Raw genomic sequence first — 57151 nt, forward strand, 5'->3', positions numbered from 1 at the left:
CAGCTGCGCACCGCCCGCCGGGCGTCCCGGAACGGTTCCTCCCGCGGCCCTCGTTACTTCAGCCAGGCCTTGACCTTGTCGGGGTTGGCGTCGACCCACTTCTTGGCCGCCGCCTCGTCCGACAGCTTGTCCACCGCGATGTACTTGGCCACGGTGTTCTGGTCGTCGTTGGTCCAGTTGAAGTTCTTCACCAGGTCGTACGCCGGGCTGCCCGACTTGGCGAAGCTCGCGCTGACGACCTTGTCGAGGTCGTAGACGGGGTAGTCGCAGGCGACCTTCGCCGCGTCGGCGTCGCAGCCCGTCGTGTACGTCGGCAGGGAGACCTTCTTCAGCGGCACCTCGGACAGGAACCACTGCGGCTCGTAGAAGTAGCCGATCAGCCACTGCTTGTTCTTCTCGGCCGTTCTGAAGGCCTGGATGAGCGCGGTCTCGCTGCCCGCGTACACCACCTTGAAGTCCAGCTTCAGGTTCTTCACCAGGGCCGCGTCGTTGGTGACGTAGGACGGGTCGCCGTCCAGCAGCTGGCCCTTGCCGCCCGACTCGGAGGTCTTGAAGTTGGCGGCGTACTTGTTGAGGTTCTTCCAGTCGAGGATGTCGGGGTGCGCCTTGGCCAGCCACGGCGGCACGTACCAGCCGATGATGCCCTTGTTGCCCGTCGAGCCGGCCTCGACGGCCGTCTTCTGGCCGGTGATGTACTTCTTCTTCAGATCGTCGTGGCCCCAGTTCTCCAGGACGGCGTCGACCTCGCCGGTCCCGAAGCCCTGCCAGGAGATCTCCTCCTTGAGGTCCTTCTTGTTGACCGTACAGCCGAGGTTGTGCTCCGCGACGTACGCGACGACCGCCGCGTCCGCCTCGTAGCCCACCCAGGGGTTGACGGCCAGGTTGAAGGTGCCGCACTTGCCGCCCGAGGACGTCGAGCCGGCGGAACTGCTGTCGCCGACCTTCGCCCCGCCGCAGGCGGTGAGGGTGAGGCCGAGGACGGCCAGGCCGGCCGCGCCGGCTCGCCAGTGTTGTGCCATGGTGTCGAGCTCCTTATGCCCTGGTGCGTCGTGCCGCAGCCTGAGTGATCCGGTCGAACATGACTCCGAGCAGTACGATGGCCAGCCCTGCCGCCAGCCCCTTGCCGTACAGCTCGCTCTGCGAGAAACCGGCCACGACGTCGTAGCCGAGGGCGCCCGCCCCTACCAGGCCGCCCAGCACAACCATCGACAGCACGTAGATCAGGCCCTGGTTGGTCGCGAGAGTCAGGGCGCCGCGTGCCATCGGCAGTTGGACCTTGGTGATGATCTGCCAGGTGTTGCACCCGGCCGAGGTGGCCGCCTCCACGGTCGGCGCGGACACGTTCCGCACCCCGTCCGCGATGATCTTGATGGCGACGGGTGCCGCGTAGACGACGCCCGCGATGATGGCCGTGAAGCGGGTGGCGCCGAAGAGCGCCAGGAACGGCACGAGGTAGACGAACGGCGGCATGACCTGCGCGGCGTCCAGAGTGGGCCGGATCAGCCGGTCCGCCAGCGTGCTGCGGCCCATCCACACGCCGACGACGACGCCGGCCAGCATCGTCAGGACGGTGGCCACGACGGTCGAGGCGAGCGTGGTCATGCTGTCCGACCAGAGTCCGGTGCCGACAAGGAGTCCGACGCACACAGCCGCGATCACCCCGGCCCGCCAGCCGCCGAGGACCGCGCCGAGCGCGACCAGGACGGCGCCGACCAGCCACCACGGGGAGTCGGTGAGCAGGGTCTGGAAGGGGTTGAGCAGACCGTTGGTGACGGCGTCCCGCAGGGCGTTGGTGAGGCCGAAGAGATGGTCCTGCAGCCATGTGGACGCGGTGTCGGCGGCGCTCGCGATGTGGCTGCCGACGGTGCCGTCGCCGGGGAACTCGGCCGCCCAGACGTAGGTGTGGGAGAGGTAGACCAGGACGGCGGCGACGACTCCGCCCGCCCCCAGCAGCGGGCGGCGCCACTTGAGGAACCGCCCGTCCGTGCGGCGGACCTCGGTGCGCGCGGCGGCCGCCGTGGTGACCCGGTCGAGCACGATGGCCATGACGACGATGGCGAGGCCGGCGTTGAAGGCGGTGCCGACGTCGAGTGACTGGAGGGCCTGGACGACGGTCTTGCCGAGGCCGGGCGCGTCGATCAGGGCGGCGATGGTGACCATCGCCAGGGCGGCCATGATGGTCTGGTTGACGCCCACGACGACCGTGCGCTTCGACATCGGCAGCAGCACCTTCACCAGTTGCTGCGTGCGGGTGGTGCCGAGCGAGTCGGCCGCCTCGACGGTGGTCTCGGGAACCGAGCGGATGGCGTACGCGGTGATGCGGATGGCGGGCGGGGCCGCGTAGATGACCGTGGTGATCACGGCGGAGGCGCCGCCGATCAGGAAGATCAGGGTCAGCGGGGCGAGGTAGACGAACGTCGGCATCGTCTGCATGAAGTCCAGGAAGGGCGTCATGATCCGGTTGACCCGGTCGGAGAGCCCCGCCCACACGCCGAGCGGGATGCCGACGAGCAGGGCCACCAGGACCGCCGACAGGGTCAGCGCCAGGGTGTCCATGCTCTCCTGCCACAGGCCCTGCAGCCCGAAGAAGGTGAAGCCGGCGACGGCCAGCAGCGCGACCCGCCAGTTGCCCACGGCCCAGGAGACGTAGCCGGTGAGGCCGACGACGCCGAGCCAGCCGATCTGCGGGACCGGACGGCCGTCGGTGGGCTGGGAGATCAGGGACTGCACCAGAGTGACCAGGTTGTCGATGGCCAGCCGGATCTCGTTGAAGAAGTACAGGAAGACCGGGTTGGAGTTGCGGTTGGCGCCGATGCTGTCGTTGACGTCGTTCAGCCAGCGGTGCAGACCGGTGAGGTCGGCGGCGGCCAGGGTCAGGGTCTGCCGGCCGCGCAGTGCGGCGAAGAGCACCAGCCAGACGACCAGGATCGCCGCCACCACCATCGGGCGGCCGACCTTCTTGCGCAGCGTCGCGACCGGCGCGGTCGCCTCGGCGACGGCGGCCATCAGGCGCCGCCCTCCTGTCCGGCGACGACCGCGAGGATCTCCTCGTCGCCGACGATGCCGAGCAGCTTGCCGTTCTCGACGACCTTGACCGGCTTCTCGGCCGCGAGCACCGCCCGGGTGGCCTCGCGTACCACGACGTCCGGGCCCAGCTCCGGTCCGTCGAGGGCGTCGTCGGGCTCGGCGGGCCGCATGATCCAGCGCAGGGTGAGGACGTCGCCGCGCGCCACGTCCTTGACGAAGTCCCGCACGTAGTCGTCCGCCGGGGCGCCGACCAGTTCGTCGCCGGTGCCGCACTGGACCATCTTGCCGTCCCGCATGATCAGGATGCGGTCGCCGAGCTTGAGGGCCTCGGAGAGGTCGTGGGTGATGAAGACCATGGTCTTGCCGACCTCGTGGTGCAGGCGGATGACCTCGCTCTGCATGTCGCGGCGGATCAGCGGGTCGAGCGCGGAGAACGGTTCGTCGAAGAAGAGGACGTCGGGGTCGCCGGCCAGGGCGCGGGCGAGGCCGACGCGCTGCTGCATGCCGCCGGAGAGCTGGTCGGGGTAGGAGTTCTCGTAGCCGGCCAGGCCCACCAGCTCGACGGTCTCCATCGCGCGTTTCATGCGCTCGGCCTTGCCCATGCCCCGGATCTCCAGGCCGAACGCCACGTTGTCGACGACCTTGCGGTGCGGCAGCAGGCCGAAGTGCTGGAAGACCATGGAGAACTTGTTGCGCCGCAGTTCCCGCAGCCGTCGGGCGTCGGCGTCCCGGATGTCCTCGCCCTCGAAGACGATCTCGCCGGCGGTGGGTTCGATCAGCCGGGTCAGACATCGCACCAGGGTGGACTTGCCGGACCCGGACAGGCCCATGACGACGAAGACCTCGCCGGGCGACACCTCGAAGTTCACGTCCCGCACGGCGGCGGTGCAGCCGGTGCGGTCCATCAGCTCGCGGCGGGTGAGTCCGCACAGCTCCTCGGAGCCGGGCACCTCGTCGGCCTTCGGCCCGAACACCTTCCACAGCCGGCGCACGGAGATGACCGGGGTGCCGTCCCGGGGGTCCTCGGACGTGTCGCGCCGCCGCGCCACGTCGGTCTGGGCTGGGGTCATGGTGGGGACCTCTCTTCGGCGTCAGCCGCGGAACCAGTGCTGCGGCCCGGGTTGGATGTTCTGCCAGATGTGCTTGGGCTCTCGGTACTCGTCCAGGCCGGTCGGTCCCAGCTCGCGGCCCACGCCCGAGTGCCCGAAACCACCCCATTCCGCCTGCGGCACATAGGGGTGGTAGTCGTTGATCCAGACGGTGCCGTGGCGCAGCCGGCGGGCGACCCGCTGGGCCTTGCCCGCGTCCTGCGTCCAGACGGCCCCCGCGAGGCCGTACTCCGTGTCGTTGGCGATGCGGACGGCGTCGTCCTCGTCCCGGAAGCGTTCGACGGTGAGCACGGGTCCGAAGGACTCCTCGTGCACCACGCGCATGTCCTGGGTGCACTCGTCGAGGACGGTGGGCGGGTAGTAGAAGCCGTTCGCGAGCGCGGGGTCGTCGGGGCGGCTGCCGCCGCAGCGCAGTACGGCGCCCTCGGCGACACCGGCGGCCACGTACGCCTCGACCTTCTCGCGGTGCTGTGCGGAGATCAGCGCGCCGGTCTCGGCCTCGGGGTCGAAGGGGCCGCCCAGGCGGATCTGCCGGGCCCGGCGGACGACCTCGTCGACGAAGGCGTCGTGGATCGAGTCCTCGACGATCAGCCGGGCGCCGGCCGAGCAGACCTGCCCGGAGTGCAGGAAGACGGCGGTGAGCGCGAAGTCCACGGCGGTGTCGAGGTCCGCGTCGGCGAAGACCACGTTGGGGTTCTTGCCGCCCAGCTCCAGCGCGACCTTCTTCACGGTCGCCGCGGCGGTGGCCATGATCCGCTTGCCGGTCTCCAGGCCGCCGGTGAAGGACACCAGGTCGACGGCGGGGTCCTCGGAGAGCGCGGCGCCCGCCTCGGGTCCGGCGCCGAGCACCAGGTTGCCGACCCCGGGCGGGAGTCCGGCCTCCTCCAGCGCCTTCAGCAGCAGGATCGCGGTGGAGGGGGTGAGCTCGCTGGGCTTGAGGACGAAGGTGTTGCCCGCGACCAGGGCGGGCGCGACCTTCCAGCTGGCCTGCAGCAGCGGGTAGTTCCACGGGGTGATCAGCCCGCACACGCCGACCGGCTCGTACACGACGCGGCTGACGGCGTCCGCGCGTCCGGTGTCGATCACCCGGCCGGCGTCGGTGCCCGCGATGCCGCCGTAGAAGCGGAGGCAGGAGACGACGTCGGCGATGTCGTACTCGCTCTCCACCAGGCGCTTGCCGGTGTCCAGGGACTCGGCGCGGGCGAACTCCTTGGCGTCGCGCTCGATGATGTCGGCGGTGCGCAGCAGCAGCGCGCCGCGCTCGCGCTCGGGGGTGTGCGGCCAGGGGCCGTCGTCGAACGCGCGCCGGGCCGCGCCGATCGCCGCCTCGGTGTCGGGGCGGGTCGCCTCCGAGACCGTGGCGACGAGGGTGCCGTCCGCGGGACAGCGGATCTCGCGCCGGCCGCCGGCCACCGCGGCGTGCCATTTACCATCCACATACAGATCTGCCACGGCCGCGCCCTTCGAGCCCGAATTCGTTGCGCATTGTGCATTGGATTGCTTTTGGTGGAACACCCTGACCGAATGTACGGACAGCCGTCAAGGGCTCCGCGTATCCCGATTCGGCCGCGAAAGCGGCGCCCTCGGGGGTGGGTCAGCCGCCCAGCCGGTCCAGCAGCGCACGGCGCCACCGCTCCGTCTCGGCAACCTGGTTGAACGTGAACAGATGGAGGCCCGCCACGCCCGCCGACGGCGCGGTGAACGCCTCCTGGCCGCGGTCGAGCAGCCGCTCCGGGTCGTATCCGCCGGGTGCGGCGAAGCGCAGGAACCAGGAGGCGTGCTTGGTGAGGAAGCGGGTGGACTCCCCCACCCCGATCTTCGTCGCCATGGACAGCAGCTTGGCCCGCTGGACGGGCCCGGCGACGCCCACGTACACCGGCAGGGTGACGTCACGGCGCCGGATGCGGGTGAGCCAGTCACCGAGCACGCGCGCGTCGAAGCAGAGGTTGCTCACGATGTAGGTGGCGTGCGCCCGCTTGTCCCACATCGCCTGGATGGTGAGGTCGTCGTGGATGAGCGGATGACTCTCCGGGTAGCCGGTGATCCCGGTCTCCGCGAAGGGTCTGCCCAGCTCGGTCAGCCGGCGCAGCACCGGCAGCGCTCCCTCGTAGGGCCCGGCGGGCGGATCGGCGTCGCCCGCCGGGACGAACAGGTCGTCGACGCCCACCGCGCTCAGCCGCTCCGTGACGTCCTTCAGGTGGGTGTCGTCGCGGAGCAGTCGTGCGGGTACGTGCGGGACGACACGGTAGCGGTGCGCCGCGAGCCGCTCGGTGAGGGCGAGGGTCGGTTCCAGGCCCTTGACCGGTGACGCCGTGACGGTGACCACGACGTCCCGGGGCACGTGGGCGAGGACCTTCTCCTCGGTCGCCTTCGCCGGCAGCACCTCGTAGCGGACGCGGGCCAGCAGCGCCCGCAGCGCCTCGGCACCCATGGTCTACCCGGCCTGCTTCTGGGCGTCGCGGTGCCGGTAGTACACGGCCTCCGACGGCGGCAGCGGCTCCTTGCCGAGGATGAGGTCGGCCGCCTTCTCCGCGATCATCATCACCGGGGCGTAGATGTTGCCGTTGGTGACGTACGGCATCACCGAGGCGTCCACCACCCGCAGGCCCTCCACCCCGTGCACCCGCATGCTCGTCGGGTCGACGACGGACATCTCGTCGGTGCCCATCCTGCAGGTGCAGGACGGATGCAGAGCGGTCTCGCCGTCCTTGGCGACCCAGGAGAGGATCTCCTCGTCCGTCGCCACGGACGGGCCGGGTGAGATCTCCCCGTCGTTGTAGGGGGCGAGCGCGGGCTGGTTGAGCAGGTTGCGGGCCACTCTGATCGCCTCGACCCACTCGCGGCGGTCCTGCTCGGTGGAGAGGTAGTTGAAGCGCAGGGCCGGGTGTTCGCGGGGGTCCTTGCTCCTGATCTTCACCGAGCCGAGGGCGTCGGAGTACATGGGGCCGACGTGGACCTGGTAGCCGTGGCCGCCCGCGGGCACGGAACCGTCGTAGCGGACCGCGATCGGCAGGAAGTGGAACATCAGGTTGGGGTAGTCCACGTCGTCGTTGCTGCGGGCGAAGCCGCCGGCCTCGAAGTGGTTCGTGGCGGCCGGGCCCTTGCGGAAGAGCCACTGCAGGCCGATGAAGGGCGCCCGCCACTTCGCCAGGTACGGCTGCACGGAGACGGGCTGCTTGCAGGCGTACTGGATGTACACCTCAAGGTGGTCCTGGAGGTTCTCGCCGACGCCCGGCAGGTCGTGGACGACGTCGATGCCGAGGGCGCTCAGCTCCTCCGCGTTGCCGACGCCGGAGAGCTGGAGCAGCTGCGGGGAGTTGATCGCGCCGCCGCAGAGGATGACCTCCTTGGCGCGGACCTCCTGGAGGGCGCCCTTGCCGCGCCGGTACTCGACGCCGACGGCCTTCTTGCCCTCGAAGAGGACGCGGGTGACGAGGGCGCGGGTCTTCACGGTGAGGTTGGGGCGCTTCCGGGCGGGCTTGAGGTACGCCTTGGACGCCGACAGGCGCCGGCCGCGGTGGACGTTGCGGTCGAACTTGGCGAAGCCCTCCTGCCGGTAGCCGTTGACGTCGTCGGTGGGCGCGTAGCCCGCCTCCTCGGTGGCCTTGAGGAAGGCGGAGAAGAGCGGGTTGGTGGCCGGGCCGCGCTCCAGGACCAGCGGGCCGTCGTGGCCGCGGAACTCGTCGTCCGGGTCGGCGGCCAGGCAGTTCTCCATCCGGCGGAAGTACGGCAGGCAGTGCGCGTAGTCCCAGGTGGCCATGCCCGGGTCGGCGGCCCAGCGCTCGTAGTCGAGCGGGTTGCCGCGCTGGAAGATCATGCCGTTGATGCTGCTGGAGCCGCCGAGGACCTTGCCGCGGGCGTGGTAGATGCGGCGGCCGCCCATGTGGGGCTCGGGCTCGGACTCGTACTTCCAGTCGTAGAAGCGGCTGCCGATGGGGTAGGTCAGCGCCGCCGGCATGTGGATGAACACGTCCCACGGGTAGTCGGGGCGGCCTGCCTCCAGGACGAGCACCCGGTTGCCGGGGTCCGCGGAGAGCCGGTTCGCCAGTGCGCTGCCGGCCGAGCCGCCGCCGACGATGACGAAGTCGTACTGCAAGGGAGCCATGGTGCCTCGTCTCGCTCGCGCCGTCGATTGCGCGGAATGCTAGTACGGGTATCGCTATACGCACCAGGTTGCGAACCACGCAACTTGTAAGATCTTTGTTCACATCGCGTTACTTGGAGGGTGTTGTTTACTGCGCGTATAGTTTCGCTATGAGCAACTTCAGTCCGGATACCGAAACGAACGGCTCATCTTCTGGTGGCGTGCAGTCCGTCGACCGCGCCATCAGCGTCCTGGAGATCCTGGCCCAGCGCGGCGAGGCGGGGGTGAGCGAGGTGGCCGCCGAGATCGATGTTCACAAGTCGACCGCGTTCCGGCTGCTCGGCGCCCTGGAGGCGCGCGGTCTCGTGGAGCAGTCGGGCGAGCGGGGCAAGTACTCGCTCGGCTTCGGCATCGTACGCCTCGCCGGGGCCGTGACGGGACGTATCGACGTCACCCAGCAGGGCCGGGTGGTGTGCGAGCGGCTGGCCGAGGAGATCGGCGAGACGGTGAACATCGCGGTGCTGCAGGAGCACTACGCGATCAACCTCTACCAGGTGCGCGGCACGGCCGCCGTCACCGCGCACAACTGGGTCGGCCAGCTGACCCCGCTGCACGCCACCTCCAGCGGCAAGATCATGCTGGCCCACGTGCCGGCCCAGGAGCGTGCCACGCTGATCGCGGAGGGGGGCCTGAAGAAGCTGACCCCGCACACCATCTCCTCGAAGGCCAAGCTGGAGAAGAACCTCGCCGACGCCCGGGAGCGCGGTTACGCCTGGACGCTGGAGGAGCTGGAGATCGGGCTGCACGCCATGGCGGCGCCGATCCGGGACCGGGACGGCGTGGTCATCGCCGCGATCAGCGCCTCCGGGCCCTCCTACCGGTTCACCGAGGAGCGCATGCACCAGCTGGCCCCGGTGCTGGTCAAGGGCGCGGAGGAGATCAGCCACCGCATGGGGTACCTGGGCTGAGCGCCCTCAGGACGGCGACCGCCGCAGGGCCCGCGTGCACACCGGCCGGCGCGGGCCACGGGCGGTCTCGGTCACTCCGGCTGCCGGGTCCCGAGCCGCTCGTGGACCCAGTCGTGGAAGGCGCCGATGTGGTGCTCACTGGGCACCAGCACGCCGCCCTTGGCGTACAGCCGTGAGCTCATGCCGGGCTGCGTGCGCTCGCAGGCGTCGAAGTCCTGGCGGTTGACCCGGTCGAAGAGCTCCACGGACCGGCTGACGTCCTTGCCGCTCTCCACCACGTGCGGGAGGTAGAGCCAGTCGCACTCGACGATCGTGCGGTCGACGGCCACCGGGTACATCCGGTGGAATATCACGTGGTCCGGCACCAGGTTGATGAACACCTGCGGCTTGACGGTGATCGCGTAGTACCGCCGGTCCTGGTCCGCCGAGACCCCGGGAATGCGGTCCAGCCCCTCGGAGCCGTCGACGGTGAAGCCCTGGACGTCCTCGCCGAACTCGGCGCCGTGCCCGACGTAGTACTGCGCCGCGTAGCCGTCGGCGAACTCGGGCAGCACCTCGGTGAGTTCGGGGTGGATGGTGGCGCAGTGGTAGCACTCCATGAAGTTCTCGATGATGAGCTTCCAGTTCGCCTTCACGTCGTAGACGATCCGCCTGCCGACGGAGAGGTCCTCGACGCCGTAGCGCTCGATCGACTCGACGTCGCCCAGCCGCTCGACCGCCGCCCCGATCACGTCCTCCTCGAAGGACGGCGGGTTCTCCGCGAGACACACCCACACATAGCCGAGCCACTCCCGGACGGCCACGCCGACCAGGCCGTACTCGGTGCGGCCGACGTCGGGCATCTTGGTGAGGTTGGGCGCGGCGACCAGCTTGCCGTCCAGGCCGTAGGTCCAGGCGTGGTAGGGGCACTGGAAGGCCCGGGCGACCTCGCCGGTCTCCTCGGTGCAGAGCTTGGCGCCGCGGTGCCGGCAGACGTTGAAGTAGGCGCGGATCGAGTGGTCCCGGGCCCGGGTGACGAGGATGCTCTCGCGGCCCACGTCGACGGTGCGGAAGGCGCCGGGCTTCGGCAGGTCCGCGGCGCGCGCCACGCAGAACCACATCGTCTCGAAGATGCGCTCCTGCTCCTGGGCGAAGATCCCGGGATCGGTGTAGGCGGAGCCGGGGAGGGTGGCGATCAGGCTGTCCGGCAGGCTGGTCGAGGTCACGGTGCACTCCTCGGAGGACGTCGTGGATCGGTGGGGTGGTGCGGGCGCCGGGTCAGGACGCGGCGGTGCCGAACTGCTTGCGGGCGCGGGTGAACAGCCGCGGCTGGTTCATCCCGAGCACGGCGACCTGCCGGCCCGCCCGCCGGTACACGGCGAGAAAGCTGCGGTCGTCGGTCGAGCCCTCCTCGACCGTCACGCTGTCGGCCCCGGCCGCGTGGCCGACGAACTGGATCTTCACGCCGTACTGGTCGGACCAGAAGTACGGCGGCCGGGGCGTCCCCGGTTCCCGCGCGCCGTGCGCGAGCAGGGTGGCGACGGCGGTGTCCGGCCGTTCCAGCGCGCCGGTCCAGTGCTCGACCCTGCGGTGGCCGCCGGTGTGCGGGTCGTACCAGTTGGCGCAGTCGCCCACGGCCACCACCCCGGCGATGCTGGTGCGCCCGTCGGCGCCGCACTTCACGCCGTTGTCGAGCACGACGCCCGAGCCCTCCAGCCACTCGACGCAGGGGCGCGCCCCCACGCCGACGACGACGGTGTCGGCGGGCACGCTGCGGCCGTCCTCCAGCAGCACGGCCTCCACCTGGCGCTCGCCGCTCAGCCCCTTGACGCCCACCCCGCACAGCAGCCGTACCCAGTGGTCGGCGTGGAGCGCGGAGACGACGGCGCCCATGGCCTCGCCCAGCGGTCCGGCCAGCGGGGTCGGGGCCGCCTCGATCACGGTGACGTCGAGGCCGAGGGCGTACGCCGTGGAGGCGACCTCGGCGCCGACGAACCCGCCGCCGATCACCACGAGCCGGCCGCCCCTCGCGAGGTCCGCCCGCAGCGCGCGGGCGTCGTCGAGGGTGCGCAGGGTGTGGACCCCGGCGAGGCCCTCGGCACCGGGCAGGGTACGGGCGGCGGCGCCGGTCGCGATGACCACGCCGTCGGCGCGGACCTCCCGGCCGTCGGCCAGCCGGACGGCCCGCGCGGTGCGGTCGAGCCCGGTGGCGCGGGTCCCGAGCAGCCACTCGGCGTGGAGCTCCTCGTCCTCGCGCTCCAGCGCCAGGTCGGCCTCGCCGAGGGTGCCGGCCAGGAACTCCTTGGACAACGGCGGCCTGTCGTAAGGGCGATGGGACTCGTCGCCGACGACGACCAGCCGGCCGTCGTACCCGCGTTGCCGCAGCGAGCGCGCGGCCGACAGTCCGGCCAGCGAGGCGCCCACCACGGCGACCGTCCTCACGCGGCGCCCCCGGCCAGGCGGGCGCTGACGCACGGCGGCAGGTTGGGGGGCTCGGCGGACAGCCGGACGTAGACCGTGCCGTCCTCGACCACGACCTCGTGGGTGCGGACCGGGCGCTTGGCCGGGGGTGCGTCCACGGCGCCCGTGCGCAGGTCGAACTTGGAGGCGTGCAGGGGGCATTCGACCTCGCAGCCCTCCAGCCAGCCGTCGGCGAGCGAGGCGTCCTGGTGGGTGCAGGTGTCGTCGATGGCGAAGAGCTCACCGTCGTCGGTGTGGAACACCGAGACGGGCGGTTCGATGTCGAGCCGGTGGGCCTCGCCTCGCGGCAGATCCGCGAGACGGCACGCGGGAATCATCATGACACCTCGGTGCGTATAGCGAAACGGATTGCGGTTAGCGCAACGCCAGTCTGCGGGCCGCCGCGAAGCGTTGTCAAGGAGTTCACGCGCCGGTTTGCCCGGGCCACGACAGCGGGCCGCCGGGCGCGCCGGAGCACCCTCGAAAGCGTGCGTGAGCAGGGCGAACAGGCCTCGCGTGAAGTGCGGCCACGGCCCTGCCCCGGTGCCGTCACCGGGGCAGGGCCGCTTCGTCGGCGGGGCGGTCAGAGACCGCGGCCGCCCGTCACAGGAGCACCACCGAGCGCAGGACGTCACCGTGGTGCATGCGCTCGAAGGCCTTCTCGACCTCGTCCAGGGCGATCGTCTCGGTGACGAAGGCGTCCAGGTCGAGGCGGCCCTGCAGGTAGAGGTCGATGAGCATGGGGAAGTCACGGGAGGGCAGACAGTCCCCGTACCAGGACGACTTGAGCGCCCCGCCGCGGCCGAAGACGTCCAGCAGCGGCAGCTCCAGCTTCATCTCGGGGGTGGGCACGCCGACCAGGACGACGGTGCCGGCGAGGTCGCGGGCGTAGAAGGCCTGCCGGTAGGTCTCCGGGCGGCCCACCGCCTCGATGACCACGTCGGCCCCGAAGCCGCCGGTCAGTTCGCGCACCGCGTCGACGGCGTCGGTCTCCTTGGAGTTGACGGTGTGGGTGGCGCCGAGCCCGCGCGCGGTGTCCAGCTTGCGGTCGTCGATGTCCACGGCGATGACCCGCGCCGCGCCGGCCAGCTTCGCGCCGAGGACGGCGGCCGCGCCGACGCCTCCGCAGCCGATCACGGCGACGCTGTCGCCGCGGCCGACGTTGCCGGTGTTGAGGGCGGCGCCGATGCCCGCCATCACGCCGCAGCCCAGCAGCCCGGCGGCCGCCGCCGACGCACGCCGGTCGACCTTGGTGCACTGCCCGGCCGCCACCAGCGTCTTCTCGGCGAAGGCGCCGATCCCGAGCGCCGGGGAGAGCTCCTGGCCGGTGGCGGCGAGGGTCATCCTCTGCTTCGCGTTGTGGGTGTTGAAGCAGTACCACGGCCGCCCGCGCAGGCAGGCCCGGCACTGGCCGCACACCGCACGCCAGTTGAGGATCACGAAGTCGCCGGGCGCCACGTCGGTGACCCCGTCGCCGACCGTCTCGACGACCCCCGCCGCCTCGTGCCCCAGCAGGAACGGGAAGTCCTCGCTGATCCCGCCCTCGCGGTAGTGGAGATCGGTGTGGCAGACCCCGCAGGCCTCGATCCTCACCACCGCCTCGCCCGGCCCGGGGTCGGGCACGACGATGGTCTCCAGGCTGACAGGGGCGCCCTTGCTCCGCGCGACGACGGCACGGACCTGCTGGGACATGGCCACTCCTCGACTGACAGAGGCGGCGAGATGTTGCCCAATGCGGCACGCATCTCGTGTTTCGCAACACAGCATCGCGGAGCCCGCAGCGGCGGTCAAGGATCCGGACGACGGGCCGACGACCCCCGGGCGACGGGCCGACGACCCCTCGGGCGGGGCTGCGCGGCTGTCCACCGTTCGGCCGAGCCGGGGGCGGTCATCGCCTGCGCAGGTATCATCTATTGCGCAATCATCACAAACCACCACATCCCGAGTCCGGCACGGATGTGCCCGAGGTGAGGATGCGCGACATCACCTTCGACGACCGCGGCGAGCTCCCGGAGCCCAGGGGCGAGGCGGAGGTCCTGCTGGACGCGGCGGGCCGGGTCGTGGCCTGGGGCCCGGGCGCCGAGGAGCTGCTCGGCCGTCCGGCGCGGGAGGTGCTGGGCCGGCCCGCGGCCGAGCTGCTCCACGACCCGGCCGAGGCCGGGCAGGTCGTCCGGCGCTGGGCGGAGGGTGACCGCCAGGGACCGCTGGTGCTCCGGCGGCACGACGGGGAACCGGTCGACGTCCAGGTCTGGGCGCGCCCCCTCACCAGCGAGGACGGCGAGCAGCGGTGGCTCGTGCAGGGGGCGGGAGCCGAGTCGTACCGCACGTACGAATTCGGCCGCGCCCTGCTGCAGGGGCTGTTCACCGACATCCCCTTCCACATCGACCTCTTCGACACCCGGATGCGGTTCGTCGCCCAGAACCTCGCGCAGCGGCGCGCCGGAGTGTTCCGGGAGACCCCGTACAGCGGGCACACGATGCGCGAGATGGCCCCGCCCGGTCTGCTGGACCTCGACGCCCTGGAGGAGCGGCAGCGGCGGGTGCTGGAGACCGGCGAGGCCCTGCTCGACACCGAGGTCGTCGGCCATCCCGTACCCGGTTCGCCCAACGACTACGTGTGGTCGGAGTCCATCCTGCCGCTCAGGAACCCGGCCGGGACGGTGATCGCGCTGGCCCATGTGATCTCCGACGTGACCCAGCGGGTCCGCTCGCGTGAGCGGCTGGTCCTGGCCAACGAGGCCGGCACCCGGATCGGGACCACCCTGGATCTCTGGCAGACGGCCCGGGAACTGGCCGAGGTCTCGGTGCCGTGGTTCGCCGACGCCTGCCATGTCGACCTGCTGGACTCCGTCTTCTCCGACCGCGAGCCCGCCGACGACGAACGGCCGCGCCACCCGGTGCTCCGCCGGGCCGCCCGCGGCGGGGCCGCCGAGGACACGGACACCGAGGGAGCCCCGGCGGTGCGGGTGGGCGATCTCGACACGGCGGCGACGGCCCCCGGCTCGCCGTTTCTGGACGCCCTGACGAAGGGCGGGTCCGTCCTCCTCGCGGACGAGCAGCTGCGTCCCGGCACCGGCACGGCGGGCCCGCGCCTGCCGCCGGGCGCCGGCCCCGGCGTCCACTCCTGGCTGCTCGTCCCCATGCTCGCCCGGGGCGTCGCGCTCGGCACCGCCGTCTTCATGCGCTCCCGCAGCCCCCGCCGGTTCGAGCCCGAGGACGTGCAGCTCGCCGAGCAGATCGTGACCCGTACCGCGGTGTGCGTCGACAACGCGAGCCGCTACCACCGGGAGCGGACGACGGCCCGTACCCTCCGGCGCAGCCTGCTCCCCCAGCGGCTGCCGTCGCCGTCGGCGGTACGGACGGCGACCCGTTACCTGCCGGCCAGCGAGCACACCGGGCTGGGCGGGGACTGGTTCGACGTGATCCCGCTGTCCGGGGCGAGGGTGGCGCTCGTGGTGGGCGACGTGGTCGGGCACGGCCTGCAGTCGGCGGTGACCATGGGCCGGCTGCGCGGCGCCGTGCGCACCCTCGCCGATCTCGACCTGTCCCCGGTGGAGCTCCTCGCCCACCTGGACGAACAGATGAACCGGTTCCTCGACGAGCGCGGCGACGAGGTGTCCCTGGTGACGGGGGCGACCTGCCTGTACGCGGTGTACGACCCGGTCTCGCGGCTCTGTCAGCTCGCGCGCGCCGGTCATCCGCCGCCGGCGGTCGTCTCGGTGGACGGCGCCGTCGACTTCGTGGACCTGCCCGGCGGCCCGCCCCTGGGCCTCGGCGGCGTGGTGTTCGAGGAGCGCGAGATCGCCCTGGACGACGGGGACCTCCTGGTCCTCTACACCGACGGGCTGCTGGAGTCGCGCGCGCAGGACTTCGACACCGGGCTGCGCCGGATGCGTGCCGCCCTCTCCCTGACACCCGCGTCGGCCGCGCCGAAGGAGGTGTGCGACACGCTGGTCCGTGAGCTGCTGCCGCCGGGCCACCAGGACGACGTGGCCGTCCTGGTGGCCCGGATGAGCGGCCTGGCCCCGGACTCGCACGTCACCTGGGAGATCGAGGCCGAGGAGAGGATGGTCGGCCGGGCCCGGGAGCTGACGGCGTGCCAGCTGGCCCGGTGGGGGCTGGCGGAGGAGTCGTTCTCCACCGAGCTGATCGTCAGCGAGCTGGTGACGAACGCGCTGCGGTACGGCGGTGCGCCGATCACGTTGCGCCTGATCCGGGACCGGAGCCTGATCTGCGAGGTGTCGGACGGCAGCAGCACCTCGCCCCATGTGCGGCGCGCCCAGGAGACCGACGAGGGCGGCCGCGGTCTCTACCTCATCACCCAGCTCGCGCAGAACTGGGGGACGCGGTACGGGGAGCGGGGCAAGACCATCTGGGCCGAGCAGTCACTCCCGGGCTGACGCGCCGGCCGCCGAGGACGGCCCGTCGTCGTCCGGGCCGGGTACGACGACCAGGAAGGCGTCCGTGCCGAGGTCCATCACCACGGTGGCCCGCCCGCCCTCGGCCCGGCACCTCGCCGCGTACTCCTCGGCCGGCCACGAGCCCCGGGGAGCCCCGGCGGGAAATCGCTCCAGCACCCTCGCGCCCACGGCCACCCCGCACCTCCCGCATCGGTTCCGCCTCTCCGTGCGGCTGCCCCGGATCGACGCGGACATGCCGGAAACGCCGGAACGGCGCCGACCGCCGGTCCGCCGTCGGGGCACCGGGAAATGGGAGCGTGGGCCTTTTCGCAGCCTGCCGCCGTACCGCCCAGGAGCCGCCTCATGAACGTCTCGGTCGTCCTGTTCACCGCCGACCTGCGCCTGCACGACCATCCGCCGCTGCGGGCCGCCGTGGACGGCTCGGACGAGGTGGTGCCGCTGTTCGTGCGGGACCGCGCGGTGGACCGGGCCGGCTTCGCCGTGCCCAACCGGCTGGCGTTCCTCGCCGACTGCCTGCGCGAGTTGGACGCGGGGCTGCGCGAGCGCGGCGGCCGGCTGGTGGTGCGTTCGGGCGACCTCGTCGAGGAGGTGTGCAAGGTGGCGGCCGAGGCGGACGCCGGCGCCGTGCACCTGGCGGCCGACGTGAGCGGGCTCGCGCAGCGCCGGGAGGAGCGGCTGCGCCGTGCCCTGGAGGCGGACGGCCGGCGGCTGCACGTCCACGACGCGGTGACCGCGGCGGTCGCGGCCGGTGCGGTGACTCCGGCCGACTCGGACCACTACGCGGTGTTCACACCGTACTTCCGGCAGTGGTCACGGCAGCCGCTGCGGCAGGCGGTGGCCGCGCCGCGCAGAGTCCGGGTGCCGGACGGGATCGGATCCGAGCCGCTGCCCGGCCGCGACCGGCTGTCCGGGGTGTCGGCGGGCCTGGCCGCCGGCGGCGAGACGGAGGGCCGCAGGCGGCTCGCCGCCTGGCTGCGCACGGGCATCGGGTCGTACGAGGACCGCCACGACGACCTCGCCGGGGACGCGACCTCCCGGCTCTCGCCGCACCTCCACTTCGGGACGCTCTCCCCCGTCGAGCTGGTCCACCGGTCGCGCGGGGCGGGCGGCGCGGGCGCCGAGGCGTTCGTGCGGCAGTTGGCGTGGCGGGACTTCCACCGGCAGGTGCTGGCCGCACGGCCGGCGGCGGCCACCGCCGACTACCGTACGAAACACGACCGTTGGCGCACCGGGCGCACCGCCGACGAGGACGCCGGGGCGTGGCGTGCGGGGCGCACCGGCTACCCGATCGTCGACGCGGCGATGCGCCAGCTCCGCCACGAGGGCTGGATGCACAACCGGGGCCGGCTGCTGACCGCGAGTTTCCTGGCCAAGACGCTGTACGTCGACTGGCGCGTGGGCGCCCGGCACTTCCTGGAGCTGCTGGTCGACGGGGACGTGGCGAACAACCAGCTCAACTGGCAGTGGGTGGCGGGCACCGGCACCGACTCCCGCCCCAACCGGGTGCTCAATCCGGTGATCCAGGCGAGGCGTTACGACCCCGACGGCGCGTACGTCCGGCGCTGGGTGCCGGAGCTGGCGGGACTGCCGGGGGCGAAGGTGCACGAGCCGTGGAAGCTGGACGGCCCGCAGCGGGCCGCGTTCGACTACCCGGAGCCGATCGTCGATCTCGCGGACGGCCTCGCCCGGTTCCGGCGGGCCCGGGAGCGCGACTGAGCTACACATAAAGAAGAAATAAGAGCAGAATGTTATCTAGCGGCGTATACCGCACGCTCCAGACGCGGTCAGGCCTGCAAGTCAAAGGAGACGAGTCATGGCCAACGTCTCGCACGGCAGAAGTGACATAACCAGCCACCCCGATGTCTCCGAGATGCGGGAGCGCTACGCCCGCATGCTCGGCGGCCGTGATGTGGCGCTCGTGGACGGACCGGTGTTCCTGCTCGGTCTGTACTGCGCGGCGTCCCCGTGGATCCTCCACTACACGGCGAGCCAGCCCGCACTCGTGGCCCACAACCTGATCATGGGCATAGCGATAGGCCTGCTGGCACTGGGCTTCACCAGGGCACCGGAGCGCATGTACGGCCTGAGCTGGGCCATGTGCGCCATCGGCATCTGGATGATCATCGCCCCCTGGGTGGTCGGCAGCAGCCCGGACAAGGGCGTCATCATCAACAACGTCATCATCGGCGCGCTGGCCCTCTGCCTCGGGCTGGTGTGCGCCGCTTCGGCGGCCAAGCGGACGCCTATGACCTAGGCACACCGGGCACCCCCTTGAAGGGAGGATGCGGGGCCGGTCCGATGACGGCGGACCGGCCCCGCCGCAGGTCCGCTCAGTGGCCGGGGACCAGCCAGGGCTCCTGCGGGAGCGGGCTGCCGGTCTCGATGAGGGACTTCAGGTTGGACAGCACGGCCGGCCAGCCGAAGGAGACGTCGCGCAGCTCGCCCTCGTCGCCCAGGTCCTCATGGGTGACGGTCAGCTTGACGATGTCGGCGTGCGGCCGGATGTCGAAGGTGACCCGGGAGTGCCGGTCCGGCTCCCCCTCGTGCTCGGGCGCGGCCCAGGTGGCGACCAGACGGGTCGGACGCTCGCTCTCGACGACGGTGCCGACCACGTCGGCGATCCCGGAGCCGTCGGTGCGCCGGTGTTCCCAGCGGGATCCGGGCCGCCAGTCGGAGACGTTGGAGTGGCCCCAGTAGACGGCGGTCAGGTCGGCGTCGGTGAGGGCGTCCCAGACCTTCTCGGGGGTGCTGGCGATATAGGTGACGTACACATAGCTGGGCTGGTCGCTCATGACTTCCTCGGCTCGTCGCTTCAGGTCGCCGAGCGCGCGCAGGCGCGGGCGCTCGAACTTGTCGATCCACCGCTCCTGGATCTCGTGGAGCGGCACCGGGTTGAGGTAGTGCAGCTTCTCCCGCCCCCGCCGCACGGTGCTGATCAGGTTGGCGGCCTCCAGGACGGCCAGGTGCTGGGTCACCGACTGCCGGGTCATCGCGATGCGTTCGCACAGCTCGCCGAGCGTCTGGCCGTTCTGCTCGTGCAGCCGGTCGAGGAGCCGCCTGCGGGTGTCGTCCGCGAGCGCCCTGAAGACCTGGTCCATCCCGCTGTCGCCCTCTGATCGCACACTCAACGTTATGCAGGTATCTGCCTGCATGTCAATGCCGGACGCCGGCAGTGCACGCTCGGCCCTTCAGGTCGAACGAGATCCACACGTCCGGCGGCAGCTCCGGCCGGCCCGGCACCGTGCGCGGCTCCTGCGTCCACGCGTCGCCGGCGGCCTCGGCCGCGGCCCGCCGCCAGAAGGCGACGGCGCCCGGGTTCTCGTACTGGAACGCGATCGCCCAGCGCCCGGACGAACGCGAAGCCGACCGGATGCTCGCCCCGCACGAAGAGGCAGGGCGCCCGGTCGGGCGAGGAGAAGGCGTCCTCGACGCGTTCGTCGCGGAACGAGCCGTCGGGCCTCGGCAGGAGCTCGCGGAACTCGGACAGGTCGTGGCGGAACATCAGCCACAGACGCTCGACGACGGGTCGGTCCCCGGGGACGGCAGGACGGACGACGACGTCCGCCTCGGTGTGTTCGGTCATGAAAAAAGCCTCACCCGACGGAAGTTGGCCGCCGGGTGAGGCTCACGTGTGCCGGGGAGACTACACCACGACCGCCTCGTCGGGCGTCAGGTACTCCTCGCTGATCTCCTTCGCCCCGAACGGCCACACCTTCTCCAGCCGGGACCAGACCAGGAACGCCACGCAGCCGAGGGCGAGCCAGGCCAGGGACCACTCGATGGGGTGGCGGCCCGGGGAATTCCGGTCGGCGTAGCCGTAGATCACGCACCAGCCGGCGAAGGCCACGATGCTCGGCAGCGGGTAGAGCCACATGCGGTACGGCCGTTTCAGGGCCGGCTGCCGGCGGCGCAGCACCGTGAGCGCCACGATCTGGGCCAGCGCCTGGACGATCACCATCACGGTGGTGAGCAGCTGGATCAGGGTCGCCAGGTCGGTGTGGCGGCCGATCAGGAAGCCGATCGCGGTGATCACGCCCATGGTCGCGAGACCGAGCATCGGGAAGCGGTGCTTGGGGTGCAGCTTCTCGTAGGGGCGGAAGAAGACACGCTCCCGGGCGGCGTCGTAGGGCACCCGGGAGCCGCCGAGCAGGCCGGTGAAGACCGAGGCGAAGGCCGTGATCAGGATCAGCACGGTCACCGTGTCGGCGGCGCCCCTGCCCCAGGTCTTCTCGAGGACCGCCGAGGCCACGGAGGTCGACGCGATGTCGTCCGGGTTCGTCATGCGGTGCCAGTCGATGACGCCGAGCGTGCCGATCTGGAGCAACAGGTAGATCGCCATGATGCCGAGGATCGAGAAGAGGATCGAGCGCGGCAGGACGCGGCCGGGGTCCTTGATCTCGGCGCCCATGTAGGCGGTCGTGTTGTAGCCGAGGTAGTCGTAGATGCCGATGGTCAGGCCCGCGGCGAAGCCGAGCCAGAAGTGGTCGCTGGTCAGGTCGAAGGCGTGGGCCGGGTAGGTGAAGGCCAGGTGCGGGCTGAAGTCGCTCGCCGCGGCGACGATCACCAGCAGCACCGAGGCGATCATCACCGTCCACATGACGGCGGTGATCCTGGCGATGTGCTCGATGCCGCGCCAGAGCAGCAGGATCACCAGGGCGATGACGCCGAGCCCGATCAGGTCGCCGGAGGTCTGGCCGAGGCCCGGGGCGAGGTAGCCCAGGTACTGGACGAAGCCGACCACACCCGTGGACATGATCAGCGGGATGAAGAGCATCGCCGTCCACACGAAGAGGAACGGCATCAGGCGTCCGGTGCGGTACTGGAAGGCCTGGCGCAGATAGACGTAACTGCCGCCGGAGCCGGGCATCGCGGCGCCGAGTTCGGCCCAGACGAGACCGTCGCAGAGCGCGAGCACCGCGCCCGCGACGAAGCCGATGACGGCCTGCGGGCCGCCGAACGCGGCGACCATCAGCGGGATGGTCACGAACGGACCGATGCCGCACATCTGGCTCATGTTGATGGCGGTGGCCTGGAACAGACCGACGCGGCGGACGAAACCGCCGGTCGGCGGGGCACTGCCCGAGACGACGGGACTACCGGGACCTGCAGACATGGGGGCTCCTGGGCGAGACACGGGGAAGCGGGCGAGGGCTCGTACGACGGGCGGGGGCCGACTCGGCGGGATGGCCGATAAAGTTAAGGAGCCTTACTAGATGCGTCAAGTATGCGTCGGGAATCGGTGAGAATGGTGTGATGGCCGCCAGCGACGTCGAAGAGCAGCAGGAGCAGCCCTGGAGCCGCCAGCGCCTGCGCAGCACCAACGAGCGGCTGCTGCTGGACCGGCTGCGCACCCTCGGTTCGGCCTCACGCGCCCAACTCGCCCGCGAGACAGGGCTGTCGAAGCCGACCGTGTCCAGCGCCCTGGCCGCACTGGAGTCGGCGGGCCTGGTCCACGAGGTCGGCACCCACGCCCCGGAGCGCGGCCGTACGGCCGTGCTGTACGCCCCCGACCCGGCGGCCGGGTACGCGCTCGGCGTGGACGTCGGCCGGAGCTGGCTGCGGGTGGCGGTCGCCGATCTCGACGGCACCCTGGTGGCCCGCTCCGATGTCCGCAACCGGGCCCGGGGGTCGGCCGCGATGGCCGACCTCGTGGTCACGACCGCCCGGCAGGTCGTCGCCAACTCGGAGGTGGACCCGGCCGAGGTGGTGCACGGGGTGGTGGGCACGCCGGGCGTCTACGACGAGCGCCAGCGCCGGGTGCGGTACGCGATGCATCTGCCGGGCTGGGGGCGCGCGGGCCTCTTCGACCGGATGCGCGAGGAACTGGGCGTCCCGCTCGAGGTGCACAACGACGCCAACCTCGCGGCCCTCGGCGAGTACACGTACGGCGTCGGGGCGGGCAGCCGGCTGTTCGCGTACATCATGATCGGCACCGGCCTCGGGATGGGGGTCGTCAGCGAGGGACGGCTGTTCACCGGGGCGCACGGGCTGGCCGGGGAGATCGGCTTCCTGCCCTGGCCGGGGCGGCAACAGGGGCCCGAACGCCTTGAGGACGCGGTGTCGGGGGTGGCCGTGGTCGAGACGGCGCGGCGGCTGGGGATGAGCGGGCAGCTGACGGCGAAGTCCGTGTTCGACGCGGCCCGCCAGGGCGACCCGGCCGCGGTGGAGGCAGTACGGCTCGAAGGCGAGCGGATCGCACACACCGTGGCCGCAGCGACCGCCGTGCTCGACCCCGACCTGGTGGTGCTCGGCGGCGGTGTCGGCCACAGCGTCGACCTGCTGCTGCGCCCCGTGCGGGAGCATCTGCGCACCCTCACCCCGCTGCGCCCGAAGCTGGCACCCAGTCGGCTCGGCGAGGACGCGGTGCTGCTCGGCGCGGTGGCCACGGCCCTGGGCACCGCCCGTGACCTGGTGTTCGAGCGCAGGTCGAGCGCGTCCTGAGAACGACGGCAGCAACTCGCGCGGGCCCCACGGTGATTGACACGGCCTCTGCGGCAACCTAGCTTGAGCCGGGTTAGTAAAGTTTCCTAACTTTACGAGCCTGGAGACCATCGTGTTCCCTCGCCGTGCCCCCGGACACCGTCTCGCCCCGGCCGCCGTGGCCCTGGGACTGCTCTGCTCACTCAACACCAGCGCCTGGGCCGGGGCCCGCGACCCGGCGCACGGGCCCGCCCCGATCACCCGTGTGCCGTCCGCCGCCGGGTCCGCGACCCCGCTGTCGGGCTACGCGATCCGGTCGACGGCCGACGTGGGCGACTCCGCGGCGGCGGTCTCCTCCCCCGGCTACCCCACGCAGGGCTGGTATCCGGCGGGACCCCGCTCCACGGTCCTCGCCGCGCTGCTCGCCGACGGCGTCCACGACGACCCGTTCGTCTCCACCAACCTCCAGAAGATCCCCAAGTCGCCCTTCCAGGTCCCCTGGTGGTACCGCAGCGACTTCACGGTCACGGACCCCTCGCACCGCACCTACCTGGACTTCAGCGGGGTGATCTCGGCGGCCGACGTGTACGTGAACGGCCGTCAGGTCGCGACCACCGCCGACGTCACCGGCGCCTACACCCGTCACGAGCTGGACGTCACCTCGCTCGTGAAGGCCGGCACGAACACGGTCGCCTTCCGGATCCAGCCCAACGACCCGAACAAGAACCTCACCATGGGCTGGCTCGACTGGCTCCAGCCCCCGCCCGACCAGAACATGGGCATCGTCCGTGACGTCCTGGTCCGGCGCGGCGGCCCGGTCGCGCTGCGTGACGCGCACGTGGTGACGAAGCTCGCGGTGCCGTCCCTCGCGACGGCCGACCTGACCGTGAAGGCACAGGCCCGCAACGACTCGGACGCGCCGGTCACCGCCGAGGTCTCCGGCACCGTCGCCGGGGTGACCCTCACCAGGTCGGTCGAGCTCGCGGCCCACCAGACCAAGAGCGTCACCTTCACCCCCGCCGACACCCCGGGGCTGCACCTGACCTCCCCGAAGGTGTGGTGGCCCGCGGGGATGGGCGGCCAGCCGCTGAACGACCTCGACCTCACCGCGTCCGTCGGCGGCACGGCATCGGACACCGCCCACGAGACCTTCGGCATCCGGGACGTCCGGGCCCCGCTGAACTCCGACGGCGCCCGCCAGTACTCGATCAACGGCCGCCGGCTGCTGATCAAGGGCGGCGGCTGGTCACCGGACGAGTTCCTGCGCTGGGACCGCGCCTACGCCGAGGACCGCCTCAAGTACGCCGTGGACCTGGGCCTCAACGCCATCCGCCTTGAAGGCCACATCGAGCCCGACGAGTTCTTCGACCTCGCCGACCGCCTCGGTGTCCTGACCCTGCCCGGCTGGGAGTGCTGCGACAAGTGGGAGGGGCAGACCAACCCCGGCGAGAGCGGCGAGAAGTGGACCGCCGCCGACTACCAGGTCGCCCAGGCCTCTATGGCCGCCGAGGCCGCGCGGCTGCGTGACCACCCGAGCGTGGTCTCCTTCCTGATCGGCAGCGACGCCGCGCCCGACGCGACGATCGAGAAGAACTATCTGGACGCCCTGGCCGCCGCCGACTGGGCCGTCCCGGTGGTCCCCGCCGCCTCGGACAAGTCCGCGCCCCAGCTGGGCAGTTCGGGCATGAAGATGACCGGCCCCTACGACTGGATCCCGCCGGGCTACTGGTACGCCAAGCGCGAGGGCGGCGCCACCGGCTTCAACTCGGAGACCAGCGCCGGCCCGGACATCCCCACCCTCGACACCCTGCGCCGGATGATGACCCCGGCCGAACTCGACACCCTCTGGAAGAACCCGGACGCCAAGCAGTACCACCGCTCGCCGTCCGCGACCTTCGGCACCCTGAAGGTCTACGACGCCGCCCTCACCGGCCGCTACGGCGCCCCGAAGAGCCTCGCCGACTACGTCAGGAAGGCGCAGCTCGCCCAGTACGAGAACGTCCGCGCCCAGTACGAGGCGTACGAGCGCAACCAGACCGACGCCTCGAAGCCCTCGACCGGCGTCGTCTACTGGATGTTCAACAGCGGCTGGACGTCCCTGCACTGGCAGCTGATGGACCGTTACCTCGACCAGGGCGGCGCCTACTTCGGCGCGAAGAAGGCCAACGAGCCGCTGCACGTCCAGTACTCCTACGACGACCGCTCGGTGGCCGTGGTGAACAACCGGCACACGCCGGTCTCCGGGCTCACCGCGCGGGCCACCCTCTTCAACCCCGACGGCAGCGAGAAGTACGACAGGACCGTCACCGGTGTCTCGGTCCAGGGCGACGGCGCGCACAGCACCGCGCTGACGCTGCCGGCGTCGGTGAGCGGGCTGGCCTCCACCTACCTGGCGCGGCTGGTCCTGACCGACGCCGACGGCAAGGAGGTGAGCCGCAACGTCTACTGGCTCTCCACCAAGGCCGACACCCTCGACTGGGCGAAGACGGACTGGTGGCACACGCCGACGACGGGCTACGCCGACCTGACCGGACTGTCCTCGATGGCCCAGGTCCCGGTCACGGCGACGGCTTCGACGACGGAGGCCGACGGCACGTCGACCACCACGGTCAGCGTCCGCAACACGGGCACCGGGAAGACCCCGTCCCTGCTGACGGACGTCCATCTGGTCGACGCCAACGGCAGGCCGGTGTTGCCGGTCCGGTGGTCGGACAACGAGGTCAGCCTGTGGCCGGGCGAGTCGGCGACCCTGACGGCCACCTACCGGACCGCCGACCTGCACGGGTCGCCACCTCAGGTGCGGGTCTCCGGCTGGAACGCGGTGGAGCGGACGGTTCCGGCGGGCCCGCCGGAACCGTCCGTCCCGCTCAGCTCACGTTGAGCGCGGTGTCGTCGACGACGAAGGACGTCTGGAGGGTCGAACCCTCGACACCGGAGAACTTGATGGTGGCCGTGGTGCCGGCCAGGGAGGAGACGTCGAAGCTCTTGAGGACGTATCCGGAGGCCGCGTTGAGGTTGGAGTACGTGGCCAAGGTGGTGGATCCGGCGGTGACCGTCAGCTTGTCGTAGGCGGTGCTGGTGGTGGTCTCCGCGGTGTCTATGTGCAGATAGAAGCTGAGCGTCGCGGAGCAGCCGGACGGAATGGTCACCGACTGGGACAGCGTGTCGGTGTGGGCGGACCCGTAGCCGTCGAGCCAGGCCTTGTAGGAGCCGGTGCGGGCCGCCTCGCTGCTGGAGTTGGTGATGACCCCGCTGCTGGCGGTCCAGGTGGTGTTGCCGGACTCGAAGCCGGGGTTGCCGAGGAGCTGGGCGGAGGTGCAGGTGCCACCGCCGCCCCCTCCGCCGCCGCCTCCGCTGCCGCTGCTCGCGCCGGTGAGCCAGGCGGTGGCGTTGAGGGCGAGGGCGGCGTTGGTGGCGCCGGTGTCGTTCCAGCCGTCGTACAGCGTGTTGCCGGACTGGCCGGTGCCGTCGTCGATCGGGGAGCTGTCGCCCCAGAACGCGACCCGCCCGCTGCCGAAGGTGCTGGTGGCGAAGAAGGCGCCGGTGTTGCCGGAGTAACCGCTGCGGTACACCAGGCCCTTGACGTTGGAGTTGTCCGAGGGCTTGAGGGTGGCGGTGGTGCCGTCGGCGATCAGGCTCTTGGTGACCGTGCCGAAGGAGCCGTTCAGCACCACGTTGCTGCTGTCGCTGATGGCGGCCGGGTAGCCGGAGCTGATGTCCAGCGAGTCGATCGAGAAGCCGAACGGGTCGGTCGAGTCGACACTGTTGTTGGTCATCAGGTCGTTGAGGATCTCGACGGCGTCCTCACCGTCGCTGTTGCGGTCGGCCCCGGTGTGGTCGGAGATCATGAAGAGACCGCCGCCGTTGTTCACGAAGTTCATGATCGCGGTCTTCTCGGCGGTCGTGAACAGCGTGTTGGGCTCGGGGAGGACCAGGGCGTCGAAGTTCGACAGGTCGGTCGTCGACGAACCGCCGTAGGTGAGCGCGCTCGTCGCGGTCTTCATGCTGTAGCTGCCGGTCTTCTGGAGGGCGACGCCCCACGAGGACAGCGCGCCGGTCCAGTCGGTCTCCGAGGACGGGGAGGAGTCCTGGGAGAGCGGGTCGGGCTTGCTGGTGGAGATGATCCAGTCCGCGTTGCCGGCCTCCTCGGCGTGGCCGTCGTCGAACAGGACCCGGTAGGTGGTGGCCGCGTGAGCGGGGGCGGCCGCTGTGCCGACCTGGAGGGCGGCTCCCGTGACGAGCAGTCCGAACCCGGCCAGGGCGGTGGTGATTCTGTGGCGGGATCTGCTGGATCCAAGCATCCGGCGAACCTCCATGAGGGGTGGGGTAGAGGCGGTGCGGGCGCCAACTCTGCGCGCGTAGAACCTGCTTGAGATTTCTACACGCGTCGACCCTTTGAAAGGTACATGGCATGTCGGGTCGGTGAACAGAAAACCGCTGTAACAACCGGACGGGACTGCCTCCGCACTGAGCGGGCAGATTGGACAGCAGCGGGGTACAGACGAAGAGGGGCGGACATGGAGATCTCGGGCATCATCAGCGCCATCGTCATCGGACTCATCATCGGTGTGCTGGGGCGCCTGGTCGTCCCCGGCCGCCAGCACGTCGGTGTCCTGTGGACCGTCGTCGTGGGCATCGTGGCGGCCCTGCTGGGTTCGGCGATCGCGGCGGGCTTCGGCGTGGCCGACACCAAGGGACCCGACTGGATCGAGTGGTTCATCCAGATCGCACTGGCGGCGTTCGGCATCGCGGCGCTGGACCGCTCCAAGGCACGCCGGTGACCGGAGCGCGCCGCACGCGCGGCGGGCACGCACCGAGTGGTGCGGTCCCGCCGCCCGGGCACGCCGCCCGGCCGCCTACTTCGGAGAGAGGTACGGCGTGGTCGTGCTCAGGGCCTCGAAGCCCAGCCGCTCGAGGATGGGCCGGCTCGTGGGCAGTGCGTCCACCTGGAGGTACCGGCAACCGTGCGAGGCGGCGACACGGGCCCGGTGGGCGACCAGCGCACGGTACACGCCACGCCCGCGCCACCCCTCCACCGTGCCGCCGCCCCACAGTCCGGCGAACCGCGCCCCCGGTACCAGTTCCACCCGGGCGGCGCTGACCGGCTCGTCCCCGGCGAGCGCGATCATCGCGACCATGCTGTCCGGCTGCTCGGCGAGCCGCGCCAGCAGCCGGTGCCGGAGCAGCGAACCGTCGGTGCCGAAGGCCTTCTCGTGCACGTCCACCATGAGCTCGATGCCCGCCCGGTCCGTCGCGGGCACCACCCGTACGCCGTCCGGCAGTCCGGCGTCGAGGCTCAGCCGGGCGACCTCCCCGATCATCAGCGTCTCCTCCGGCTCCGGCGTGAACCCGGCCGCGGTCAGCCGGTCGCCGAGGTCCGACGGCCGGTCGTGGCCGTAGACCTTCCACTCGAACTCCCGCCCGTGGGCCGCGAAGAAGTCGACCTGCTCGGCGATGGCGCGATCCGCGGTCGCCTCGTCCAGGTCCGACCAGAGGACGCCGTTCCACCCCTCGGCGTCCGCCACCTGGCGCACCACCGCGCCCACGCGCTCGATCCGGGCGCCGGGCCCGTCGGGCCGGGCGCCTTCGCGCATGTCACGGTCGTACAGGGCGAGTACGGTTCGACGATCCATCCGCGCACTCCACCATCGGGACGCGACGGCCGCAACGCCATTTCCGGGTGGCAGCCGTTCGCCCGGGGTGGCGGTCAGCCCAGTTCGAGCGTCGTGATGCCGAAGACCCGCTCGCGGGCGTGGTCGCGGACCGGGCCCGTGTACATGCGGGCGGTCTCGAACGAGGGGGTGAGGCCGGCCGCCTCGGCGAGGGCGACACCGGCCGTGCTGGTCTCCGGTACGTCGATGGCGACCTGGCTGCCCGCCGCCTCGGCGGTGAGGGCGGTGAACAGGGCACGGGCGTCCTCGGCGGTGTCGGCGAAGAGCGGGCCGATGCGCAGGGTGTCGCGGCCGGGGCGGAGCACACCGTAGCCGGTGAGGCGGTCGCCGTCGTGGCGGACGAACGCCTTGTGACCGGGTCCGGTCAGCCACGCGGCCACGAAGCGCGGCCGGTCGGCCGGGCAGCAGGCGCTGTCGTACGCCGTGACGGCGGCCAGGTCGGCGGCGCCGGCGGGCCGGACGCCGACGGGGGTCTCGGCGGCGTGGGCCTCGCCCACGAACCGGGCGGTGCGGTGGGCGAGTTCGAAGCCGGACTGGCGGTAGTTGTCCTGCTGGGCCACCACGCCGTCCAGGCCGACCGTGCGGTTGCCGGCGTGGGCGAGCGCGGTCTTCCAGGTCGTGAGGCCGTGGCCCTGGCCGCGCAGGTCGGGGCGGACCAGATACCAGCCCAGGAAGGCGTAGTCGGCCCCGTAGTTGACGACGGAGATGGCCGACACCGGTTCACCGTCGATGCGGCCGACGAAGAACCCGTCGGGGTCCTGCGCGAAGAAGGCGGTGGTGTCGGACAACCCGGGATTCCAGCCCTCGTCCGCCGCCCAGCCTACGATCACCGGCCAGTCGTCGGGGGTGGCCCGGGTGACGACGAGGTCCTGGGGGGCCGGAGAGGTCATCGATGCGCTCCATTCCGTAGCGGGTGTCCGACCGCGCGGCGACCGGCGCCGCGCGCCCGCAGCATCCTTCCCGATCACCGGAGACCGCGCCACGACGGGATCAAGCCGTTGCCGTGCCCGACGACGGCCGCACGCTCGCCGAACGGAGTGGGCGGCCGTTCGGTGCGGCTGGCGGCGGGCGGGTGCATGGCGCAGGCCCCACCGGTCGGGTCCGGTGGGGCCTGCCGAAGCGCGGCGCGTCAACCCGCCTTGGTATCACGTCGGCCGGTCAGCGCGTCCGGCCCGGGCGGAAGCGCCGGTGCAGGGCGGTACCGGCGAGCAGCAGCGCCGCGCTGCCCGCCACGGCGGCGCCGGTGAGGTCCGTGCCGGTGTGGGCGAGGGTGGCCTCGGCCGGCGGCTCGGCGGGGTGGTGCACCTTGGGACCGGTGTGGGTCTTCGGCGGCGTAGGGGCCGGCGGCTCGGGAGCAGGCGGCTCGGGGGCCGGCGGCTGAGCCTTGGGCGGCTCCGGGGTGGGGGGCTTCGGCGGGCTCGGGTGGTCGCCGGAGGTGTTCACGCAGGTGTTGCCGGCCGCCGGGTTCAAGAGCCCCACCACGTTCACGGTGTTCCCGCACACGTTCACCGGGACGTCCACCGGCAACTGGACACCATTGCCGGAGATCACCCCGGGCGAGTCCTTCTCGGCGCCCTGCGCGGACGCGCCACCGGACGTCGCCGCGCCACCCGACGTCGCCGAGCCGCCGGGAGCGCCGTGACCGGCGCCGCCGCCCGCGTTCACGCAGGTGTTGCCGGCCGCCGGGTTCAAGAGCCCCACCACGTTCACGGTGTTCCCGCAGACGCTCACCGGGACGTGCACCGGCAACTGGACACCATTGCCGGAGATCACCCCGGGCGAACCGGCCGCGATTCCGTCCGCGCCCGCGTCGGCCCAGGCCGGGACCGCCACGGCCATCGCACCGGAGGCGGCAGCGACGGCGATCACACCGTTTCGGGTAACCCGTTTCATAGGTTCCCTGCCTTCCAGACATGATTGCGGGCGCTCGCCCGCAACGGTTAAAACGCATACGAACCATGTGAGTTATGGCTTATTGACCTTTCACCCCATCGAGTGACACCACACTCGAAACATCAGTAAAAGTATGCAAGGGCACGGAAACGGGATGATCACACGGAGAATGCGGCGCCCCCGGCCCGCCCGCTCACCGGCGGGCGGGATACACGGAGTCCGCTTATGGTGGGCGAAAGCCCTGTATCCGGTCCGCCACGGAGCGTCTCTGGAGGCCCTCGATGCCTGCCGTGCCCCGTACCCGGCCCGTCCTGCGGCGCTGCGCCGGCGCCGGTGCCGTAGCGCTGGCCCTGCTGGGCGCCGGGCTGCCCGCGACCGAGGCGACGGCGACGGCGACGGCGGGCGGGAAGCAGCCGGACCTGACCCGTTTCTACCGGCAGAAGGTCAGATGGACGGCGTGCGAGGACGGCGAGCTGCCCAAGGACATGCAGTGCGCCAAGGTCACCGTCCCCCTCGACTACGCGCGCCCGGCCGACGGCACCCTCGACCTGGCGCTGTCCCGCTACCGGGCGACCGGTGGGTCCCGGGGCTCGGTGCTGCTGAACTTCGGCGGTCCCGGCGGTTCGGGTGTCAGCCAGCTCGGACAGGACGGCAAGGAGTTCATGAGCCTGACCAACGGCTATGACGTGGTCGGCTTCGACCCGCGCGGGGTCGGCCGCTCCTCCCCCGTGAGCTGCGGCGACGGCCCGGAGCAGTTCTCGGACGGCGCCAACGCCGGCGAGCCCCCCGACGTCGCGCATCCGCAGGCCCTGATGAAGGCGCTGCAGCAGCTGACGGTGCGCTGCACCAGGAACTCCGGGCCCGTGCTGTCCCACATAGGCACCGTGAACGCCTCCCGGGACCTGGACGTCATCCGCCAGGCGCTCGGCGACCGGAAGCTGAACTACCTGGGCTTCTCCTACGGCACCAAACTGGCCGCGGTGTACGCGGCGCAGTTCCCGGACAAGGTGGGCCGGATGGTGCTGGACGGTGTGGACACGCTGACCGAGTCGCTGGCCGAGCAGGGCGTGGCCGGTGCCCGGGGGCAGCAGACGGCGCTGGACGACTTCCTGGACTGGTGCGTCACCGATTTGGGGTGTCCGTTCGGGCGGGACCGGCGCAAGGCCGGCGAGGCGGTCCTGAAGCTGGTGCGCTCCCTCGACGAGGACCCGGTGCCCTCCGACTTCGGCGGCCCGTTCACCGGTCAGGACCTGGTGGAGGCCATCGGGCAGGGGCTGTACGGCAGGGAGCTGTGGTCGAAGCTGGCGCGGGCGCTGTCCTCACTGGTCGACGACGGGGACACCCGGGGGGTGCAGAACTTCGCGTCCGGCGGCTCCGCGCTGCCGGTCGGGCGGGGGCCCAACGGCGGGCTGGTGAACAGATCGGACATCCCCGTGGACAACCTGTCGGCCGCGCTGATGGCGATCAACTGCGCCGACGACCCGGACCGGCCGAGCGCCGAGCGGCTCACCGCGGACATCGCCCGGCTGCGCAAGGAGTACGAGCAGGCGTCCCCGGTGTTCGGCCGGTTCCGGCTGACGCAGGTGATGCTCTGCTACGGCCGGCCGCGCGGTACGGACTTCATCCGCGACGAGGTGAAGGACGTGGCCTCCGCGCGGATGCTCCTCGTGGGCACGCGGGGTGACCCGGCGACGCCCTACAGCTGGACGGTCCAGACGGCGAAACGGCTCGGTCCGTCGGCGGTGGTGCTGGACAACAGGGGCGACGGCCACACCGGGTACACGTCGTCCAGGTGTGTGCGCGGCAAGGTCGACGACTTCCTGCTGTACGGCACGCTGCCGGCCGACGGCAGCTCCTGCCCGGCGGACGGTGACGGCAGCGCCGTCACCGGCTCGTCGGGCTGAGGCTCAGCCGAGGGTGAGTTCCGGGTCGTAGAGGTCGAGCCACTGGGCCAGGTCGAGGGTGCGTTCCAGGCCGCGCCGGTCGGCCTGGGTGCCGAGTTCGGTGCGGCGGGCCGCCCGGTCCGCCCTCTCCCGGTCGACGAGGTCGAAGACCCGGTGGTCGGGCCGGGCCAGCAGGTCCTTGACCTGGTCCTGGAGGGCGCGGCCGTACTCCGGGTCCTGGGTGGACGGGTAGGGGCTCTTGACCCTGTCGTACACGGACTGCGGGAGGACGTCCCGGGTGGCCTCGCGCAGCAGGGTCTTCTCTCGGCCGTCGAAGGACTTGAGGGCCCAGGGCGCGTTGTAGACGTACTCGACGAGCCGGTGGTCGCAGAACGGCACCCGGACCTCCAGGCCGACGGCCATGCTCATCCGGTCCTTGCGGTCGAGCAGGGCGCGGACGAACCGGGTGAGGTGCAGGTAGCTCATGCGGCGCATGCGGTACTCGAAGTCGCTCTCGCCGTCGAGGCGCTGGATGCCGGTGACGGCGGAGTGGTAGGCGTCGGCGACATAGTGCTCCAGGTCGAGGGCCTTGGCGAGGTCCGGGCGCAGCACGTCGGCGTCGTCGCCGAAGTGCCGGGCGAACTGGAAGAGCCAGGGGAAGGTGTCCGCGGTGCGGGCTCCCTCGTCGAAGAACTGCAGGTAGCCGCCGAACACCTCGTCGGCGGACTCCCCGGACAGGGCGACGGTGGACTGGTCGCGGACGGCGCGGAACAGCAGCAGGAGCGAGGTGTCCATGTCGCCGAACCCGGCCGGCAGGTCGCGAGCCCGGATCACCCGTTCGCGGACCGCGGGGTCGGCGAGGCTCGCGACGTCGAGGACGATGTCCTGGTGGTCGGTGCGGGCGAGCCGGGCCACGTCGTGCACGAAGGGCGTGTCGGGGGTTCCGCGGAGCTCGTCGGCGACGAAGTTGTCGGTCCGGCCGACGAAGTCGACGGCGAAGCTGCGGACCTTCTCGCCGTGCACGGCGAGCTGCCGGGCGGCGAGGGCGGTCATGGCGGACGAGTCCAGGCCGCCGGAGAGCAGGGTGCAGCGGGGCACGTCGGCGACCAGCTGGCGGCGCACGATGTCGTCGAGGAGTTCACGGACGGTGGCGACGGTGGTGTCGCGGTCGTCGGGGTGCGGGCGGGTCTCCAGGCGCCAGTAGGCCCGGGTGCGCAGGCCGTCGCGGTCTACGGTGACGACGGTGCCGGGCTCCACCTCGCGCATGCCCTCCCAGACGGCGTGCCCGGGGGTCTTGACCATGGTGAAGAGCTCGCGCAGCCCGTCCAGGCCGACCCGGGGGCGGACCAGCGGGTTGGCCAGGATCGCCTTGGGCTCGGAGCCGAACAGGACGCCGTCCAGGGTCGGGTACAGGTAGAAGGGCTTGATGCCCATGCGGTCGCGGATCATCACGAGCTTGTCGTGGCGGCCGTCCCAGACGGCGAAGGCGTACATGCCGTTGAGCCGCTCGGCGACGGTGTCGCCCCACTCCACATAGCCGCGGAGCACGACCTCGGTGTCCGAGTCGGTGGTGAACTCGTGGCCCCGGGCGGTGAGTTCGCGGCGCAGCTCGGTGAAGTTGTAGGCCTCCCCGGAGTAGACCATCGCGACGGTGCCGTCCGGGGTGCGGACGGTCATCGGCTGACGGCCGCCGGGCAGGTCGATGATCGCGAGCCGGCGGTGGCCCAGGGCGGCGGGACCCTCGCTCCAGGTGCCCCGGTCGTCGGGACCGCGGCAGGCCATGGTCTCCGTCATTGCATCCAATGCGCGCGTCTCGGTGGTGAGGTCACGGTCGAAGGAGACCCAGCCGGTGATGCCACACATGTGCTACCTCCTGCTGTCGGTCAGCCGGGCCATGCGCGCCACCTGCGGTTTCGCGGCAGAGGCGATTGCCCGAGCGAACCACTTGTATTCAGCACCTATATGCCGAGCGTGCGCCCGGGATCCCCGCCGGTCAACCTGGACGTAACACGAACGGAGTACCCCACCCTCGATTTCGGACGCGCTTTGCCCGCGCGGGGGCCGCGAACCCGCCTCGCTTCGGGCTCCCTCGGCCCGGAACCGGCCAAGCGCAAAAAGTTCCCCAAACGGGTCGGCGCCGCGGCTTTCGCCGGGCGCCGGTCACCTGGCGCTGTCGGGGGCTCGCGCTATGCGGCCGGGGTCAGGAAGCGGTCCAGCGTCGCCGTCAGCTCGGCCGGCCGCTCCACCGGGAGCTCGTGGCCCGCGTCGATGATCCGGACCTCCGCGTCCGGGTAGGCCTTGGCCATCCGCAGCATCTGCCCCACCGGCAGCTGGATGTCGTGGTAGCCGTGCACCATCAGGGTGGGCGCGGCGATCTCGCCGACCCGGTCCAGGACGTCGAAGGCCCGCATGGCGCCGTACAGCGTCATGACGACCTCGCGTGGGGTGTCCGCGGACGCGCGGACGTACTCCCGGATCTGCTCGCGCGGGTAGCCGGGGGCGAAGGCCCGCTGGATGTTGGCGGCGACGAACAGCTTGAACGGCACCAGGGTCGAGGCCGCCATCAGCAGCCCGCGGCCGCGGCTGTACGCCATCCGGCCGATGGAGTCGACCAGGACCATCCGCTCGACCCGCTCGGGGTGGGTCAGCGCTAGGGTCTGGGAGATCATGCCGCCCATGGAGTGACCGACGGGGACGAAGCGGTCCACCTCCAGGTGGTCGAGGAGGGCGGTGACGTCCTGGGCCAGTTCGGCAATGGTCTTCACCCCGGCCCCGGTGCTCTCGCCGTGGCCGCGCAGGTCGAGCCGGATCACCCGGCGCTGCCCGGCGAAGTGCGCCATCTGATGGTCCCAGCGGTGCCGGTTCGCGGTCCAGCCGTGGATGAACACCAGCGGTGCGGCACCGCCGTCACGGGGGCCCTCGTCGTCGTACGTCAGCGCCGCTCCGTCGACTTCGAGCTGCGGCATGGGGGCCTCCTGGGGCGTGATCCGGTTACTGCCGGGTACGGTAACCGGCCGCCCCGCCCTCCGTCACCGGCCCGCGGGCCTCAACCCGGTCACGGCTCGCCCCGGACCCGAAGGCGTCGATGAATTACCCCAAATGCCGCAATGGCGAATCGGTCCTATGGTGCTGATATGGAGCACGCACTCAGTCCTTCGACCCTTGCCGAGCTGCGCCGCCCGCGCCCCTATCCGGCCGTCTCGGTGCTGACGCCGACACACCGTCGTGAGCCCGACAACACCCAGGACTCCGTCCGGCTGCGCAATGTCGTGGCCGAGGCGAAGAAGCAGCTGGAATCCGATCCCGCGATCACCCGGGACCGCCGCTCCGACGTCGTCAGGCAGCTCGAACAGGCGCTCGCCGAGGTCGACCTGACCTACAGCGAGGAAGGCCTGGTGATCTTCGCCGCGCCGGGTGAGCACCAGGTGTGGTCGCTGGCCCGGAGCGTGCCCGAGCGCGTGGTGCTCTCGGACACCTTCCTGACCCGCAACCTGGTCTCGGCGCACGCCGCCGAGCGCCCGTTCTGGGTGCTGTCGATCTCGGCCGACCGGATCACGCTGTGGAACGGCGGGATCGACCGGGTCACCGAGAGCCGGTCCGGCGGTTTCCCGCTGACCCGCCCGACGGTGAACTTCGACGCCGAGCGCCAGGAGCAGATAGGCGACACGCCCAGCACCTTCCGCGACGAGGGCACCAAGCACTTCCTGCGGGACGCGGACACCGCGATGGCCGCGCTGCTGCGCAACGATCCGCGGCCGCTCTACGTCACCGGGGAACAGGCCGCCCTCTCCCTGTGGGACGAGCTCGGCAACGTGGCCAGGCACAGCACCTCCGTGCAGCACGGCGGACTCACGCACGCCGGCCCGGAGGCCGTGTGGCAGGCGATCACCCCGCTGCTGCAGGCGGAGTCCCGCAGGAGCACCGCTTCGGTGACCCGCGAACTCGAGTCGGCGCGCGGTCACAAGACGTTCGCGGCCGGCGTCGACGAGGTCTGGCAGAACGCCCGCGAGGGCCGCGTGCGGCTGCTCGCCGTCGAGGAGAACTACCGCACCACGGTCCGCGACGACGGCGACCACCTGGTCCCGGCCGCGAGCGGCGACCTCGACGCCCGCGACGACATCGTGGACGAGATCGTCGAGCAGTGCCTGGAGACCGGCGCCGCCGTCCGCTTCGTGCCGGACGGCACCCTGGGCGACGAGAGCGGCATCGCCGGCGTGCTGCGCTACTGACGAGCCCCCCGACCGGCCGACGTAGGCTCTGGAACGTGATCGTCGGCCGAGAGGGAGTGTGTGGGCGTGGCTGAGTCGCTGGGCGTCGCGGTACTGGGTGCCGGACACATGGGAGCCGACCACATACGCCGACTCGACCAGGTGGTGAGCGGTGCGAGGGTGGCGGCGGTCGCCGACCCCGACCTCGACCGTGCCAAGGAGGCGGCGGCCGGGCTGGACCGCGTCACCGTGCACGCGGACCCGCTGGCCGCCCTGGACGCACCGGGTGTGGAGGCCGTACTGATCGCCTCCCCCGGCCCGGCGCACGAGGAACCGCTGCTCGCGGCCTTCGAGCGCGGGCTCCCGGTGCTGTGCGAGAAGCCCATGGTGCCGGACTCCACCGGCGCGCTGCGGGTGGTGGAGGCCGAGGCCGCGCTCGGGCGCAGGCTGGCGCAGATCGGGTTCATGCGCCGCTACGACGCCGAGTACCGGCGTCTGAAGTCCCTGCTGGACGGGGGCCGTCTGGGCCGCCCGCTGATGCTGCACTGCGTCCACCGCAATGTGTCCTCTCCCCCCGGCTTCACCAGCGCCATGCTGATCGACAGCTCGGTGTCGCACGAGATCGACGCGGCCCGCTGGCTGCTCGGCCAGGAGCTGACCGCGGTGACCGTGCTGCGGCCGCGGCCCTCCTCGGGCGCCCCCGAGGGGCTGCTCGACCCGCAGCTGGTGCTCTTCGAGACCGACGGGGGCGCCCTCGTCGACGTCGAGGTCTTCGTCAACTGCGGCTTCGGCTACCAGGTGCGCTGCGAGGCCGTCTGCGAGCAGGGCAGCGCCCGGATCGGCGAGGACCACACCATGCTGGTCACCTCGGCCGGCGGCGCCCGCGCGGAGGTGGCCCAGGACTACCTGGTGCGGTTCGCCGACGCCTACGACCGCGAGGTGCAGGCCTGGGTGGACGCCACCCGGCAGGGCCGGGTCACCGGACCGAGCGCCTGGGACGGCTACGCCTCCTCCGTGGTCGCCGAGGCCGGGGTCCGGGCGCTGGAGAGCGGCGGCCGTACGACCGTCGACCTCGCCCCGCGCCCGGACCTGTACGCGGACCTCAGCCGCTGATGCTCGCGGCGCCCGTCTCCAGGTGGCCGGTGAACCGGCGCGACCAGGTCGCGTCGGAGTCCACCGTGATCGTGAAGTCGTACCAGCCGTTCTGGTACGCGACGGCGTTGAAGTAGTCCTCGGTGGAGGATCCGGCGGCGACCGTGTACGTCCAGGGGCCGTCGGTACGGTAGTTGTTCGAGGTGATGGTGAACTTCACCGCCGACGAGCCGGAGTTGGCCATCTTGAACCAGACGGCGAGCTTGCCGGTGCCGGGTTCCACGGCGTAACGGGTGCTCACCTCGGCGGACTTGCCGGCCTGGGTGGCGTCGCCCTGGAAGCGGCGCAGGAAGCGGTTGGGGCCGGTCATGGTCAGGTCGTACTTGCCGGCGCCGTATCCGGTGCCGATGTTGAAGTAGTCGGAGACGGTGCCCCCGGCGGCGACCGTGTACTGCCAGGGCGTGGTGTCCCGGTAGGCGTTCGGGTGGATGGCGAGGTGGGCCGCCCGGGTCGCCGGGGTGCCCTGGTTGGTCATGGTGAACCAGGCGCGGATGATGCCGCCCGTCCCGAACTCCAGGTGGTCCAGGTACCCGCCCGGCTGGTAGGGCAGCGCGCGGGCCGGGCGGGTGCCGGACTCCTGGGTGGGCAGGGCGTTGGTGGTGGGCACCGGGTTGGGCAGCGGCCCGCAGGTGGAGTAGCCGATGACGCCGGTCGCGGGCAGGGAGACGGCGCCGTGGACCGGGTTGGCGAAGTCGAAGACGCCGGTCAGGTCGCCGCTCACCGAGCGCCGCCAGGCGCTGATGTTCGGGCAGTTCGCGGGCTTGCCGAGGGCCGCGGTCCAGGTCTCCAGGAAGCGCAGCACCGAGGTGTGCTCGAAGACCTCGGAGGAGACCCAGCCGCCGCGGGTCCAGGGCGAGATGACGATCATCGGGACCCGGAAGCCGAAGCCGTACGGCACGCCGTTCAGGAACTCGCCCACCGTGCCGGCGGGCGGGGCCGGGGGCGGGACGTGGTCGAAGCAGCCGTCGTTCTCGTCGTAGTTGAGGAACAGGACGGTCGAGTCGAAGACGTCCGCGTCGGCCGCGAGGGCCTGGTAGACCAGGTTGACGAAGTGGGCGCCGTCGCCGGGCGGGGCGTAGGGGTGTTCGGAGAACGCCTGGTTGGCGACCACCCAGGAGACCTGCGGGAGGGTGCCCGCGAGCACGTCGGCCTTGATGGCGGCGGCGATGTCGTCGGGGGTGGAGCCGGTCACCGCGGGGACCGAGGACATGCCCCGGTCGTGGAGGGGGTTGCCCGCCTTGGCGTTCGCGAAGTTCTTGAAGTAGGCGCAGCCGTTGTCACCGTAGTTGTCCTGGGCGTTCTGGTAGACCTTCCAGGTCACTCCGGCGCTCTGCAGGGCCTCGGCGTAGTTCTGCCAGGTCAGACCGGACTCGTCGCCGCCGTCGTAGCTGGACGGGTCGACCTTGCCGCTCCACAGGTAGGTGCGGTTGGGGCCGGTGGCGCTGAGGGTGGAGCAGAAGTAGGCGTCGCAGATCGTGTAGTTGTCGGCGAGCGCGTAGTGGAAGGGGATGTCGGAGCGGTCCAGGTAACCGAGGGAGCGGACGTTACCGACTCCCGCGACCCAGTTGTCGAGGCGGCCCTTGTTCCACGCAGAGTGCTGGGAGGACCAGGAGTGCGGGAGGTCGCCGTTGCACTGGGCGAGCGTCTCGCCGTCCTTGCCGCCCGCGTCGGGGGTGGCACTGAGCTTCCACGGGTACTGGCGGCCGGAGCCGTTCGGCTGGTTGAAGACCGGATAGCCGCCGCTGAGCGTGATGCCGCTGCGGTCCGCGAAGCCGCGGACGCCCTTGAGGCGTCCGAAGTAGTGGTCGAAGCTGCGGTTCTCCTGCATGAGGATCACCACGTGCTTGACGTCCGAGATCGTGCCGGTCGCCGCGCTCCGGGCCGCGGCCGCGGCACGTGGGCCGGCGGCGCCCGCCGCCATGCCCGCCGCCACGGAAGCGCCCAGTCCCACGAAGCCTCTTCGGCTGATCGGTGTCATTCGCCCCGTCCTCGTCACCGGTGCGCCCGGGCGGCACACCGCGCGCAAGGGTGCACGAGGCGGTCGGCAGGGTACGGACCGGATCGGTGAGGCGGGAGTGAACAAAAGTCAAAGTACGGGTCGGTAGCGCCTCAGGCGCCTCACACGCCTCCGAACAGCGTGCTCAGGCCCCGCTCCACGACCGCCTCGAGGTCCTCCTGCCCCGGGGCCACCACCTCGTGGGTGCGCTGCAGGAAACGGAACAGCGCCTGGGTGTCGAACTGGAGCAGGGCGAGGCCGTGCGGCGAGTGGAACTCCACGGCCGTCCGGCCCGGGCCGCAGGGCCAGATGTGGACGTCCCCGCGTCCGGCCGGGGCGGTGAGCCCCTGGTCGAGGAGCGAGCGCGCGAAGGTCCAGGTGACCTCCTCGCCGCCGAGGGTGACCTCGGCCGGGAAGTCGACGAAGACGGCCAGGGGATCACCGGAGGTGTACCGGAGCGTGGCGGGCACCGGAACCTCCTCGTCCTCGGCCGTGATCAGCCGGGCGCGGGCGGGTTGCTCGAAAGTGATGTCCATGCCTGTAGGACTCCGAGAAGGCCCCTTGCATGACGCGAAATCCGGACAGAGTTGCCGCGGTTGGCCGAGACCGCGACACTGTGAACACAGAGGCGTCGAACAACCGCCCGAGCGCGACACGGAGACCCCGCGAAGTCCGCCAAGTCACGTAGTCCGACTACGACTTGCGCCAGCCGGTCGCGTACGCCTTTCATGGGGGTCGACCAGCCCATGAAGACTCTGGCATATGCCAGAAGCACCACCGTATCGTGTGTTGCCAAATCCCTTACAGGGCGTCGCAGGCTGTGCAACAGTCGTAACCGGTCCCACCGTCCGCCTTGGCCGTACAGTCCCCGCATCGGAGTGCGTCATGCCGTCCCATGTCTCCGCGGACCGCCCCGCCGCCCAGCCGCCCGGGCGCGGCTCGGTCGAGGCGTTGATATCGCAGACGCGGCGGCTCAAGGGCGACGTGGACGCGGTGCGGCGGGACACCCAGAGCTCCGGTTCGCACCCCGAGGAGCGCTGGCAGCGCGCCCTGTACGACCTGGCGCTCCATCAACTCAACGACCTGGACGAGCATCTGGCCCAGCTGCGGGACGGTCCGGCGCCCCTGCCGGCCGGGATGGTGGCGCCGCCCGCCCGACGCTCCTCGCCCCCTCCGGGCTCGCTGCTCAGCCGGGTCGGCAGCGCGGAGTGGAACCTCCTGACGGACGAGGCCAGTTGGTCGGGCGAGCTCTTCCAGATCCTCGGCCTGGACCCGGCCGCGCCCGCGCTCACCCTCGACGAACTCCCCTCCCTGGTACTGGACGAGGACCGTTCCCGGCTGACCGCGATGGTCACCGACTGCCTGGTCGACGCCCGGCCCATCGACGGCGAGTTCCGTGTCCTGCGACCCGACGGGAGCGTCCGGACCGTCCACATGATGGGCGAGCCCGTGCTCGACGGCGGCGGCAGCACCGCCTCGATGTGGGCCGTGCTGCGGGACGTCAGCGAACTGCGGCGCAACCAGCGCACGGTGCGCGAGACCCGGGACACGATGCAGCTCCACCGCCGGCAGGCCGAGACCGAACAGCGGCTCGCCGTCGAACTCCAGGAGGCCGTGCTGCCCTCGGGGCGCGGCGCGCTGCGGCTCCCGCGCCGGGGGCCGGGCACGCTCGAAGTCGCCGCCCACCACCTGCCGTCCGGGGCCACCACCCTGCTGGGCGGCGACTGGTACGACGCGCTGGAGCTGTCCGACGGCGACACTCTGCTGAGCGTCGGCGACCTCACCGGGCACGGCGTCGCCGTCGCCTCGGGCATGACGATGCTGCTGGGCGCCGTACGCGGGATGGCGATGGCCGGCACCCGGCCCGGGCAACTCATGTCCCTGCTCAACCAGTTACTCGACGCCACCGTGCAACCCGCGCTGGGCAGCGCCGTGTGCTGCCGCTACCGGCCCGCCACCCGCACCCTGACCTGGGCACAGGCAGGACACCCCGCCCCGCTGCTGTTCCGCGGCGGAACGGGGTGCGCGCTCAGCGCGCCGGCCGGCGTGCTGCTCGGCGTCACCTCGGGAGCCGGTTACGGGCAGGCCGAAGTGACCCTGGAACCAGGCGATCTGCTCCTGCTGCACACCGACGGAGTGGTGCCCGGGCACAGCGGAACGGACTCTCTGGACGCACTCCTCGGCCTGGCCCCCCGGTTCGGGGCGGCGCACACCGCCCAGGACTGTGTCAGGGCCGTCGTCGAGGAGTTCGGCGAGAGCGAGCGCGAGGACGAGGCCTGCGTGCTCGTCGCCAGGGTGAGTGAGTAACCGCGGCGTGGGAGTAACCGCGCTGTGGGAGTAGTAACCGAGGTGGTGTGTGAGTCGGCGATCAGCCGGCTCGTGTCGAGCGCGCAGGCTCCCTATGCCTGTGCGCTGCTGTTGTTCCCCTTGCTCCTGGCCCTGGGCAGGGCCAGCTTGATCTCCTCCCGCAGTTCCTGGATCTTCGGATAGCCGGCGTACTCGGCGGTGAGCCGGTACATCTGGCGCAGCCGGTCCCAGGTGCGGTGGGAGGAGTTGGATCCCATCGACATCAGGGCCAGCCGGGCGTACCGGTCCGCCTGCTCGGGGTCGTCCGCGATGAAGCAGGCGGAGGCCATGGAGAGGAAGTCGAAGATCTTCGACCGCTGCCGGCCGTCGATCCGCAGTGTCAGGGCCTTCTCCGCGTAGTGCTGGGCGTGCACGGCCGCCGCCGGGTCGTGCTCGGCCAGCGTGCGATAGGCGAGGGCCTGCATGCCGTACAGATCCTCCTCCCTGAACATCTGCATCCAGCTCGGCGGCGGCACGTCGCCCCGGTCGGAGACGAAGAGGTCCTCCGCCTCGCCGAGGGTGCGGCGCATCGCCTGGCCCTTGCCCATCGACGCCTGCGCCCAGGCCTCGATGGTGTAGAGCATCGCCCGGGTGCGCGGCAGCACCTCGTCGCCCGAGCCGGACTTGGCGAGCTTCATCAGGTCGAGCGCGTCGTCGGGCCGGCCGAGGTGCACCATCTGGCGAGCCGCTCTGGAGAGCGCCTCCCCGGCACGCGGCCGGTCGCCGCCCTCACGGGCCGCATGGGCGGCGATGACGAAGTACTTCTGGGCCGTGGGCTCCAGGCCGACGTCGTGCGACATCCAGCCCGCGAGGACGGCGAGGTTGGCGGCGACGCCCCACAGGCGCCGCTGGAGATGCTCGGGGTGGCGGTAGGCGAGCATGCCGCCCACCTCGTTGAGCTGTCCCACGACGGCCTTGCGCTGCAGCCCGCCGCCGCGGGCCGCGTCCCAGGCACGGAACACCTCGACGGAGCGCTCCAGTTCCTCGATCTCCTCGGACCCGATGGGGGCGGCCTCGTAGCGGTCGAACCCAGCGGGGTCGGCGTGCAGAGGGTCGTCGAGGACGGGGGCGTCGGCCTTGAGTGTGGGGTCGGTGTGCAGCCACTCGTACATGGCGCTGCTGAGTACGGATCCCGCGGTGAGCGCGGCACCCGCGCCCACCAAGCCGCGTCGGTTGAGCATGAGGTCCATTCCCGTGAATTCGGTGAGGACCGCGGCGGTTCGTTCGGGCGCCCACGGCATGCCGTCGGGATGTTCCACGTTCCCGTCGTCCGGCCGTTTTCCCGTACGCCCGTGCCGTACCAGACCGAGGTCCTCGATGGTCACGACACGGCCGAGACGCTCGGTGAACAGAGTCGCCAGCACCCGCGGCACCGGATCGCGCGGGATCTCTCCCATGTCGATCCACCGCCGCACCCGGGAGGTGTCGGTCGCCAGCTGGGGGTGGCCCATGGCCGCCGCCTGCCGGTTGACCAGCCTCGCGAGTTCACCCTTGGACCAGCCGGCCAGGCCGAACAGGTCCGACAGGCGGGTGTTGGGTTCTCCGGTCACGTCAAGCCCCCAGGTTCTCGGCTGAGTTGACAGTAGCCCCGTGCCGGTTGCCGGGCGACTATTCGCCACGGTTCGCCAGGGTGCGCCAGATGGTGTGCCACTGGGCAACGGGTGTCAGGTAGGAACGCGCCACCCCGACCCGGTCGCCACTCGACGGGCCCACTCCCCAGGGTGTGCCCGGGCGACCGGGACGGGTTGGGCGCGAGAACCCCTCACAGGACTTCTCAGGCAGGCACCGCAGGTACACGAAGGGATCTGTATCGCCCATGTACGCAGCATCGTCCTCCGTGTCCGCTCCGCCCCGGTCGCTGCGCCCCCGCCCGGCGGGCGGCGGACCGTATCTCGACCCCGCGCGTCCGGGGGCCGCAGTACCGGTGGTGGGCCGACAACGGCGCGCCACCGGGCTCGGCACCCAGCCACTCAGCGGCAGACTCGACCTGTCCGGCCCCCAGGGTGCGCAGCTGCGCACCGCGATCGCGTCGGTGCACCGGATCTGCCCGGAGTTCGCTCCGGTGCAGGTGCTGCGCCGCACCGGTCGGTCCGTGATCCTCGTCGGGACGACGGGGCGCAGCACGGCCGTGGCGAAGTGTCTACTGGACCACTCCCCCGCCTGGGCGGAGCGGACCCGCCACGAAATAGCCGCATACCGCTCGTTCGTCCGGCACCGGCCACCGGTGCGGGTGCCGAGACTGATCGCGGCGGATCCGGACAACTGCACGCTGGTGATCGAGCGGATGCCGGGCCGGGTGGCGGCGGTCCAACGCCACCCGGCGGAGGCTCCGCCCCGGGCGGACATCCGGGCCGCACTGGGGGCGATCTGCCGGCTGAACGCGTGGCGGCCCCCGGCGGGCACCTTCGACGCCCCGGTCGACTACCCGGCCCGGATCGCCCGGTACCACGAACTGGGTCTGCTCACCGACCGGGACATGGGTGACCTGCAGAAGCTGCTGCACGGCATCGCGGTCGCGGCGGGGCGCCAGGGGATGGGCCAGTTCTGCCACGGCGACGCCCTGCTCTCGAACATCCTGCTGTCCCCGGCCGGTCCAGTGCTGGTGGACTGGGAGCACGCGGGCTGGTATCTGCCGGGGTACGACCTGGCCACGCTCTGGTCGGTCCTCGGCGACGCCCCGGTGGCGCGCCGTCAGATCAGCCAGATCGCCCAGTCGGGCGGACTCGCGTCCCGGGACGCCTTCCTGGTGAACCTGATGCTGGTCCTCACCCGGGAGATCCGGACCTACGAGACCGCCGTGCAGCGTTCGATGCACGACGCGACCCCGGCGGCACCGGGTACGGCCCACCCGGGCGCCGCGCCGACCGGCGAGGAACAGCGGCTGCTGCTCCGGCGGCTGCACGACGACTGCCAGCTGGCCCGCCGGGCCGTACGCGCGGCGGTCGGCACTCGCTGACGGGGACGAGGATCCGCGGTGCGCTCAGGGCAACTGCGCGCCGCGGATCCTCGCATGTGCGGGGTGTTTTCGGGAGTGTCCCGGGCGCCCACTGGTGTACGCCACTGACGCCCCGCAGGCCTGTGGCCCACCACCGCGAAACTCCCACGATCATCGTATGACATGGGAATTCCTGCCTCTCTGGGCATGATTGACGGATCGTCGGCAAGCCGGTACCACTGAGCCACGCTCAGCCCCGCACGCCCCGTCGCGCCCCATCGCCCCAGGAGGCTGCATTGCGAGGATCCGTCATCGAGCCCGCACCCCCGCACAGCGGCAGACGTACGCGCAGGACGGCCGGAGCCGTCGCCGCCGCGGCTCTGCTGCTGCCGTTGCTGGGCGCGGCACCCCCACCGGACACCGGCGAGTCGTCCGCCGGACTGCTCCAGCGGGCGTTCGCGTCCGCCGCCGACGAGTACCACGTGCCGCAGAGCGTGCTGCTCGCCGTCTCCTACCTCCAGTCCCGCTGGGACATGCACGCCGGCGCGCCCAGCGTGACCGGCGGCTACGGCCCCATGCACCTCACCGACGCGCACGCCGCGCTGGCGACGGCCACCGAGCACTTCGCCGACGGCACCGAGGACGCCCGCGGCGACAGCGCCCGCCCCGCCCTGCACCCGAGCGTGCAGGTCCCGCAGAACTCCGCGCTCCCGGACCGCCTCAAGACCCTCCCCAAGGCCGCCGCGCTCACCGGGATCCCGGCCGCCGACCTGCGCACCGACGCGGCGGCCAACGTGGCCGGCGGCGCCGCCCTGCTCGCCGCCACCCAGCAGGACCTCCACCAGCCGCTCAGCACCGATCCGGCGGACTGGTACGGCGCGATCGCCCGCTTCTCCGGAGCCGACGACACGGCGACCGCGGCGGCCTACGCCAACGACGTGTTCGACGTCCTCCACACGGGCGAGGAGCGCACCACCGACGCGGGGCAGCTCGTCGCCCTCGCCGCCCAGCCCGACCTGGCGCCCGACACCGCGCAGCTGAAGCTGACCGGACTGCGCACGACGGCGGCGGACGGCGAGACGGAGTGCCCGACAACGGTGTCGTGCCAGTGGATCCCGGCGCCCTACGCGCAGTTCGGGGACAACGACTACGGCAACCACGACCTCTCCGACCGGCCGGCCTCGCAGAGCATCAAGTACATCGTCATCCACGACACCGAGGGTTCCTGGGACACCACCATCAAGCTGGTCCAGGACCCGACCTATGTGTCCTGGAACTACACCATCCGCTCCACCGACGGTCTGATCGCCCAGCACGTCAAGGCGAAGGACGTGGCCTGGCACGCGGGCAACTGGTACATCAACGCCAAGTCGATCGGCATCGAGCACGAGGGCTTCCTCGCCTCTCCGGACGCCTGGTACACGGAGGCGATGTACCGCTCCTCGGCCCGGCTGGTGAAGTACCTCTCCGAGCAGTACGGCATCCCGCTGGACCGGCAGCACATCCTCGGCCACGACACCGTGCCCGGCCCGACCACGTCCACGATCCCCGGGATGCACACCGACCCCGGCCCCTACTGGGACTGGCGGCACTACTTCGAGCTCCTTGACCACCCCTTCAAGCAGAAGGCGGGCAAGAAGCACCGGGTGGTGACGGGCGGTGTGGTGACGATCCTGCCGGACTACGCCACGAACCAGCCGACGTACACCGGCTGCGTCACCAAGGGCCAGCCCTGTGCCGCGCACGGTTCCAGCGCGGTACGGCTGTACTCCGACCACGACGAGAGCGCGGCCCTGATCAAGGACATCGGCCTCGGTACGACACCGACGACCGACGTCAACGACCTCTCCTCACGGGCCGCCACCGGCCAGCAGTACACGGTGGCGGACACCTGGGGCGACTGGACGGCGATCTGGTACCTCGGGCAGAAGGCGTGGTTCAAGAACCCGGCGAGCGCGCCGACGGCGGTCGGCGCGACCGGGCTGGTGATCACGCCGAAGGCGGACCGGACCAGCATCCCGGTGTACGGCCGCGCCTATCCGGAGGCGTCCGCGTACCCCTCCGGGGTACCCGCCCAGTCGGTCTCCCCGCTGCCCTACACGATCCCGGCGGGCCAGAAGTACGTGGCCGGTGACGAGGTGCCGGGCGAGTACTACTACGCCGTCACCTTCAGCACCGACTCGCACAAGGTCGTCGTGGGCAAGGACCTGTACTACGAGATCCAGTACGGCCACCGGGTCGAGTTCGTCCGCGCGGCCGACGTGGACGTGGTGCCGGCCGCGAAGACCGGACGGCACCACGGCCACGGCCACGGTCACGGGAAGTAGCCGACGGAGGGGTCTGCCTCAGCCCTGCTGGAAAAGCTCCGCCGGGAGCGGCTTCAGCAGGGCGTACAGGTCGTCGGTGATCGGGCGGTCCCAGGCGGCGATGGTCACGAGGACGCCGTCGCTGCGGTCGAACTGGACGCAGGAGATCCGGCTCTCGGAGAGCTTGAGACGGCGCACGATCAGCAGGTTGTCGCCCTGCAGGACCGGCATGTCCTCGGTGCCGACGACGGTGACGTCCTCGTCGTTCTCCAGGGCGAGGAGGAGCTGGCCGACCTCGAAGGGGACCTCGTCCTCCTCCACCTCGCGGGCCGGGGAGCCCTCGGGAAGGTTCCCGATGATCATCGCGGGGCCGCGGCCGCCGAAGAGGTCGTAGCGCAGGAAGACGCCCTGGCAGGTGCCGTCGGGGGCGGGCAGCAGCCCGGCTCCGAGGTTGCCGGGCCAGTCACCCGGGTCCATGGCCAGTACGTCGAAGTCGGGGCCGGCGGGAGTGGCGCTGCGGCGACGGAGGAACGACATGCGCTCCATGGTACGGGGCCCGGGTTGTGGGGCGGGGATCAGTGCCGGGCGCGGTTCGGCCGACCCTCCCGAGCCGCCACCCCTCCTGCTCTGCTGCCACCTTCCTCCGCCGGCCCCCCTTGTTGTGTCGGTGGCATCCTCTGCCGGCACTTTTGATCCGCCGCAACGGCGCTCAGCCACGGCGGTGGTGTTCGGCGGTGCCGGGCCGGGCGGCGGAGTCGGCCGTGGTGGGTGGCGGTCGTTCCGCGGTGCGGCGCCGTCGTGGCTGGTCGCGCAGTTCCCCGCGCCCCTAGGGGGTTGCGCCCTTCGTTTGCTCCATCGCTGCGGACAGCTCCGCGCGGGCCTGCACCGCCAAGGCGTCCGCGTCGCACTGCACGGCGGTGTCCAGGCCCCTGCGAAGGAGTTCGGCATCACGGAGTTCCGCGCCCAGGGCCACCAGCGCGCAGGCCAACTCGTAAGCGGCGGGAGAGCGCTCCAGGTACGCCACCGACTCGCGCAGGTATGTCAGGCGGGACTCGCCGGTCGAGACCTCCGCTGCCGTGCGCAGGGCCTGGCCGATGGCTGAGGGGGCGCCGAAGCGGCGGGCGCGGGTCAGCGCGTCGAGGGCCGTCGTCAGGGCGCGTTCCGGGGCGTCGTGGGCTTCGGCGCGGGCCAGGTGGAGCTGCCAGGGGCACCATGAGGGGTTGCGGATGCCGCGGGGTTCGAGGCGGCGGCCGGCCGCGGAGAGCTCGGCCGCCGCGTCCTTCGTGAGGCCGCGGGCGAGGAGCAGTTCGCCGTAGACCGTCTGGGCGTCGGGGAAGACCACGGCCGCCGGGAAGGGCTCCCGGAAGGCGTGGTCCTCGGCGAGGCGGGCGGCCTCCTCGGTGCGGCCGCGGGCGATGAGGGTCTGGATGAGGATGCCGACGGCGTACCAGTGGGCCGGGGTGCCGGGTCCGACGCGTTCGGCGAGGCGCAGGCCGGAGCGGGCGTGCTCCTCGGCCTCGGCGAGGCGGCCGCGGCGGTAGCGGACGTAGCCGAGGAGCGTGTAGGCAAAGGAGAGGTGGGCGCCGCGCCAGCCCTGGCGTTCGAAGTCGGCGATCCCGGCGGCGAAGAGCTCCTCCGTGCGGTCGGGCCGGTCGGCGTACATGAAGGCGAGGGCGACGAGGACGGGGACCTCGAACCCGCGGTCGGCCTCCGCCCAGCCGAGGCCGCCGGCCAGGGCGCGCTCGGCGTGCTGGAGGGCCACCTCGGCAGGCTCGCCGCGCTGGATCGCGTCCCAGGTGCGCAGCCCGATGACGTACCGCTCGGTGAGGTCGCGGCCCTTTATGCGGTCGGCGAGCCGGGTCAGGCGGCGGGAGCGGGAGGGGTGGTCGGGTTCGTCGGCGCGGAAGGCGTCCCACATGAACTGTTCGGAGAGCATGCGGAGCCGGACGCGGGCGTCACCGGTCACGTGGATCTCGCGGGCGAGGGTCTCGGAGGCCTCGGCGAGGCGGTCGCTGTGGGCGAGGACCTGGGAGAGGCGGTAGACGATGTGGTGGCGCAGGGCGGGCTCGGCGATGGGCTCCTGGAGGGCCGCGCGCAGGTGGTTGACGGTGGTGGCGGGCTCGGTGAGGAGGGAGGCGCTGCCCAGTTCGTGGAGGACGGCGGCGCGCTCCTTGGCGGGCGGGGGTTCGCGCAGGGCCCGCGCGAGGTAGGCGCGGGCCGTGTCGGGGGCGCCGGCCCGGAGGGTCTCGCCGGCGGCGGCGCGCAGCTGCCGGACGACCCAGGTGTCGCCCTCGGGGTGGGTCTCCAGGAGGTGGCGGGCGGCGGCGGTGGCGCCCTGGCCGTCGTCGGTCACGCACCAGGCGGCCTGGCCGTGCAGGGCGACCCGGGTGGCGGGCGGGATGGCCCGGTAGACGGCGGTGGCGATCAGTGGGTGGACGAACTCCAGGGTCTCGACGCCGGTGAGGACGCGGGCGCCGCGCAGGGCGTCGGCGGCGTCGGCGGCCTCCTCGTGGCCGAGGCCGGCGACGGCGGCGGCGAGCGCCGGATGGATCTCGGTGCCGAGGACGGCGCAGGCCCAGGCGAACCGGACCGCCGAGGGGCCCAGGCGTTCGAGGCGGGCGATCAGGCCGCTGCCCTTGACGGCGGCGGCGAGGTCGCGCAGCAGGGGCGCGCCGGCCTCGGTGGGGTCGAGGCCTCGGTCGGAGACCTTGGCGGTCAGTTCGACGGCCTCGAAGGGGTTGCCGGCGGTGACGGCCCAGCACTCGTGGCAGAAGGCGTCGTCGGCGTGGTCGCCGAGGCTCTCGCGGACCAGGCCGGCGACGGCGTCGGCGCTGAGCGGTTCGAGGCCGTGCGGACGGCCGCCGGCCCGTCCGGGCAGGCCCCGGAACGCGTCGGCGTGCTCGGGGAGTTCGTCGGGCCGGTACGCGACGACGACGAGCAGCGGGAGTTGCTCGGCGCGTGGCGCGAACGCGGCGAGCCAGCCGAGGGATTCGGGGTCGGCCCAGTGGGCGTCGTCGAGGACGAGGACCATCGGGGCCTGGCGCAGGGCGAGGTGGGTGAGCACCCAGTCGAGGCCGTCGCGCAGGCCCTGCTGGTCGGGCGGGGCGCCCTCGGTCGGGGCGCACAGGCCGAGGGCGGGGCCGACGATGTCGTACCAACTGCCCAGCGAGGCGCGCAGTTCGGCCTCCGGGGCGCCGGCGAGCCGGGGTTGCAGGAGCTGGCGGGCGACATGGAAGGCGACGCGCTGTTCCTGCTCGCCACCCCGCGCGGAGAGCACGGTGCAGCCCTGGGCGGCGGCGCGGCGGCGGACCTCGGCGAGCAGGGTGGTCTTGCCGATGCCGGCCCGGCCGGCGAAGGCGAGCAGCGCGCCGAGCGGCCGGTCGCCCGGTGCCGCGCCGTCCGTGCCCAGGCCGGTGAGCTCGGCCAACGCCTCGTCGACGGCGGAGAGTTCACCCTCACGCTCGTAGAGCGTCCGTCGGTTCCGCAGGACCCGCTGTCCCATGACCACCCCCCGCCACGGTGGTACGCGAGCGCGGGGAGCGGGCGCGCACCGTGGCTTGCAGGCAGCTCAGCGTACGCCCGACCACGGTGATCCGCTCCCTACTGACGGTAACTGGGCGAAGGGACTTGACATCACCGCTGCGGTGGCGACGGCGGGACCACCGCGATCGGGGCGGCCGCGTGCAGCAGCACGGCCTGGGTGACCGAGCCGATCATGCGGGCCGGGGCGAGCAGCCGACGGCGGTGGCGGCCGACGACGACCAGGGTGGCGTCCTTCGAGGCGGCCACCAGCAGGCCGGCCGCGTCGCCGGGCAGCGCGAGGATGTCGGCGCGCAGACCGGGGCGGTCCTTCAGGTGCGGGGCGAGGAAGCCCTCGGCGAGGGTGCGGGTCTCCTGTTCGACCTCGTCCCGGTCGACGGCCGGCGGGACGATCTCCCCGGCCGCGACCCAGCTCTGCAGCGGCCACGGGTAGGCGGCGATCACCTGGAGCCGGGCGCCGTGCCGGGCGGCCTCGGCGAGGGCGAAGGCGAGGGTGGCGTCGTCGGGGCTGTCCACGTCCAGGCCGACGACGACCCGGGGCCCGGGCTCGGCGGCCAGTTCCTCCTGGACCTCGCGCCCCGGCCGGGGTACGACGACCACCGGGCACGCGGCGTCGCGGGCGGCGGCCATGCCGTTGGAGCCGAGCAGCAGGCTGGCGAAGCCGCCGCGGCCCCGGGAGCCGAGCACCAACAGCTGTGCGTCGGTGCCCAGTTCGGGCAGCAGCGCGCTCGGGGCGCCCTCCAGGGCGACGTACTCGACGGTCAGCCCCGCGGCAGCGGTGCGCAGCCGGTCCCGGACCTCGTCGAGCACGGGGTCGCCGGCCGCGTCCGGCTCGCCGGCGACCAGCACGTCGGGCTGCCCCCACGCGGCGTACTGGCGGACGTGCACCACCCGTAGCGGTGCGCCCTGTTGCCGGGCCGCCCGCACGGCCCAGTCCAGCGCGCGCAGACTGTCGTCCGAACCGTCCGCCGCGGCGATGACCGGCGCAGTGCTCATCGTTCCTCACCTCCGGAATACGACCTTCCCCGTCCGGGGCCAGCCTGTCTCAGGCGGCGGCCCCGGAGGGGCGCTGCTGGTCACGTGTCCGGAAATCCTTGCGGAACACCCCCCGGTTCACCTCTCTGCCGCAGCGGCGGAACCGGGGGGAGGCGCTCAGGTGAGGTCGAACTCGCCCTCGCGGGCCCCCGACACGAAGGCACCCCACTCGGCGGGGGTGAAGATCAGGGAAGGGCTCTCCACCCGGCCGCTGTTGCGCATCGCGATGAATCCCTCGACAAAGGCGATCTGGACATCCCCCAGGCCCCGGCTGCTGGACTGCCAATCGGCCCCGCTGAGGTCCAGCTCCGGCTTGTCCCAGCCCAGTACCGGCTGCTGCTGGATGGTGCTCTCGGCCACGTCCGTGCTCCTCCCGAATTCGTCGTCCGCGGCCAGCCTAGCTTCCGGTTCCGGCACTCAACAGGCCACGTGAACGGGTCCTTTCAGCTGTCGGGGGCCGAGGCGCCGACGAGCCACATGGAGAAGAACTGGGAACCGCCGCCGTAGGCGTGCCCGAGTACCTTCCGGGCGCCGTCCACCTGGTGTTCTCCGGCCTGGCCGCGCACCTGGAGGGCGGCCTCGGCGAACCGGATCATCCCGGAGGCGCCGATCGGATTGGTGGAGAGGACGCCGCCCGACATGTTGACGGGGAGGTCACCGTCGAGTTCGGTGACCCCCGATTCGGTGAGTTTCCAGCCCTCGCCCTCCTCGGCGAAACCGAGGTTCTCCAGCCACATGGGCTCGTACCAGGAGAACGGCACGTACATCTCGACGGCGTCGATGTCCCGGCGCGGGTCGGCGATCCCCGCCTGCCGGTAGACGTCGGCGGCGCAGTCCTTCCCGGCCTGTGGCGACACCGCGTCCTTGCCGGCGAACAGGGTCGGCTCGCTCCGCATGGCCCCGCCGAGCATCCAGGCCGGCGGGTTCGTGGAACGGGCTGCTCCGGCACGGTCGGTGAGGACCATGGCGCAGGCTCCGTCGGAGGAGGGGCAGGTCTCCGAGTAACGGATGGGGTCCCACAACATGGGGGACGCCTGGACCTTCTCCAGGGTGATGTCGTGCTCGTGGAGGTGTGCGTAGGGGTTCTTGAGCGCGTTGCGCCGGTCCTTGTAGGCGACCAGCGAGCCGACGGTGTCCGGGGCGCCGCTGCGCCGCATGTAGGCCCGCACGTGGGGCGCGAAGAAACCGCCCGCGCCCGCCAGCAGGGGCTGCTGGAAGGGGATCGGCAGGGAGAGCCCCCACATGGCGTTGGACTCGGACTGCTTTTCGAAGGCGAGGGTCAGCACGGTGGAGTGGACACGGGCGGCGACGAGGTTGGTCGCGACGAGCGCGGTCGAGCCGCCCACCGAACCCGCCGTGTGGACCCGCAACATGGGTTTGCCGACCGCCCCCAGCGCGTCCGCCAGGTACAGCTCCGGCATCATCACGCCCTCGAAGAAGTCGGGCGCCTTGCCGATGACGACGGCGTCGATGTCCGCCCAGTCCAACTCGGCGTCGTCGAGGGCGCGTCGCGCGGCCTCGCGGACGAGCCCCGCGATCGACACGTCCCGCCGGGCCGCCACGTGCTTGGTCTGGCCGATCCCTACGACGGCCACGGGCTCCTTGCTCATCGCGGATCCCCTTCGAGTACGGCAACCAGGTTCTGCTGCAGACAGGGCCCGGAGGTGGCGTGGGCGAGGGCACGGTCGGACTCGCCGCGGTGGATGCGGGCGGCGGCCTCGCCGATGCGGATCAGCCCGGCGGCCATGATCGGGTTGGCCGCGAGGGCCCCGCCGGACGGGTTCACGCGCACGTCGTCGCCGAGCCGCAGCGCCTTGCGCAGCACGACCTCCTGGGAGCTGAACGGCGCGTGCAGCTCGGCGGTGTCCACGGGCCGTTCGAAGGCACCGGCCTTCTCGGCGGCGAGCCGGGCGGACGGCGAGTCGGTCAGGTCCCGGACGCCCAGGCCGTGCGCCTCGATGCGGTGGTCGATGCCCCGGATCCAGGCGGGCCTGGCGCACAGCTCCCGGGCCCGCTCCCCCGCCGCGAGGATCACGGCCGCGGCCCCGTCTGCGATGGGCGGGCAGTCGCCGGTACGCAGGGGCCGCGCGAGGTACTCCCCCTGGGGCACCGAACCCCGCAGCTGGGCATGGGAGTTGGCGACCGCGTCCGCCCTGCTGCGAGCGCCGACCGCCGCCAGCGCGGGCTCGTCGGTCTCGCCCGCGTCGATGAGGGCCTGGGCCTGGAGGGCGGCGAGGGCGACGGAGTCCGGCCAGAGGGGGGCCACGTAGTAGGGGTCGAGCTGCCGGGTCAGGACGTCCCGCACGGAGCCGGGTGAGGACTTGCCGTACGAATAGACGAGCGCGGTGTCCGCGTCTCCGGTGAGCAGCTTGGTCCAGGCCTCGTACAGGGCCCAGGCGCCGTCCATCTCGACGTGCGACTCGGAGATCGGCGGCCAGGCCCCGACGCCGTCGAGGGCGAGGGTGAAGGAGAAGGCGCGGCCGGCCAGGTAGTCGCTGGAGCCGGAGCAGGTGAAGCCGATGTCGGCGGTCTTCAGGCCGGTCTGTCCGAGCACGTCGTGCAGCACCGGCATGAGCATCTCGACCTCGGAGAGGTCCTCGCTGGTACGGCGGTGGTCGGTCTGTGCGAAGGCGACCAGTGCTATGTCACGCATCACAGCAGCTCCTTGTACGTCTCGTAGTCCGCGTCCGGCTCACCGCTGGGCCGGTAGTGATCGGGGAAGCGGGACCCCTCGGTCCACACCGGCTCGACCCTGAGCCCCATCCGCACCTGGTCGTAGGGGATCCCGCCGATCCGGCCGTGCAGGGCGAGGCCGGCGCCGTCGAGGGCGATGTGGGCATAGACGTACGGCACCTCGATGTCGAGGTTCTTCGCCTTGATGTTGACGATGCAGAAGGTGGTGACCGTGCCGCCGGGACCCACCTCGACCTGTTCCGATGTGGCCACCCCACATGTGGGGCAGGCACCCCTCGGCGGGACGTACACCTTCCGGCAGGAGGGACAGCGCTCGCCGAAGGTCCGCCGGGACGCGAGGGCCTCGATGAAGGCGGACTGGGCGCGGCCGGGCGAGTAGGTGTAGTCGAGGCGGGCGTGCGCGATGATCCCGTGCACCGGATCCTCGAACTCGCCCGCACGGACGGTGACGAAGGTGTCCTCACCGTCGTACGGCTCGAAGCAGGCGATGTCGGTGATGGCGCCGGAGCGCTCCTCGGCCCAGCGGATCCGGACCCGCATCCCGGTGCGGACGGCGTCGGGGCCGGGGGCGTCGAGGGCGTGCAGCAGGGCGGTGTCGGCGCCGTCGAGCCGGACCAGGACCCAGGCGAAGGGCGTACCGAGAGGCTGTCCACGGCGGGGCTCGTGGTTCCAGGCCCAGGTCGTGACGGTCCCGGTGGGCGCGACCTCCACCAGGTCGCGGATCTCCTCGGCGGTGACGGGGTCGTACTCGACGGGCGGGACGAGAGTGCGGCCGTCACCGGTTTTCACACCGAGGACGACGCGTTCCCGCAGCCCGGTGAGAAAGGCGCTCTGCACGGGCCCGAGCGATCGGGTGAAGGGGAACTCCACGACGAGGGGGGCCTTGAGAACTTCGGGCATGGGGGGCTTGCCTCCTTTAGGTCGATGGGGGGGACGCCCCGTTCTTTCTCTTTTGGGGGCGCGGGGAACTGCGCGACCAGCCCCCACCGGCCCGCAGCTTCCGGACCGGCCCAGGCCCGCGCAGCGCTACGCACGCTTGTAGACAGGCGCTCGCTTCTCCGCAAAGGCACGGGCACCTTCCTTGGCATCGGCCGTGTCGAAGATCGGCCACCCCCGCTTCAGCTCCGCAGCCAGCCCGTCGGCTTCGGTCAGCTCAGCGGTCTCGTACACCGACGCCTTGACCGCCTCGACCGCCAACGGCCCGCACGCGTTGATCTGTTCGGCGATTTCCAGGGCCTTGTCGAGCGCGGTGCCGTCCGGCACGACGTGGCCGACGAGCCCGATGTCGGCCGCCTCCCTGGCGCTGTACGGCCGCCCGGTGAGCAGCATCTCCAGGGCGTGCGTGCGCGGAATCTGCCGCTGGAGCCGCACCGTGGACCCGCCGATCGGAAAGAGCCCCCGCCGGACCTCGAAGAGGCCGAACGTCGCGGACTCGCCCGCGACCCGGACGTCGGTCCCCTGGAGGATCTCCGTGCCGCCCGCGACGCAGTACCCCTCGACCGCGGCGATCACCGGTTTGCGCGGGCGATGATGACGGAGCATCGCCTTCCAGTGCAGGTCGGGGTCGGCCTTCAGCCGGTCGCGCAGGTGCTCGCCCGCCATGCCCTGTCCGGCCAGCGCCTTGAGGTCCATCCCGGCGCAGAAGGCGCCCCCGGCCCCGGTGAGCACGATCGAGCGGACGCCGTCGTCCTCGTCGGCCTCGATCCAGCCGTCGTACAGGCCGACGAGCATGGCGATCGAGAGCGCGTTCTTCGCCTCGGGCCGGTTGAGCGTGAGCACGAGTGTGGCGCCCTCGCGCCGCACGGTGAGGTGTTCCGTTCCACCCATGGACCGTCTCCCCTCCGAAAGGGATCGTCTCCCCTCCACCAGAACGAGAACAGGTTGCAGTAGCCGGGGAGGCACTTCAAGGGTTTTCTGACAGACAGTCAGATTTCTTCGCGCGAACCCTTCACACTTGCCGCGCCCTTTGCTCTGATGACCGGCGAACGGACAGGTGCGCCTTTCTTCGTCACGGTCGCCGGGGTCAGGAGGAGCGGTGGAGTACAACCTTGCCGATCTGTTCGAGTCGGTCGTGGACGTGGCCACGGACCGCGAGGCGCTCGTCTACCTCGACCACCCCGGCACGGGGGCGGAACGCCGGCTGACCTACGCCGAGCTGGACGCCGCCGCCAACCGCATCGGCCACCATCTGATCGACAGCGGCATCCGCCCGGGCGAGCATCTCGGCCTGCACCTCTACAACGGGGTCGAGTACCTGCAGACGGTGCTCGGCTGCCTGAAGGCGCGGGTCGTGCCGGTCAATGTCAACTACCGGTACGTCGAAGAGGAGTTGGTGTACCTCTACCGCGACGCGGATCTCGTCGCGCTGGTCTTCGACGCGGAGTTCGACGACCGGGTGGCGGCGGCGCTGCCCCGGGCGCCGAAGCTGCGGCACCTGGTGCGGGTGGGCGAGCCGGTGGACACGGGCCTCAAGGCTCTCGCCTTCACGGAGGCCGAGGCCGCCGGGTCGCCCGGGCGGGGGTTCCCCGCGCGCTCGGCGGACGACCAGTTCATCATCTACACCGGCGGCACGACCGGTATGCCCAAGGGTGTGATGTGGCGTCAGGAGGACCTGTTCTTCGCCGGGCTGGGCGGTGGCGCGCCGACCGGTGAGCCGGTGAAGCGGCCGGAGGAGCTGGCCGAACGGGTCGCGGCGGGCGGGACGGGCATCACCTTCTTCCCCACTCCCCCGCTGATGCACGGCACGTCCACGCTCACCACCTTCATCGGCTTCAACTTCGGGCAACGGGTCGTGATCCACCGCAAGTTCGTCCCCGAGGAGGTGCTGCGCACCGTCGAGAAGGAGAAGGTCACCAGTATGTCGCTGGTCGGCGACGCGATGCTGCGCCCGCTGATCGACGCCCTCAACGGGCCGATGAAGGGCACCGACTGCTCCGCCCTGTTCAGCGTCTCCTCCTCCGGTGCGATCCTCTCCGAGACCGTGCGCCGGCAGTTCAGCGAACTCGTCCCGAACGCCATGCTGC

At 71.7% G+C, this 57151-nt stretch carries 44 protein-coding genes and 1 pseudogene (1 of these 45 cut by a window edge); 14 read left to right on the forward strand and 31 right to left on the reverse strand.

Going from position 1 to position 57151, the window contains the following annotated elements:
- Window positions 1-53 precede the first annotated feature (53 nt).
- From ACFWPQ_RS42620 to betA, 6 genes are all read right to left on the reverse strand, one after another.
- A complete protein-coding gene (locus ACFWPQ_RS42620; protein WP_384047756.1) occupies window positions 54-1019 on the reverse strand; it encodes an ABC transporter substrate-binding protein in 966 nt (321 codons plus the stop codon).
- A 13-nt stretch (window positions 1020-1032) separates the two neighbouring features.
- Complete coding sequence (locus tag ACFWPQ_RS42625; protein WP_384047759.1) at window positions 1033-3006, reverse strand: ABC transporter permease; 1974 nt, start codon at window positions 3004-3006, stop codon at window positions 1033-1035.
- Complete coding sequence (locus ACFWPQ_RS42630; protein WP_384047762.1) at window positions 3006-4097, reverse strand: glycine betaine/L-proline ABC transporter ATP-binding protein; 1092 nt, start codon at window positions 4095-4097, stop codon at window positions 3006-3008. The genes ACFWPQ_RS42625 and ACFWPQ_RS42630 overlap by 1 nt, the downstream gene beginning before the upstream one ends.
- Before the next feature lie 21 nt (window positions 4098-4118).
- Window positions 4119-5588, reverse strand: coding sequence for an aldehyde dehydrogenase family protein (locus ACFWPQ_RS42635; protein ID WP_384047765.1), 1470 nt, complete (start codon window positions 5586-5588; stop codon window positions 4119-4121).
- Window positions 5589-5730: 142 nt separating this feature from the next.
- Window positions 5731-6567, reverse strand: a complete 837-nt coding sequence (locus ACFWPQ_RS42640; protein WP_384047768.1) for a 5,10-methylenetetrahydrofolate reductase — start codon at window positions 6565-6567, stop codon at window positions 5731-5733.
- A gap of 3 nt (window positions 6568-6570) precedes the next feature.
- The gene (gene betA / locus ACFWPQ_RS42645) at window positions 6571-8241 is read right to left on the reverse strand and encodes a choline dehydrogenase (RefSeq protein WP_384047771.1); all 1671 of its coding nucleotides are present in this window, start codon (window positions 8239-8241) and stop codon (window positions 6571-6573) included.
- Window positions 8242-8390: 149 nt separating this feature from the next.
- On the opposite strand from betA, the gene ACFWPQ_RS42650 reads away from it, so the two are divergent.
- Window positions 8391-9188: an IclR family transcriptional regulator gene (locus ACFWPQ_RS42650; RefSeq protein ID WP_384047773.1), complete on the forward strand. Its 798-nt coding sequence runs from the start codon at window positions 8391-8393 to the stop codon at window positions 9186-9188.
- A gap of 71 nt (window positions 9189-9259) precedes the next feature.
- On the opposite strand, the gene ACFWPQ_RS42655 is transcribed toward ACFWPQ_RS42650, so the two are convergent.
- From ACFWPQ_RS42655 to ACFWPQ_RS42670, 4 genes are all read right to left on the reverse strand, one after another.
- On the reverse strand, window positions 9260-10393 hold the full coding sequence (locus tag ACFWPQ_RS42655; RefSeq protein ID WP_361302367.1) for an aromatic ring-hydroxylating dioxygenase subunit alpha: 1134 nt from the start codon (window positions 10391-10393) through the stop codon (window positions 9260-9262).
- 52 nt (window positions 10394-10445) lie between these two features.
- A complete protein-coding gene (locus ACFWPQ_RS42660; RefSeq protein WP_384047776.1) occupies window positions 10446-11609 on the reverse strand; it encodes an NAD(P)/FAD-dependent oxidoreductase in 1164 nt (387 codons plus the stop codon).
- A complete protein-coding gene (locus ACFWPQ_RS42665; protein ID WP_361302361.1) occupies window positions 11606-11968 on the reverse strand; it encodes a bifunctional 3-phenylpropionate/cinnamic acid dioxygenase ferredoxin subunit in 363 nt (120 codons plus the stop codon). Before ACFWPQ_RS42665 ends, ACFWPQ_RS42660 begins: the two co-directional genes overlap by 4 nt.
- A gap of 262 nt (window positions 11969-12230) precedes the next feature.
- On the reverse strand, window positions 12231-13319 hold the full coding sequence (locus ACFWPQ_RS42670) for an S-(hydroxymethyl)mycothiol dehydrogenase (protein ID WP_384047779.1): 1089 nt from the start codon (window positions 13317-13319) through the stop codon (window positions 12231-12233).
- Window positions 13320-13600: 281 nt separating this feature from the next.
- Between ACFWPQ_RS42670 and ACFWPQ_RS42675 the strand changes: the two genes are divergently transcribed.
- On the forward strand, window positions 13601-16027 hold the full coding sequence (locus ACFWPQ_RS42675; RefSeq protein ID WP_384047781.1) for a SpoIIE family protein phosphatase: 2427 nt from the start codon (window positions 13601-13603) through the stop codon (window positions 16025-16027).
- Here ACFWPQ_RS42675 and ACFWPQ_RS42680 read toward each other — a convergent pair.
- On the reverse strand, window positions 16013-16216 hold the full coding sequence (locus tag ACFWPQ_RS42680) for a hypothetical protein (RefSeq protein WP_384047784.1): 204 nt from the start codon (window positions 16214-16216) through the stop codon (window positions 16013-16015). The two genes, ACFWPQ_RS42675 and ACFWPQ_RS42680, sit on opposite strands and share 15 nt — an antisense overlap.
- A 174-nt stretch (window positions 16217-16390) precedes the next feature.
- Between ACFWPQ_RS42680 and ACFWPQ_RS42685 the strand changes: the two genes are divergently transcribed.
- Both ACFWPQ_RS42685 and ACFWPQ_RS42690 read left to right on the forward strand, forming a co-directional pair.
- Window positions 16391-17764, forward strand: a complete 1374-nt coding sequence (locus tag ACFWPQ_RS42685; RefSeq protein WP_384047787.1) for a cryptochrome/photolyase family protein — start codon at window positions 16391-16393, stop codon at window positions 17762-17764.
- Window positions 17765-17861: 97 nt separating this feature from the next.
- Window positions 17862-18302, forward strand: coding sequence for an SPW repeat protein (locus ACFWPQ_RS42690; protein ID WP_361302343.1), 441 nt, complete (start codon window positions 17862-17864; stop codon window positions 18300-18302).
- Between the two features lie 76 nt (window positions 18303-18378).
- On the opposite strand, the gene ACFWPQ_RS42695 is transcribed toward ACFWPQ_RS42690, so the two are convergent.
- From ACFWPQ_RS42695 to ACFWPQ_RS42705, 3 genes and pseudogenes are all read right to left on the reverse strand, one after another.
- On the reverse strand, window positions 18379-19146 hold the full coding sequence (locus ACFWPQ_RS42695; RefSeq protein ID WP_384047918.1) for an ArsR/SmtB family transcription factor: 768 nt from the start codon (window positions 19144-19146) through the stop codon (window positions 18379-18381).
- Between the two features lie 55 nt (window positions 19147-19201).
- Window positions 19202-19631: pseudogene (locus tag ACFWPQ_RS42700) on the reverse strand (GNAT family N-acetyltransferase).
- Between the two features lie 60 nt (window positions 19632-19691).
- Window positions 19692-21161 carry an APC family permease gene (locus ACFWPQ_RS42705; protein WP_384047789.1) on the reverse strand — a complete coding sequence of 490 codons (1470 nt, stop codon included), beginning with the start codon at window positions 21159-21161 and terminating at the stop codon, window positions 19692-19694.
- 140 nt (window positions 21162-21301) lie between these two features.
- On the opposite strand from ACFWPQ_RS42705, the gene ACFWPQ_RS42710 reads away from it, so the two are divergent.
- Both ACFWPQ_RS42710 and ACFWPQ_RS42715 read left to right on the forward strand, forming a co-directional pair.
- Complete coding sequence (locus ACFWPQ_RS42710; RefSeq protein ID WP_384047792.1) at window positions 21302-22489, forward strand: ROK family protein; 1188 nt, start codon at window positions 21302-21304, stop codon at window positions 22487-22489.
- A 112-nt stretch (window positions 22490-22601) separates the two neighbouring features.
- On the forward strand, window positions 22602-25349 hold the full coding sequence (locus ACFWPQ_RS42715; RefSeq protein ID WP_384047795.1) for an exo-beta-D-glucosaminidase: 2748 nt from the start codon (window positions 22602-22604) through the stop codon (window positions 25347-25349).
- Here ACFWPQ_RS42715 and ACFWPQ_RS42720 read toward each other — a convergent pair.
- Window positions 25336-26769, reverse strand: a complete 1434-nt coding sequence (locus tag ACFWPQ_RS42720; protein ID WP_384047798.1) for a hydrolase — start codon at window positions 26767-26769, stop codon at window positions 25336-25338. The genes ACFWPQ_RS42715 and ACFWPQ_RS42720 overlap by 14 nt on opposite strands.
- A 216-nt stretch (window positions 26770-26985) precedes the next feature.
- Between ACFWPQ_RS42720 and ACFWPQ_RS42725 the strand changes: the two genes are divergently transcribed.
- A complete protein-coding gene (locus ACFWPQ_RS42725) occupies window positions 26986-27249 on the forward strand; it encodes a GlsB/YeaQ/YmgE family stress response membrane protein (protein WP_361302322.1) in 264 nt (87 codons plus the stop codon).
- Between the two features lie 75 nt (window positions 27250-27324).
- On the opposite strand, the gene ACFWPQ_RS42730 is transcribed toward ACFWPQ_RS42725, so the two are convergent.
- The 3 genes from ACFWPQ_RS42730 to ACFWPQ_RS42740 form a co-directional block, all read right to left on the reverse strand.
- Window positions 27325-28101 (reverse strand): GNAT family N-acetyltransferase, encoded by a 777-nt coding sequence (locus tag ACFWPQ_RS42730; protein WP_384047801.1) that lies wholly within the window; start codon window positions 28099-28101, stop codon window positions 27325-27327.
- Window positions 28102-28175: 74 nt separating this feature from the next.
- Entirely contained in the window at window positions 28176-29030 is an 855-nt protein-coding gene (locus ACFWPQ_RS42735; RefSeq protein WP_384047803.1) for a GNAT family N-acetyltransferase, read from the reverse strand.
- Between the two features lie 268 nt (window positions 29031-29298).
- Window positions 29299-30033, reverse strand: a complete 735-nt coding sequence (locus tag ACFWPQ_RS42740) for a chaplin (protein ID WP_384047806.1) — start codon at window positions 30031-30033, stop codon at window positions 29299-29301.
- Window positions 30034-30314: 281 nt separating this feature from the next.
- On the opposite strand from ACFWPQ_RS42740, the gene ACFWPQ_RS42745 reads away from it, so the two are divergent.
- On the forward strand, window positions 30315-31937 hold the full coding sequence (locus ACFWPQ_RS42745; protein ID WP_384047809.1) for an alpha/beta hydrolase: 1623 nt from the start codon (window positions 30315-30317) through the stop codon (window positions 31935-31937).
- A 3-nt stretch (window positions 31938-31940) separates the two neighbouring features.
- Here the strand turns inward: ACFWPQ_RS42745 and asnB are convergent, their stop codons facing one another.
- On the reverse strand, window positions 31941-33779 hold the full coding sequence (gene asnB / locus ACFWPQ_RS42750; protein ID WP_384047811.1) for an asparagine synthase (glutamine-hydrolyzing): 1839 nt from the start codon (window positions 33777-33779) through the stop codon (window positions 31941-31943).
- Between the two features lie 323 nt (window positions 33780-34102).
- On the reverse strand, window positions 34103-34882 hold the full coding sequence (locus ACFWPQ_RS42755; RefSeq protein ID WP_384047814.1) for an alpha/beta fold hydrolase: 780 nt from the start codon (window positions 34880-34882) through the stop codon (window positions 34103-34105).
- Between the two features lie 168 nt (window positions 34883-35050).
- Between ACFWPQ_RS42755 and ACFWPQ_RS42760 the strand changes: the two genes are divergently transcribed.
- Together ACFWPQ_RS42760 and ACFWPQ_RS42765 are read left to right on the forward strand one after the other, a co-directional pair.
- Window positions 35051-36145 (forward strand): chemotaxis protein, encoded by a 1095-nt coding sequence (locus ACFWPQ_RS42760; protein ID WP_384047817.1) that lies wholly within the window; start codon window positions 35051-35053, stop codon window positions 36143-36145.
- Window positions 36146-36211: 66 nt separating this feature from the next.
- Entirely contained in the window at window positions 36212-37237 is a 1026-nt protein-coding gene (locus tag ACFWPQ_RS42765; protein WP_384047819.1) for a Gfo/Idh/MocA family protein, read from the forward strand.
- Here the strand turns inward: ACFWPQ_RS42765 and ACFWPQ_RS42770 are convergent.
- Together ACFWPQ_RS42770 and ACFWPQ_RS42775 are read right to left on the reverse strand one after the other, a co-directional pair.
- The gene (locus ACFWPQ_RS42770) at window positions 37227-39254 is read right to left on the reverse strand and encodes a phosphocholine-specific phospholipase C (RefSeq protein ID WP_384047822.1); all 2028 of its coding nucleotides are present in this window, start codon (window positions 39252-39254) and stop codon (window positions 37227-37229) included. The two genes, ACFWPQ_RS42765 and ACFWPQ_RS42770, sit on opposite strands and share 11 nt — an antisense overlap.
- Before the next feature lie 140 nt (window positions 39255-39394).
- On the reverse strand, window positions 39395-39808 hold the full coding sequence (locus ACFWPQ_RS42775; protein ID WP_384047825.1) for an SsgA family sporulation/cell division regulator: 414 nt from the start codon (window positions 39806-39808) through the stop codon (window positions 39395-39397).
- A 349-nt stretch (window positions 39809-40157) separates the two neighbouring features.
- Between ACFWPQ_RS42775 and ACFWPQ_RS42780 the strand changes: the two genes are divergently transcribed.
- The gene (locus tag ACFWPQ_RS42780; protein WP_384047828.1) at window positions 40158-41579 is read left to right on the forward strand and encodes a PP2C family protein-serine/threonine phosphatase; all 1422 of its coding nucleotides are present in this window, start codon (window positions 40158-40160) and stop codon (window positions 41577-41579) included.
- Window positions 41580-41671: 92 nt separating this feature from the next.
- Here ACFWPQ_RS42780 and ACFWPQ_RS42785 read toward each other — a convergent pair whose 3' ends face one another.
- The gene (locus tag ACFWPQ_RS42785; protein ID WP_384047831.1) at window positions 41672-43168 is read right to left on the reverse strand and encodes a hypothetical protein; all 1497 of its coding nucleotides are present in this window, start codon (window positions 43166-43168) and stop codon (window positions 41672-41674) included.
- 266 nt (window positions 43169-43434) lie between these two features.
- On the opposite strand from ACFWPQ_RS42785, the gene ACFWPQ_RS42790 reads away from it, so the two are divergent.
- Both ACFWPQ_RS42790 and ACFWPQ_RS42795 read left to right on the forward strand, forming a co-directional pair.
- Window positions 43435-44574: an aminoglycoside phosphotransferase family protein gene (locus ACFWPQ_RS42790; RefSeq protein WP_384047834.1), complete on the forward strand. Its 1140-nt coding sequence runs from the start codon at window positions 43435-43437 to the stop codon at window positions 44572-44574.
- A gap of 275 nt (window positions 44575-44849) precedes the next feature.
- Window positions 44850-46880, forward strand: coding sequence for an N-acetylmuramoyl-L-alanine amidase (locus ACFWPQ_RS42795; protein WP_384047837.1), 2031 nt, complete (start codon window positions 44850-44852; stop codon window positions 46878-46880).
- Window positions 46881-46898: 18 nt separating this feature from the next.
- On the opposite strand, the gene ACFWPQ_RS42800 is transcribed toward ACFWPQ_RS42795, so the two are convergent.
- The 8 genes from ACFWPQ_RS42800 to ACFWPQ_RS42835 form a co-directional block, all read right to left on the reverse strand.
- A complete protein-coding gene (locus tag ACFWPQ_RS42800; RefSeq protein WP_384047839.1) occupies window positions 46899-47396 on the reverse strand; it encodes a hypothetical protein in 498 nt (165 codons plus the stop codon).
- Between the two features lie 289 nt (window positions 47397-47685).
- Window positions 47686-50361, reverse strand: coding sequence for an ATP-binding protein (locus ACFWPQ_RS42805; RefSeq protein ID WP_384047842.1), 2676 nt, complete (start codon window positions 50359-50361; stop codon window positions 47686-47688).
- Between the two features lie 131 nt (window positions 50362-50492).
- Window positions 50493-51395, reverse strand: a complete 903-nt coding sequence (locus ACFWPQ_RS42810) for a universal stress protein (RefSeq protein WP_384047845.1) — start codon at window positions 51393-51395, stop codon at window positions 50493-50495.
- A gap of 156 nt (window positions 51396-51551) precedes the next feature.
- A complete protein-coding gene (locus tag ACFWPQ_RS42815; RefSeq protein WP_361302271.1) occupies window positions 51552-51794 on the reverse strand; it encodes a DUF397 domain-containing protein in 243 nt (80 codons plus the stop codon).
- An 83-nt stretch (window positions 51795-51877) separates the two neighbouring features.
- On the reverse strand, window positions 51878-53044 hold the full coding sequence (locus ACFWPQ_RS42820; RefSeq protein WP_384047848.1) for a thiolase domain-containing protein: 1167 nt from the start codon (window positions 53042-53044) through the stop codon (window positions 51878-51880).
- Complete coding sequence (locus ACFWPQ_RS42825) at window positions 53041-54087, reverse strand: thiolase domain-containing protein (RefSeq protein ID WP_384047851.1); 1047 nt, start codon at window positions 54085-54087, stop codon at window positions 53041-53043. Before ACFWPQ_RS42825 ends, ACFWPQ_RS42820 begins: the two co-directional genes overlap by 4 nt.
- The gene (locus ACFWPQ_RS42830; RefSeq protein ID WP_384047854.1) at window positions 54087-55028 is read right to left on the reverse strand and encodes a Zn-ribbon domain-containing OB-fold protein; all 942 of its coding nucleotides are present in this window, start codon (window positions 55026-55028) and stop codon (window positions 54087-54089) included. The genes ACFWPQ_RS42825 and ACFWPQ_RS42830 overlap by 1 nt, the downstream gene beginning before the upstream one ends.
- 126 nt (window positions 55029-55154) lie before the next feature.
- The gene (locus tag ACFWPQ_RS42835; protein WP_384047857.1) at window positions 55155-55955 is read right to left on the reverse strand and encodes a crotonase/enoyl-CoA hydratase family protein; all 801 of its coding nucleotides are present in this window, start codon (window positions 55953-55955) and stop codon (window positions 55155-55157) included.
- Between the two features lie 208 nt (window positions 55956-56163).
- On the opposite strand from ACFWPQ_RS42835, the gene ACFWPQ_RS42840 reads away from it, so the two are divergent.
- Window positions 56164-57151, forward strand: partial view of an acyl-CoA synthetase gene (locus tag ACFWPQ_RS42840; protein ID WP_384047860.1) — the 5' portion only. 626 nt of this gene lie beyond the right edge of the window; the window shows 988 of its 1614 coding nt (coding positions 1-988); the start codon lies at window positions 56164-56166; its stop codon lies beyond the right edge, outside the window.

Source organism: Streptomyces sp. NPDC058464, assembly GCF_042721035.1.
GTDB lineage: Bacteria > Actinomycetota > Actinomycetes > Streptomycetales > Streptomycetaceae > Streptomyces.

What these genes read in the sequence shown, in the direction of transcription:
- ACFWPQ_RS42620 (WP_384047756.1), bottom strand. Translation starts at nt 1,019, where the DNA reads ATGGCACAACACTGGCGAGCCGGCGCGGCCGGCCTGGCCGTCCTCGGC.
- ACFWPQ_RS42625 (WP_384047759.1), bottom strand. Translation starts at nt 3,006, where the DNA reads ATGGCCGCCGTCGCCGAGGCGACCGCGCCGGTCGCGACGCTGCGCAAG.
- ACFWPQ_RS42630 (WP_384047762.1), bottom strand. Translation starts at nt 4,097, where the DNA reads ATGACCCCAGCCCAGACCGACGTGGCGCGGCGGCGCGACACGTCCGAG.
- ACFWPQ_RS42640 (WP_384047768.1), bottom strand. Translation starts at nt 6,567, where the DNA reads ATGGGTGCCGAGGCGCTGCGGGCGCTGCTGGCCCGCGTCCGCTACGAG.
- betA (WP_384047771.1), bottom strand. Translation starts at nt 8,241, where the DNA reads ATGGCTCCCTTGCAGTACGACTTCGTCATCGTCGGCGGCGGCTCGGCC.
- ACFWPQ_RS42650 (WP_384047773.1), top strand. Translation starts at nt 8,391, where the DNA reads ATGAGCAACTTCAGTCCGGATACCGAAACGAACGGCTCATCTTCTGGT.
- ACFWPQ_RS42665 (WP_361302361.1), bottom strand. Translation starts at nt 11,968, where the DNA reads ATGATGATTCCCGCGTGCCGTCTCGCGGATCTGCCGCGAGGCGAGGCC.
- ACFWPQ_RS42670 (WP_384047779.1), bottom strand. Translation starts at nt 13,319, where the DNA reads ATGTCCCAGCAGGTCCGTGCCGTCGTCGCGCGGAGCAAGGGCGCCCCT.
- ACFWPQ_RS42675 (WP_384047781.1), top strand. Translation starts at nt 13,601, where the DNA reads ATGCGCGACATCACCTTCGACGACCGCGGCGAGCTCCCGGAGCCCAGG.
- ACFWPQ_RS42685 (WP_384047787.1), top strand. Translation starts at nt 16,391, where the DNA reads ATGAACGTCTCGGTCGTCCTGTTCACCGCCGACCTGCGCCTGCACGAC.
- ACFWPQ_RS42690 (WP_361302343.1), top strand. Translation starts at nt 17,862, where the DNA reads ATGGCCAACGTCTCGCACGGCAGAAGTGACATAACCAGCCACCCCGAT.
- ACFWPQ_RS42695 (WP_384047918.1), bottom strand. Translation starts at nt 19,146, where the DNA reads ATGGACCAGGTCTTCAGGGCGCTCGCGGACGACACCCGCAGGCGGCTC.
- ACFWPQ_RS42705 (WP_384047789.1), bottom strand. Translation starts at nt 21,161, where the DNA reads ATGTCTGCAGGTCCCGGTAGTCCCGTCGTCTCGGGCAGTGCCCCGCCG.
- ACFWPQ_RS42710 (WP_384047792.1), top strand. Translation starts at nt 21,302, where the DNA reads ATGGCCGCCAGCGACGTCGAAGAGCAGCAGGAGCAGCCCTGGAGCCGC.
- ACFWPQ_RS42720 (WP_384047798.1), bottom strand. Translation starts at nt 26,769, where the DNA reads ATGCTTGGATCCAGCAGATCCCGCCACAGAATCACCACCGCCCTGGCC.
- ACFWPQ_RS42725 (WP_361302322.1), top strand. Translation starts at nt 26,986, where the DNA reads ATGGAGATCTCGGGCATCATCAGCGCCATCGTCATCGGACTCATCATC.
- ACFWPQ_RS42730 (WP_384047801.1), bottom strand. Translation starts at nt 28,101, where the DNA reads ATGGATCGTCGAACCGTACTCGCCCTGTACGACCGTGACATGCGCGAA.
- ACFWPQ_RS42735 (WP_384047803.1), bottom strand. Translation starts at nt 29,030, where the DNA reads ATGACCTCTCCGGCCCCCCAGGACCTCGTCGTCACCCGGGCCACCCCC.
- ACFWPQ_RS42740 (WP_384047806.1), bottom strand. Translation starts at nt 30,033, where the DNA reads ATGAAACGGGTTACCCGAAACGGTGTGATCGCCGTCGCTGCCGCCTCC.
- ACFWPQ_RS42745 (WP_384047809.1), top strand. Translation starts at nt 30,315, where the DNA reads ATGCCTGCCGTGCCCCGTACCCGGCCCGTCCTGCGGCGCTGCGCCGGC.
- asnB (WP_384047811.1), bottom strand. Translation starts at nt 33,779, where the DNA reads ATGTGTGGCATCACCGGCTGGGTCTCCTTCGACCGTGACCTCACCACC.
- ACFWPQ_RS42755 (WP_384047814.1), bottom strand. Translation starts at nt 34,882, where the DNA reads ATGCCGCAGCTCGAAGTCGACGGAGCGGCGCTGACGTACGACGACGAG.
- ACFWPQ_RS42760 (WP_384047817.1), top strand. Translation starts at nt 35,051, where the DNA reads ATGGAGCACGCACTCAGTCCTTCGACCCTTGCCGAGCTGCGCCGCCCG.
- ACFWPQ_RS42770 (WP_384047822.1), bottom strand. Translation starts at nt 39,254, where the DNA reads ATGACACCGATCAGCCGAAGAGGCTTCGTGGGACTGGGCGCTTCCGTG.
- ACFWPQ_RS42775 (WP_384047825.1), bottom strand. Translation starts at nt 39,808, where the DNA reads ATGGACATCACTTTCGAGCAACCCGCCCGCGCCCGGCTGATCACGGCC.
- ACFWPQ_RS42780 (WP_384047828.1), top strand. Translation starts at nt 40,158, where the DNA reads ATGCCGTCCCATGTCTCCGCGGACCGCCCCGCCGCCCAGCCGCCCGGG.
- ACFWPQ_RS42790 (WP_384047834.1), top strand. Translation starts at nt 43,435, where the DNA reads ATGTACGCAGCATCGTCCTCCGTGTCCGCTCCGCCCCGGTCGCTGCGC.
- ACFWPQ_RS42800 (WP_384047839.1), bottom strand. Translation starts at nt 47,396, where the DNA reads ATGTCGTTCCTCCGTCGCCGCAGCGCCACTCCCGCCGGCCCCGACTTC.
- ACFWPQ_RS42805 (WP_384047842.1), bottom strand. Translation starts at nt 50,361, where the DNA reads ATGGGACAGCGGGTCCTGCGGAACCGACGGACGCTCTACGAGCGTGAG.
- ACFWPQ_RS42810 (WP_384047845.1), bottom strand. Translation starts at nt 51,395, where the DNA reads ATGAGCACTGCGCCGGTCATCGCCGCGGCGGACGGTTCGGACGACAGT.
- ACFWPQ_RS42820 (WP_384047848.1), bottom strand. Translation starts at nt 53,044, where the DNA reads ATGAGCAAGGAGCCCGTGGCCGTCGTAGGGATCGGCCAGACCAAGCAC.
- ACFWPQ_RS42825 (WP_384047851.1), bottom strand. Translation starts at nt 54,087, where the DNA reads ATGCGTGACATAGCACTGGTCGCCTTCGCACAGACCGACCACCGCCGT.
- ACFWPQ_RS42830 (WP_384047854.1), bottom strand. Translation starts at nt 55,028, where the DNA reads ATGCCCGAAGTTCTCAAGGCCCCCCTCGTCGTGGAGTTCCCCTTCACC.
- ACFWPQ_RS42835 (WP_384047857.1), bottom strand. Translation starts at nt 55,955, where the DNA reads ATGGGTGGAACGGAACACCTCACCGTGCGGCGCGAGGGCGCCACACTC.